We start from the raw sequence: 54,679 nt of genomic DNA, 5'->3' as shown, positions 1-54,679 counted from the left end.
TTCCACACCTACGTCGTCACCCAGATCCTGGAGACCGACAGGACCGGCGGGGCACCCGCCAAGCAGACCGACTACACGTACCTGGACGGCATGGGCTGGACCAAGTCGAAGGACGACGAGTTCACCGACGCCAAGCACCTCACGTACGGCGACCGCAGGGGATACGGCCGCGTCCAGGTGCGCAGCGGTGTCGCCCCCGACAAGCGGACCCTCAAGGAGTACCGCTACTTCCGGGGCATCGACGGGGCCGCGGTCAAGGACCACGAAGGCATCGCCGTCACCGACAGGGAAGCCTTCGCCGGGATGGCCCGGGAAGAGGCGACGTACAACTGGGACGGCGGCAAGCTCGAAACCACCACCAGCCACGAGCCGTGGCGGTCGGCCGCGACGGCCACGGAGACCCGTGCCGAAGGACTGCCCACCCGCTACGCGTACGCCACGGCCGGCAAGAGCGAGCAGACCCGTACCGCCGTCGGCACGGGCTGGCGCGGTACCCGCACAGAGCGCACCTTCGACGCGCTGGGCCAGACCCTGACCGAGGCCTCGCTCGGGGACACGGCGAAGACGGGCGACGAGCGGTGCACCACCACCACGTACGCCCGTAACCCCTCGCTCAACATCCTCACCACGGTCTCCGAGACGAAGACGGTGGCCGGGCCTGCGGCACCACACCGTCCCTCCCCGGGGACCTGATCTCGTCCGCGCGGCACTTCTACGACGGTGCGACGAGCCTGTCCACCCCGCCGGTCAGGGGTGACGTGACCCGGCTGGACGAGCAGGACGCCAAGGGCACGGGGCGCCTCACGACCGCCACCCACACCTACGACCGGCACGGCCGCGAGAAGACCTCGACGGACGCGCTGCAGGCCACCACGCGGACCGACTACACCCCGGCCACCCTCAAGGCGCCGACGACGGTCGCCGTGACCAACGCCAAGGACCACGTGGCCACGACCACGCACGACCCGGTCCGGGGAGCGGTCACCGCGACGGTGGACGCGAACGGCAAGCGCACCGACACCGTCCACGACGGTCTCGGCCGTGTCCTGAAGGTGTGGGAGCCGGGCTGGCCCAAGGCCGCCCACGAGGACAAGCCCTCGGCGGAGTACGGCTACGTCGTCTCCAGGACCGATGCGAACACCGTCGCCACCAGGACGCTGAAGCAGAACGGCGCCTACACCACCACCTACGCGCTCTACGACGGTCTGCTGCGCGAGCGGCAGACGCAGGCCCCGGCCACCGGCACCCAGAACCGGATCATGACCGAGACCCACTACGACACCCGTGGCTGGGCCTGGCAGACGTACGCCCCCTACTACGCCGAGGGCGCGCCGTCGGCGAAGCTGTCCTCCGCCGCGGTGAACACCGTGCCGGCGGCGGTGCAGAACCACTTCGACGGGCTGGGCCGGGTCACGGACGCGCTGTCGGTGAAGTTCGGCGACGAGCAGTGGCGCAGCAAGACGGTGTACGAGGGCGACCGCACGACCGTCATCCCCCCGAAGGGCGGAACGGCCACCACCACGGTGACCGACGCGCGTGGCCGCACGACCGACCTTCCGCAGTACACGAACGCCCAACGCACGGCGTCCCAGAAGACGACCTACACCTACGGCAAGTACGATTACTGCCCGCACGGAGAGTGGGCGGGGCGACGTCGCTCCGCAGGCTTGATGTGGATGGCCTTCAGCGGCAGTTGACGTCACTCTCAGCACAGTTCGTGCTCGACCACGTCGGCCGCCGGTTCCTTGAGGAGCCGACGACCGGAGTCGTTCATCAGCCCTTTCCCGCGAACCCGTCCAGCGCCCCCAGCACCGCCCGTCGGGTCTCCGCACCGCCCGTGTGCCCCGCGTTCTCGATGATCGTCAGCTCGGCGTCGGGCCAGGCGCGGGCCAGTTCCCAGGCGGTGGTCAGGGGGCTCGCCAGGTCGAAGCGGCCGTGGATCAGGGCGGCCGGGATGCCGGTCAGGCGGTGGGCGCGGGCGAGGAGGCGGCCTTCCTCCAGCCAGGCTCCGTGGGCGAAGTAGTGGGCGCAGATCCGGACGAACGCCTGCTGGGCGCGGTCCGGGCGGCTGCTGTACGGGGGCGGGCCCTGGGCCGCCTCCATCGAGACGACCGCGTCCTCCCAGGCGCACCAGTCGGCCGTGGCCCTCTCCCGTACGGCGGCGTCCCCGCTCTCCATGCGGCGGGCGTACGCCGCGACCAGGCCGGCCGGGTCGGTTGTCTCGGGGACGCCCCTGCGGAAGGCGTCCCAGGCCTCGGGGAAGAGTTGGCCCACGCCCCGGTAGAGCCAGTCGATCTCGCTGCGGCGGGTCGTCGTCACCGCGGGGATCACCGCCTCCGTGACCCGCTCCGGGTGCTCCTCGGCGTACGCCAGGATCAGGGTCGAGCCCCAGGAGCCGCCGTACAGCAGCCACTTGGCGATGTTCAGGTGTTCCCGCAGGCGTTCCATGTCGGCGATCAGGTGTGCCGTCGTGTTGTGCGACATGTCCGTCGCCGGGTCGCTCGCGTGCGGTGTGGAGCGGCCGCAGCCCCGCTGGTCGAAGAGGACCACCCGGTAGCGGTCCGGGTCGAAGTACCGGCGGGCGCGGGGTGTGCAGCCGGAGCCGGGGCCGCCGTGCACCACGAGGGCCGGCTTGCCGTCCGGGTTGCCGCACGCCTCCCAGTACACGTGGTTGCCGTCGCCGACGTCCAGCATGCCACTTTCGTACGGTTCGATCGGGGGGTAGGCGTCGTCCGGTTCGCGGTGCACGGCGTTGTTCCCCTCGGTGCGGCGGGTGGCGGGCGGTGGGCCACGTTACGCGGATGCGACTGTCGGTGGCGTCCCGTACGGTCCTGCCCATGACGACAGCACGTATCGATCTGACCCTTGACGCCGGCGACGCCCAACTCCTGTCCGCCTTCTGGAAGTCGGCACTGGGTTATGTGGACCTGCCCCCGCCGCCGCCGTTCGCGACCCGGGAGGAGTGGCTCGCCCAGTTCGAGCTGCCGGAGGGCGAGACGGTGGACGCCGGGGCGTGGCTCTGCGACCCGGACGACGTCGGCCCCCGGCTCTCCATCCTCAAGGTCCCCGAGCCGAAGACCGCCAAGAACCGGCTGCACATCGACGTCCGGATCGCCGGCCACGGAACCGTCGCCGAACGGTGGGACCGCATCCGGGCGGAGGCCGCGCGGCTGGTGGCGGCCGGCGGGTCCGTGCTGGCGGAGGTCGACGAACACCATGTGGTGATGGCCGACCCGGAGGGCAACGAGTTCTGCGTCGCGGCGGCCAGCGCGCCCACCCAGGCCGCCGCGTAGCCTGGACGCCGTGAACGCCGCGCCCCGCATTCTCGCCGTCCTCGACGAACTGCTCGCCTCCGCCGCACCCGACGACCGCGGTGCGCTCTGGCACCTGGCCGAGCCCGGGCGGGAGCTGGACGCCAATCTGGTGCGCCTGCCGCCGGGCGCCGAGGTCGGTGAGCATCAGGAGGACGTGCTCGACGTGCTCCTCGTCGTGCTGGAGGGCCAGGGGAGCGCCAGGACGGCGGAGGGCGGGCCGGTCCTGGAGCTGGGGCCCGGCGCCGTCCTCTGGCTGCCCCGCACGTCACGGCGGGCGCTGGTCGCCGGGCCCGACGGGCTGGTGTACCTCACCGTCCACCGCCGCCGCCCCGGCCTCGCGATCAAGCCGCCGGCCGGGGCGTACGAGGGGGGCGAGGGGCCCTGCATGCTGGACCGGGTCTGCCCGGGGTGCGGGCGGCTGTCCCAGGACCCCGCACCGGTCTTCTGCAGTCGGTGCGGGGAGCGGTTCCCCGAGCGCTGAGCCCATGAGCCCGTCGTTGTGTCGCGCGCTCCGCGGGCGCCGCGGCCTCAGGACTGCTTGCACTCCGTCAGGTCCGGGCGGCCCGGCGGGTTCTTGTTGCCCACCAGCCCGGACAGGTTCTCCTTGTACATGTCCTCCCAGATCTTGCCGCCCAGGATCGTGCGGAGCGCCGAGCACACCTCGTCCTTCAGGATCGGGGTCTTCGGCCGCATCGCCACGCCGTAGCCCTCGGCGCCCTGGATGTTCTCCAGCCGCCGTACCTTGCCCTGGTTCGCCTCGACGTACCCCGCGAGAATGATGTCGTCGGAGGCCACCGCGTACACGTCGGACTTGGGGTCCAGCAGCTTGTCCAGGCAGTCCTGATAGGTGTTGGGCTGCGACTTCGCCATGGTGAAGCCCTGCTTCGGCAGCGCCTTCTCGTACGTCGACTCCCGTGCCGTGCAGACCTCGACGCCGAGGTCCCGCAGGTCGCTGGAGTCGTTGATCGTGTACTTGCTCGACTTCTCACGGACCAGGAAGCCCCGGCTCGCCTCGTAGTACGGGCCCGCGAAGTCCACGCTGTAGCCGCCGGGCGAGGCGGTCTTGCGGTCGTCGGTGATGCTGTACGACGCGATGACCAGGTCCACCTGCTTGGTCTTCAGCGCGGTGCTCCGGTAGTCGGTGGCGACCGTGGTGAAGGCCACCTCGCCCTTGCCGTAGCCCATGCTCTCGGCGATCGCGTACGCCAGGTCGATGTCGTAACCCTGGTACGTACGCGACTTCTTGTCGAAGATGCTCAGCCCGGGCTGGTCGTCCTTGACGCCGATCTTCAGGGTCGGGTGCGTGTCCTTCCACCGCTCCTGGGAGCCGCTGCCCGCCGCGCCCTCGCCCTGGCCCCGCACCGAGCCGGTCCGGTCGCCGCCCCCGCTCTTCTCGCCGTCGCCCCGGGAGACCATCCAGCCCGCGCCGGCCAGCAGGGCCACGCACACCACCGCCGCGACCGGCTTCCAGCCCCGGTACCGGCCGGTCGCCGCGGGAGCGGGCGGGGGTGTGGGCAGCACCGATGCCGGTGCGGGCGGAGGGGCGGCGGGACCGGGCGCGGGGGCGGGCGTCGAAGGGTTCGGTGTGGAGACGGCCGTCGGCGGGTGCGTCGCCGACGCGGCCACCGCCGCGTTCGGCGCGGAGGGGTCCGTGAGCACCTCGCGGAGCATCGCCTCGGCCGTGGCCGCGTCCAGGCGCTCCCGCGGATCCGTGATCAACAGCCCCTGGATGACCGGCGCGAGGGGACCGGCGTAGCGGAGGGCCGGGTCGGGGGAGTGCCGGATGTTCTCCTGGACCTCCCAGACCTCGTGCCCGGCGAAGGGCACCCGGCCCTCGACCATCTCGTACAGGGTGATCCCGAGCGCCCACAGGTCGGAGGCGGGGGCGGGGCCCGGGGAGGCGGGGGCGAAGAGCTCGGGCGCCAGGTAGGAGGGGGTGCCGATGACGCTTCCGGACCGGGTCACACGGTCCGCGCCCTCGAAGGTGGCGATGCCGAAGTCCACCAGGATCGCGAGACCGTCGTCGCGGACGAGGACGTTGCCCGGCTTGACGTCGCGGTGCACGACCGATGCCGCGTGGACCGCCCGCAGGCCCTGGAGGACCTGGAGGCCGATGTTCGCGGCCCTCGGCACGGCGAGGACGCCGTCGCCGCTCAACAGGTCCCCCAGGGACCTCGCTTCGAGCAGCTTCATCACGATCCAGACCTGGTTGTCGGTCTCGACCTGGTCGTGGACCGTCACCACGTTCTGGTGCTCGATCTTGGCGATGGCCTCCGCCTCGCGCCGCGCCCGCTGCAGCGCCGCCGTCTGCGTGGCCGCGGTCATGGCGTTCCGGTCGAGCAGGCCCTTCACGGCGACGAGCCGGCGCAGTCGCCGGTCGTGAGCCTTCCAGACCTCGCCCATTCCGCCGCTGCCGATCGGCTCCAGCAGCTCGTAGCGGCCGTCGATCACGGTCCGGGGGGAGGGCTGCGCGCCGTGCGGCGGTGGCGTGCTCGGCCACTCCTGCGGCGCCACGGCGTCCGGCCGCCGGGGGGCGTCGCCCGACCGGCGGTCCTCGGGACCCCAGGCCCCGTCGTCCGCTCCGCCGGCCCTGTCTTCGTTGTGCATACGACCCCCTGTGCACTACATGGACCACGCCAGATTAGACGCTCCGTCCTGCTCGGACGCACTGACGTGACGTGCCGGTTCGCGCCCCGGCGAGCGGCGGTGCGGAACGGGGGCTAGGAAGCCGCGCCGCCGTTGCTCCTCAACAACTGGCCGTTGACCCACTGGCCTTCGGGGGAGCACAGGAATCCCACCAGGTGGGCGGTGTCCTGCGGGGTGCCGAGACGGCCGAGCGGGGTGTCCCGCACCAGGGCCTCGCGCAGCTCGTCGGTCATCCAGCCGGTGTCCACCGGGCCGGGGTTGACGACGTTCGCCGTCACCCCGAGGTGGGCCAGCTCGTGCGCGGCGGCCAGCGTGATGCGGTCCAGGGCCCCCTTGCTCGCCCCGTAGGGAAGGTTGCCCACGGTGTGGTCGCTGGTGAGCGCGACGATCCGGCCCGTCGCGGTGCCGGGCGCGCTGCGGAAGCGCAGCCCGTACTCGCGGATCAGCAGCCAGCTGGCCCGGGCGTTCACCGCGAAGTGCCGGTCGAACGCCTCCACGGTGGTGTCGAGCAGCCCCGAGTCCACGGACTCCGCGTGCGAGAGGACGAGTGCGCTCACGGGCCCGCCGAGGCGCTGTTCCGCCTCGTCGAAGATGCGCGTCGGCGCGTCGGGGTCGGACAGGTCCGCCTCGATCGCCGTCGTACGGGCCCCTGCCTCCGCCAGCTCCTTCGCGATGGACGCGGCGGCCCCGGGCTCGGCGCCCCAGTCCATCCGGCGGTCGTACGGCGTCCAGTAGGTGAAGGCGACGTCCCAGCCGGAGGCCGCCAGCCGGCGCGCGATGCCCGCGCCGATGCCGATGCTGCGGCCGACGCCCGTGATCAGGGCGATGGGGCGGACCGGTCCGGGGGCGGGCGAAGGCTGTTCGGAGGTCGTCACGCGGTGATCCTTCGTGACCCGTACGCGTACGTCAATGGCCTTTCCGGACACGCGGACGACGCCCTTGCGCCTGCGCTGACCTGCGGTGACCCATCTTCCTGGTGGGCCGACCCGATCTTTGTGTTTCCCCGGGCCGGGGGCGCGCTCCTAACGTGGTCAGCGGAAACTACGACGAACGCCGCATATCGGAATGCGGCCGGGAGAGAGGGATCCGTCATGAGTGAGCAGCAGCAGCAGCAGGAGCAGCCGCAGTCGCTGGCCGGCAGGACCGCGGTGGTCGCCGGCGGTGCGAAGAACCTCGGTGGCCTGATCAGCCGCACGCTCGGCGAGGCCGGCGCGAACGTCGTCGTCCACTACCACGGCGAGAACACCGCCGCCGATGCCGAGAAGACGGCGGAGGCCGTACGGGGCACGGGCGCGCAGGCCGTTGTCGTACGCGAGGACCTGACCCGTGTCGAGGGCGTGCGGAGCCTCTTCGACCAGGCGCTGGACGCCTTCGGCGGGGTGGACGTCGCCGTGAACACCACCGGCATGGTGCTGCGGAAGCCGATCGGCGAGACGACCGAGGAGGAGTACGACCGCATGTTCGCGATCAACTCCAAGGCGGCGTTCTTCTTCCTCCAGGAGGCTGGTGCGCGCCTCAACGACGGCGGCCGCATCGTCAGCCTGGTCACCTCGCTGCTCGCCGCCTTCACCGACGGGTACGCCACCTATGCGGGCGCGAAGGCCCCGCTGGAGCACTTCACCCGGGCGGCGGCCAAGGAGTTCGCCCCGCGCGGCATCGCCGTGAACAATGTGGCCCCGGGGCCGATGGACACGCCGTTCTTCTACCCGCAGGAGACGCCGGAGCGGGTGGAGTTCCACAAGTCCCAGGCCATGGGCGGCCGGCTGACGGAGATCGAGGACATCGCGCCGCTGGTGAAGTTCCTCGTCACCGAGGGCGGCTGGATCACCGGCCAGACGATCTTCGCCAACGGCGGCTACACCGTCCGCTGACCCGTCCGTCGTCGGCCGAGGTGTCCGGGAGGACCGCGTGAGTCTGGACCTGCGCAAGCTGGAGCATCTCGTCGCCGTCGCGGAGGAGGGCGGGTTCACCCGGGCGGCCGAACGGCTGCACCTGAGCCAGCAGGCGCTGAGCACCTCCATCCGCACCCTGGAGAGGCACGTCGGCGTCCAGCTCCTGGACCGGGGGCACCAGCACGTCACCCCGACCCCCGCCGGGCAGGCCCTCATCGACGACGCCCGCGCCCTCGGCGCCCAGGCGCTCGCCGCCCTGGACCGGGCCCGTCGCATCGGGCGCGGCGTGGCGGGCCACCTGCGCATCGGCCACACCCCGGCCGTCACCGCCGAGGAGGTCGTGGAACTGCTCACCCGCGCCCGTACGGAGGACCAGGGCATCCAGGCGCACGTCCGCCAGCTCTTCCCCGACGAACTGCGCGAGCAACTCCCCACCGGGGCCTGCGACCTGGGCCTGAGCCGCGCCATGCCCGCCGGTGCGGGCCTGACCCGGGCCCGGATCGCGGAACACCGCCTGCGGGTCGCCGTCCCCGCCGGACACCCGCTCGCCACCCGGTCCTCGGTGGCGCTGGACGACCTGCGCGGCCAGCCGCTCACGGTGTGGGGCGAGCCGGGCTCGTCCGCGTACACGGATCTCCTGATCGGCCTGTGCCGCCAGGCGGGCGTCGAACCGGACACCCGGCGCAACCCGGTCCAGGGCACCCCGCCCATCACGGCCGTCACCGCGACCGGTCGCATCGCCTTCGTCACGACGCCCCCGGGCCCGGCGGCGGGCGGCGCGGCCCACGTCGTCGACCTGGACCCGCCCGTCCAGGCCCCGGTCCACGCGCTGTGGCCCGCGCACACGACGTGTCCGGGGCGGGACCTCTTCCTCAGCCGGACCGGGGGGCTGCCCGAGGACCGGGCCGGTCACGAGACGGAGTGACGACGTGGGCGGTCTTCCCGAGGGCCCTCGGTGGAGACCGCCACCGCGAGGAGTGCGCCGCGTCGGCGCGCAACGGCTGACCGGTCTCACCCTCTCGGGGCCGCCCGCCTGATCCGCCGCCACGGGCGGGGGCACCACGGGGTTACGCGGACCGGCACGCCCGACATGCGGTGGCGGGCGTGCCGACAGAGACTCGGTGAGGATCTCCGGGACGCCCGTTCCCGGACGCGCCGAGGAGGAACACGATGACCTCATCGATCAGTGACCCGGTGGTGGAGAAGTTCGTCACCACGGTGAACGCGGGCGACAGGGAGGCCTTCTTCGCCGACGTCCTCACCGAGGACGCCACCATGTCCGACGACGGCAGCGAACGGGACCCCGCGGCCTGGACGGAGAAGGAGATCTTCTCCCCGAAGGCCAACGGCCGCATGAAGGTCGTGGACGCCTCCGACGACGGCCGCACCCTTGTCGTCGACTACACCAACGACACCTGGGGCACGATGCGGACACGCTGGGTCTTCACGGTCGCCGGCGACCGGGTCAGCCGCTTCGAGACGGGCCAGGCATCGTCCTGAGACCGGCCGCGCCCGACTCCGGTCACAGCCGGCGATAGGTGCGGCCGCCGCGCCGGGGAAGGGCCGCCGGGTCGTCGGGGCCGGTCCGGGTGGCCGACAGCGCGAGGTGGATCTCGGCGCGCACGGTGGCGTCGGCGAGGTTTCGCGCGAGGTGTTCGGCGCACTGGGAGAGCCAGTCGGTGAGGGTGGTGCGGTGGACGTGCAGTTCGGCCGCGGCGGGGGCGGTCCGGGCGTGGTGGCGCAGCCAGCAGGCCAGGGCGATCCGCAGATGTGGCTCCAGACCGCCGACCAGGCCGACGGCCCAGGTCCGGGCCGCCTCGGTGTCCAGGAGACCGTCCGGCAGCGTCTCCAGCCGGGCAGGACCGCTGCCGCTGCCGCTGTCGGGGTCGGGGGCCGGGGCGCGGAGGGCGAGCAGCAGATGCGCCCGCACGGTGGCGTCCTCCAGGTCCGCGCCGAGCAGCCGGGACAGGTCGCGTATCCGGGCCCGGACCGTGCCGGCCGACAGGCCGAGCGCGGCGGCGGCGCGGGGCTTGCTGCCGGTGCGGAGCCACACCAGGAGGAGGTGCCGGTGGGCCGGGGCCAGCGGACGCAGCACGGATCCTGCCCACCGGGCGTACGGGGAGGTGGGCAGGAGAGAGGTGAGCCGGGAGGCGCCCACGGCGTCGGCGGGGGCGATGCGGCGGTCGGGAGTGGCGCTGTGCCGGGCGGCGGCGGCGTCGCTGTGGGCGGTGGGCATCTCGGCCAGGGGCAGTGGTCCGGCCATGCCCGCGAGCAGGTGGTGCCGCTCGCTCAGTCGGGAGACCAGGCGCAGGATCCGCCCGTCGTCGCCGCCGTGGTGGAGCTCGGCGACGACCAGCTCGCCGTCCGGCCGGCCCAACAGGGTGCAGGCGTCGGCGTGCGGGGCGAGTGAGGGGCGTACGGCCCGCCAGAGAACCTCGTGGGCGGCGGGGACGTCGGCGCCGGAGAGCCGGTAGACCGTGACATGCGTGAGCCGGTCGCTGCCGAGGGTCTCGGTGACGGCCGCGGTGTGGCCGGCCAGCAGCAGCCGGATCAGGGTGGTGTGCAGCCGCATCTGTTCGCCCCGCAGCTCCGCCGCGCGTTGCCCGCGCACCTCCAGGAGGGCCGCGGTGGTCGTGGCGACGTGGCAGGTGTGTGCCGGGGGCACGGTGGGCGCCGGGGTCAGGACGAGGACGGCTCCGGCCGCCGGGACCTGCGTGCAGCGCGGGTGTTCCCGAGGGGCGGCCGCCGCGTGTACCCCGCTGGCGGCCGCGGCGGTGGGGGCGCTGTAGACGGCCCCGGCGATGGGATCGGCCAGCACCGCCCACCCCTGGACCAGGGACGCGGCCTCGGCGATCAGGTGCGCGCCGGAGCGCGTCGCCGCCCGCAGCAGCCGGTCCGCCGTCTCCCGCTCGTGCCGGGCACCCCGCGGGCCGTTGGCCTCGTGGTCGGTCGTGCCTGTGCTGCTCATGTGCGAGCCTCCGCGGACCGTGCGCGCCGCGCGCGGGGGAAGTTCCGTGCGCGGCGCGGTCGTTACGGGCGTGGGTCAGGGGATGCGGGCGACCGCACCCCACCCGGCCCGGGCCGTGGTGGTGCCGGTGTTCGCGTCGGGCCGCCAGTTCGGCCAGGACACCATGCCCGGCTCCACCATCTCCAGCCCCTCGAAGAACGCGATCGTGGTCTCCGGCTCCCGGAAGATGTACGGGATCGCGCCGCTCGCGTTGTACTCGTCCTGGACGGCGCGGTGGGCGTCGTCGGAGGCGGTGGAGTGGCTGAGCGAGAGGTAGCTGCCGGAGGGCAGGCGGTCCACCAGCCGCCGTACCAGGGACAGAGCGTCGTCCCAGTCCACGATGTGCCCGAGGACGTCACTGATCACGAGGGCGACGGGCCGGGTCAGGTCCAGGGTCTCGGCCGCCCCGGCGAGCACGGCCTCCGTGTCGCGCATGTCCGCCTCGACGTAGGCGGTCGCACCCTCGGGGGTGCTGGTCAGCAGCGCGTGGACGTGCAGGAGCACCAGGGGGTCGTGGTCGACGTAGACGATCCGGGAGTCCGGGGCTATCCGCTGGGCGACCTCGTGCGTGTTGTTCGCCGTCGGCAACCCCGCGCCCACATCGAGGAACTGGCGGATTCCGGCGTCCCGGGCGAGATGGGTGACCGTACGCCGCAGGAAGTCCCGCGACTCCTTCGCGAACGTCTCGATCAGCGGGTACTTCCCCCGGTAGGCGTCGCCCGCCGCCCGGTCCGCCGGGAAGTTGTCCTTGCCGCCGAGCCAGTAGTTCCAGACACGTGCGGAGTGCGCGACGCTCGTATCGATCTGCGCGGGCAGTTCAGGCCCATTTCCGGTCGTACTCATCCTGTAACACCTCTCCTGTTCGGGCCGGCCGCATCGCCATCACGCACGACACGTCCAGCATTCCCTGATACGTCTGCACGGGGTGGGGGCTGTCCCACACCTCCGCCGTGCCGGGGAGTCCGCCCTCCCGCACCACATGGTCGGCGATCTCCCGGATCTCCACCCGGTAGAGCGTCAGCGCCGGGACGCCGGTCAGCGGGTGCGGCGGCGCGTACTCGGGGTGCAGCTGCACCGTCACATCACCCCGCTCCGCGATCTGCTGGATCGATCGGACCTGCTCACGCATCACGTCGTCGCCGCCCACCCGGACGCGCAGCGCGGTGACGGGAAGCAGGGCCCAGAGCCGGGTCTGCTGCTCCTGGAGCCGTTTCTGACGCTCGACCAGGAAGTCCGCCCGGCGCTGCCGCCCGGCGGCGTCCCGGTCGGGGCACCGGAGCTCGTCCACGGCCATCGCGTAGGCCGGGGTCCGCAGGAGCAGCGGCACCAGCGCCGGGTCCCAGGTGCGTACGACGCCGGCGGCGGACTCGACGCTCATCAGGTCCATCAGCCAGGGAGCCATCGCATCGCGCCATGGATGCCACCAGCCGGGCATGTTGGCCGCGTTGAGCCGCCCCATGATGTCGTCGGCCTCCGCCGCACCCGCCCCGTAGGCGGCGAGCAGGGCGGACACCTGCCCCACGTCGAGGGAGGTCTGCGCCTGCTCCAGCCGCCGCAGCGTCGAGGGATGCCAACCCAGCTGCGTGGCGGCCTGGGGGACGGACAGACCGGCGCCCTCCCGCAGCCGTCGCAGGCGGGCCACCAGGACCAGATGGCGCGCCGTCCGGCCCGACCTCTCGCGCGCCACGGCTTCCCCTCCCCGCTCCGGTCCCGCTCCGGCTCGATCCATCCGACATTCCGCGCAGTCTGCGCACAGTGCACACAGCGCACCTTGCGACGGTCGCACGGCGCTCTCAAGGTAAGCATGTCCGACTCCACCACACGCCAACTCGGCGAGACCGGGCCGATCTTGTTCGCTCTGCTTCAGCTCCGCCCCCGCTGTCCCAGCTCGCCCCCCGACTGTTCCCGTCCTCCCTCCTCCCTCCTCCCTTCCTCCCTTCCTCCCTGTGTTCCCGCCCTCCCTGTTCCCTGTTCCCGCCCCAGCCCCCCGGCCGCCCCAGCCGTTCCGTGCACTGCCGTTCCGGCGGCCCGTTCTCTGGAGCCCACCGCATGAACCACCTGACCGACGTGACCGACCTGACCTGTCCGGCCCGTCCGAAGCTCCGGTCCGTCGTCGGGGCCCCGCGGTCCGTCCCGGCCCGCCCCCTCGACCTGCGCGTCCGCGCCCAGCGGATCCAGATCGACGAGCTCATCGTCGACGACCCCCGTCAGGTACTCGCCCACGCCGGGCAGGCCGCCCTCAACGACCCCGAAACGGCCGCCCTGCTGGGGCACGATCCGGCCACTCCGCTGTCGCTCCCGGCCGCGGCGGCGCTCCTGTGCGCGCTCTACGACACCGACGCCCTCACGGCCATGGGGCTGCGCCTCGCCCGCCACACCACCCGCGTCTCCGCCTCCAACCAGCAGACGGAGCCCGTCTCGCTGGTGCTGTCCACCACCCCGGGCCAGGAGGACTGAGCTTGCCGGCCGTGCTCAGGACCACATTCTGCGTAAAATTGCTACAACCTTTGCGAGGGTGACACAACTCACGTCCGCGAAGCGGTTTTTGGCATGCTTTACTCGTTGGTTATCACTTGGTCCGATCTTCCTGCGGCTGCTTTCATTCGGTGATCGGCAATGCTGGGCCAGTGGGTGGATTTCCTTCGGCGGGCTCACGCCGACGCGTCGATCCGCGTGACGGCGGGAGGGGCGTCGGGCGGGTCGGGCTCCGAGCGGCTCATCGCACCAGCCGTAGCGGACGACGCCCCTTTCCCGTCGTCCTTCGAACTACAGCAAGGATGATCCGACCCGTGCCCCGCAGACGTACACGCACCAGCACACGCCTCGTCATACTCGGAGTGGTCCTGGCAGCCACCGCAGGCTCTGCCACCTTCACCGGCACGCAGGCCGTGGCCGTTGCCGGTTCCGCGGCCCCCGCCGCTCTTCAGGCATCCACCGCACGCCTCCACATCGGTGAAGGCGACACCGCCCGCTCCTGTTCCGGCGCGCTGGTCGACCGCCAGTGGGTGCTGACCGCGGCGAGCTGCTTCTCCGCCAACCCTGGCGGATCGGTGGAGATCCCCGCGGGCAAGCCCGCCCTGAAGACCATGGCGACCATCGGCCGCAGCTCGCTGTCGGGCACCGTCGGACACGTCTCCGAAGTCGTCGAGCTGATCCCCTCCGCCGGCCGCGACCTGGTCATGGCTCGTATCGCCGCGCCCGCCGCCGGCATCACGCCCTTCGTGGTGAGCGCCTCTCCCGCGGCCCAGGCCGACACCCTGCGGGCGGTCGGCTTCGGCCGCACCAAGACGGAGTGGGTGCCGGACACGGCCCACGCGGCATCGATGACGGTGGGTTCGGTCTCCGCCACCGAGCTGTCCTTGACCGGCGCCACGGTGAACGACGCGCTGTGCAAAGGCGACACCGGGGCTCCGCTGCTGAGGGACACCGCCGGCGGCGTCGAACTCCAGGGCATCGCCACCCGCTCCTTCCAGGGCGGCTGCCTGGGTGTGACCGAGACCCGCACCGATGCCCTCGCCACGCGCACCGACGACGTGACCGACTGGATCGCTACGACCGTGAAGCGGTCGTGGGCGCTGCTGATGACGTCCACCGACTTCAACGGCGACGGCAAGGGCGACCTGCTCGCCGTCGACGCGGACGACGAGCTCCTCTACCTCCACCCCAGTGACGGCCAGGGCGGATTCGGCGCGCCCGCCAAGGTCAGCCCGGGCCGGTGGAGCGGGATGCGCATGCTGAGCACCGCCGACTTCACCGGAGACGGCAAGCCGGACATCCTCGGCACCCACACCGGCGGCAGCCTCTACCTCTACCCCGGCAACGGGACGGGCGGGGTCACCGGGTCCTCGGTCGTCGGCACTGGATGGAACAACTTCCGCCTGCTCGGCGCCGGTGACTTCAATGGTGACAAGAAGGCCGACCTGATGGCCCTCCACACCAACGGCACCCTCTACTTCTACGCGGGCAAGGGCAACGGCTTCGCCGCCGGTGTCCAGGCCGGTACCGGATGGGACGGCATGCGTATGATCGCCGGCGGTGAGTTCACCGGCGACGGCCGGATCGACATCTACGCCGTGCACGACAATGGCAGCCTGAACCTCTACGAGGGCAAGGGCAACGGCACCTTCAGCGCCGGCGTCAAGACCGGTGACGGCTGGCAGAACATCCGTCTGCTCGACTCCTCGGACTTCAACGCCGACAAGAAGCACGACCTCGTCGCCCTGCACGCCAACGGCAACATTCTCGCCTACCCGGGCAAGGGCAACGGCAGCTTCGGCACCCCCGTCATCACCCCGCCGCCGGCCAACTAGTCCCACCAGCACCGCATGTCGTACCCCGTAACCGCCTCCGCCGCCAGCCTCGAAGGGCTGGTGGCGGAGGCGTTGCGGTAGTCGTCCCACGGGTGTCCCGGGGCGCCGGCGCGAGCGAGCAGCGTCCACGGCGATCGGGCATTCCCACGGATCGCTCACCGTGGGTACGGCAGCCAAGGAGTCCGGCGGGATCCCGTGCGTCGATGACCGGCAGCTGCGACGTGACGCGCTACCGGACTGTGATGACGGTCGTCTCCGAACAGCGTCGAGGCAACTTCCTCGGCGTGGTCGAGCGTTTCTGGAGAGCGAGCGACAACCGGATCAAGATGGTGAATCCGAGCAAGGACCTGCCCACGATCATCGCCTCGTCCCCGGACGGCTTCGGCATCGAAGTCAAGTCCGGCTACAAGGGGCAGGCGTTCTTCGAGGTCACCAGCCCTGCGTTGACGAGTCGAAGGTGGCCGCGCCCATGAAGGTGGCCAACGGCCGCGCGTACGAGGGAGAGCTCCCCACCCCCAATGCCTATCCGACTTCTGGGCCGCCGAGACCCCGGTACCGGTGGGGCCTGCCCCCTCGTCCTGACCGCTGACCTGCCGCGGCCGCATTCCCCGGAGAGCCGGACGTGCCCCTGGTGCTCAAGGGCGGCATGTACGGGGCGTCCCGAGGCGCGCTGGGAGGTTCCCGGGCACCTGATCGCACGGTTCCGAGCGGCGGCGGCAGTACCCTCAAGCCCCCCTCAACCAGGAGCCGTACGCCGCCGACGCGACGAGTTCGCCCAGACCGTAGGCGAACGGAACAGGGACCAGCAGGAAGGTGCCGGCGCGGACCAGGGACGGTCCGACGACGGAGACCACTTCATGGGGGCCGGTCGTCGTGAAGAAGTCCCGCCAGCGCAGGATGTCACCGAGGCTGCACGCCCAGAAGAACAGCCCGATCACCAAGAAGACCGCGCCCGTCACCAGTCCCAGATAGGTGGTCGCTTCCAGCAGGTCGAGGCGGGTGTCGTGCTCCCGCACGGTGAATACGGCGACGGCCACGCAGACCGCGGCCCCCACGCCGTACGCCGCGCCGCGCGCCATGACGCCGCTCAGGCGCAGACGCGGTTCGAGTGCCCCGTTCGCGTCTCTGCTCATGCGGATCATGTGCTGCTCCCTGTCGTCACCGCCGCCGCCGTGCCGGGTGATTCTCCATGTCCACCGGCATCAGCTGCCTCTGCACGGTGTCGTAACCGGGCCGCACCCGCAAGGTGGGCCCGGTCGGCCTTCGAGGGCTCAGCGGCACCGCCCCGGGCGTCGGCGGAGGTAGTAGGCCGCCGTGACCACCGCGAGCAGCGGGCCCCAGGCCAGCAGAGGGAGATAGCAGGCGGTCATCAGCCAGTAGTGGAATCCGTCGGGGGACCCGGCGGCCCCCATGTTGTCCGCGTCGTTCCAGTTGAACGCGCCGCTCACCGTGATGAGAGTGACGAGCGCCGCGCCGAGCGACGCGGGGATCACCGCCGCCGGTACGGGGATTCTCCGGCCGCCCAGGGCAGGCACCCAGTGCGGGAACTCCTCACCCCATCGGTGGACCAGGCCCAGGGTGAGCAGTCCGAGTGCCTCGGCCAGCAGGCTGAGGCCGATGAGGTAGAAGGACTCGGTGCTGGGGAAGTTGTCCGGGCTGAGGTTCTCCTCGGTGAAGCCGGAGTCCCAGCCGAAGGCGATGGCGACGCGCCACAGCCCGGTAGGCACCAGGGTCAGCGCGGCGGCGTGCGCCGCACAGCGGATGGAACGGGGGACGCGGGGCACGGCGGTGACGGCCGTTCCGGCGACCAGGGTGTCAGCCACGGCGGGCCGTCGCCCCTGGCTGCGTGGGAGACTTGGTGATCTCGGCGTGGACGACCTCGTAGCCGCCCTTGATCACGGTCGTGAACGGTGCGGGCGCCATGCACGTACCTGCCCGCGGACTTACGGGCAGGCCGTTCTCGTCCACGTTCTCCGGGTCGACGTTCACCACCCCCCAGGAGAAGCCGAGCCGGTCCGGCTCGCCCCTGCCGCCCTGCTGCACGCTGATGCCCAGCCGGGCGCCGATCTCCTCGACGTTCGACTTCGTCACGACTGCGGTCAGGGTCGCCGTCCGGCCGCTGGTGACCAGGCAGTCCACCCGGGCCTCCGCCCACCCCGCGGCTCCGCTCCGGGAGGTGTGGGAGAGCTTCAGGGTGCCTCGGGCGTCCGTGGACAGGCCCTGGGGGGCCTTGGGGGGCATCGGCCGGGTGAATGGCGTCTGTTCGGCGTGGATGGTGAAGCGGATGTCGTCGTCGACCGACTCGATGTAGGAGATGCGCGCTTCCCCGTGGACGCTCGCGTTCTTCACCGGCTTCTTCCCGGCGGACGCAGACGCGGACGCGGACGTGGACGTGGACGTGGCAGGGGCTGCGGGAGCGGGCCCGGCCGCGACCAGCCCGGTGACGACGGCGACGATCGCCGTAGTGCCGATTGCGGTGTTGCGCATGATGAACTCCCAAGAGATGAAGGGTGTTTGTGGTGCCGTGGTCGGTCGGACGGCTCAAGCCTCACCGTCGGCGCTCCGCGATTCCATCGGCCGATCGGCACGGAGATCACGCCGCCGGCCGCCTCATCTATGCCGTTCGGCAGAGAGCCCCGCCAGCGCGCCCGCTCGTACGCTGATCACATGTGGGAATCAACCGGCCCGGCCGGCCAGGCGTTCGGTGCTCTGCCGTCGCTCGCGGCAGCGGGCGCGCTGGTGTGGGCCGTCGCCCGCCCCCGTGCCGCGCTCCGTCAGCGGCTCGGCCGCCTCGCCCACCCGACCACGGTCTGCGCGGCCCTCTCCCTGATCACCACCTCCGCCTTGCCGACGGCTGGTTTCGCCTCCGTCTGGAAGCTGGTGGAGGTCGCCTTCCTGCTGATCCTCCTGACCCTGATCACCCGCTGGTCACCCCCGCGCGAGCTCCGGCAGGCCCTCCCGGCGGCCGCCCTCGCGGTGACCGTCTGGCCGCTGGTGCTGGTCCCCGACGAGTCCTTCCTGGAGTCCATCGGCATCGCCACCTTCTGGCTTCTTCCCGCAGCGGCCGCCGTGGCGGCCGGCGCCCACCTCCGCCGCCAGGAAGCGCGTCGTCGGCGAGCGGTGGCCGAGGCCCGCAGCGCCCAGCGACTACAGCTCTCCCGCGACCTGCACGACTTCGTCGCCCATGACATCAGCGGGATCGTCGTCCAGGCCCAGGCGGCGCGTTTCGTCGCCGCCACCGACCTCTCCCAGGCGATGCTCGCCCTGGAAAGCATCGAGAAGGCGGGCCTGAGCGCCCTGGCCGCGATGGACCGGACGGTGGAGATGCTGCACGGTCCGGATGCTCCCACCACCGAACCGCTCCCCGACATCTCCCAACTAGGTGCTCTGATCGCGAACTTCACCTCGGCGGGAGCCACCGAGGCGCATCTGGATCTGCCTCCGGCGGTCACGGAAGTGCTCTCCCGCGAGGCGGGCACCGCCGCCTACCGCATCGTCGTCGAGGCGCTGACCAACATCCGCCGGCACGCCCCTGACGCCTCCCGCGCCACCGTCGCGTTCGTGCCGACGGCCACCACGGTGGAGATCCGGGTCACCAACGACCGCAGTGCCCGCGCCCCGGCCCGCCGCCGCGCCTCCCGGGGCGGCCTGGGCCTCCCCGCTCTCACCGAGCACGCACAGGCCCTCGGCGGGACCCTCTCGGCGGGGCCGTACGGTGACGACGGCTGGCGTCTCACCGCCGTCCTGCCCGCCACGCCGCGCGGGTGAGCGACTTCCGGTGCCAACTGCCCCGGCGTTGCTCAGGGTGCGGCGAAATCCTGCAGTTCACCGGCCCCCACGCCCGGCCCGGCGTCCGCTCCGGTCTCGGTGAGCGCAGCATGTACTTCCTGCTCGCACCCGGCACCCGGCACCCCGCACCCGGCACGTGGCGCTGGACTGGCGGTCGCTGCCCACGGTCCAGGACCCCTCCATGGACAGCGGGTTGCTGCACGAGATGGCCTGGCTGGGGGGCGGGGTGTGCCGTGAGGAAGTGATGGTGCCGGCGGCGCGTGGCCCGCTCGTGCCTCAGCCGGCGCTGCCCGATCGGAAGCCGCGATCCTGAATCACCGGGAACGTTGCCTCGGCAGTGGCAAGCCACGCATCGATCGCGTCGTGCGAGGACCGGATGGCGCTGATCAGTTCACTGAGGGCGTCCAGCTTCTGCTTGCCGACGTTCAGGTGCAGCTCCTCAAGCGAGACTTCCTGGTACGGCATGATCAGCTGCCACCAGAAGCGCATCAGGTGGCGACATTCCTGCGGCTCCCGGTCGTCCGCGAGGCGACTGTGAACCACTGCTTGGACGCACTGCCGCTGGTCGTCATCGCGAAAGCCGTCCTTCAAGTCGGTCAAGGTCACGGCCGAACGGTACCCATCCCGCCCGGCGGCACGCTATGAGGTCGCTCCGCAAGGAGGTCTCAGACCGGTTCACCGGCTGGTGTGTAGCGGACGACGGTGTCCTCGCACGGCCCCTCGGCGTACACCTTCAGCGCTTCCAGCTCGCGGTCGTCCGCGGTGAGCTGCCAGCGGAGCTTGGTCGACACCCATTCCCCCGTATACCGGCACTGGACTTCCGGGGACGGCGGCATCCAGTCCGCCGGGTCCTTGTCCGCCTTCTGCCGGTTGGTGCGCGCTGTCACCACGACCAGGGAGACTTCCGCCCCCTGGTCGTTCGCGTAGGCCTCCCGCCGCGTCGCAGTCCACGCGGAGGCGCCCGAATCCCAGGCCTCGGCGGGCGCGACCATGTGGGCGACCTCCAGGGACCCGGTGCCGGTGACCTCCTGGCCGTCGAAGTAGGACGTCCACCCGCCGCCGGTCAGCACGCAGTTGGCCTCCACGGCCGGTGCGACGACGGCTTCGGCGAGGAGGACTTCGGCTCGGGTGTCGCAGCCGTCCGTCGTGTCCTCGCCCGCGTTCCAGTGCCGGAACGACGAAGGGGTGTAGCCGGCGCGGTTCTCCTCGGTCACCTTCAGCAGGCCGACCGCGTCGGCCAGGGGCATCACCTCCGCGGCCGGAGCGGCCTGGGCGGCCTGCGCTGCGGGTGGCGGGAGAAGGGGTACGAGGGCGAGGGAGAGCGCGCTGATACCGCGCACGAGGTTCCTGATCACCACCGCGTTCTACCGGTCGCCCTCCGCCCCGGCCCAGCCCGGACGACCGCAATCACCTGCCCGGGTCAGCGAGTTCACCGGAGGAACGCTTCCCCAACCCGTCTTCTCCCTTTCCCCTTCCCTCTCCCCCAATGCCTCCACCGACTACACCTTCCGGGTGGCGACCCGGTCTCCGGTCGACCAAACTGAAGATCAGCGCATCGCCGAAGGGCTCGGTCCGCTGGTGCCGCTTCGACCACCGCCAGGACGGATCAGGCGTCGCGGCGCTGGAGCACCAGACATCCACCCGGCAGAGCCGCGTCCTCCGCGGCACCGTCACAGTCGCCGCAATCCGACTCCGGCTTCAGACCTCACCTGTTCTCCGTGCGTCATAGTGAAGACGACGACGCCCCGGCCGCAGGACGCCATGCGGCCGGCCAAGCCACTTCTCGTGCAACAGCCCCTGAAACACCGAGGTTTGCCCGAGCGTGTTCAACATAGCGACTCCGAGCATCCCGGAACTCCAGATACGCCTGATCCCAGTTCTGTTCGACTTCTGTGGCAACGCCCCGAGCCAGGCACTCCAACCGCCACAAGCAGTGGTCCAGGGTCTTGGACGCGGTGTTCGTCTCTGTGTCACCAAGCAGCCCGAGCGTTTCCGACAGCGCAGAACGGCGAGACTCCAACTGGCTCAGATCCGAAAGAACTTCGGGTGTCGGATCCAATGGCACGGGCCCTGACACCAACCCGCGGGCGGCTGCGATCATCTGGCAGCGAGCCGCTACCTCTTTGACGGCGTGAGCGTAATCGGCATAGGCAGTCAAGCGGTGCTCGTCCCATCGTACGGCTTGCTGTCTGCGCCACCTCGTACGCTCGTTCACGCTGCTCACCAGGAACGACGTGACAGCCCCCAGGGCGACACCCACGAGCGGAAGTATCTGGCCGGTCAGACTCACAATGGACTCCCGATCAAGTAGTACAGCAACTACCCAATCCTTTCCGCGGCAGCCGTGCAGCACAACACCCGTCAGAGCAGCCGACGGTGGTCCGCGGGGCGGGGCCTAGGCAGTATCGCGACGCCGATGGCGAACGAGCAGATCAGCGTACGCTTCCTCGGGGGGCGCGCTGTTCGTCTGCGCGACGTGGCTGAGCATGGCCCTCACCGGCCTTGACGACCCGGCACAGCGAGCCATCGTCGTGGTGAGCGTCGGCCGGTCCCTCATGGTGCTGATCGGATCGATCGGAACCGTACTGATCAGTTGCCTCCTGCTGATGGTCGTCGGCCTGTTCTTCCCGCTCTGGGTCGGGTCGTACGACGTCCGCGTCGTCGATCTGCTGCTCGGCGTCGGCGGCTTCGCGGCAGGCGGTTTCCGTGAGCCTGGTGCGAATGGCTGCGTCCTGATCCCGGGGAACGCAAGGAGAAACGGCGTCGTCGGGGCGTGATCGGTGAGTGCCCGCCGCGAGCGCATCCCAGCCGCCGGCCAGCGGCCACCGGAGAGGATCCTGCAGAGACGCGGGGACACGTTTGCCCGCAGTGGTGAAGGTGATGGTCCCGGCAATGACCACGTTCTCCTGCCGGCCGCCGGAGATCCCGCAACTCGTCTCCGGCACTTCCCCGCGGATGCCCGCTCCACACCCTCCCCGGCTCCGCCCGCTCCTTCCGGGCCCGGCCTCGTACTCCACGATCCGGGCCACAGCCGCGGGCGAGACGGACGTCCAGCAGCCCGTCCGCCACCTTGCCGCCGGCCACGCCTACCGGATGGCGACCCGGTCCCCGGTCGACGAGCTGCCGCCGGCCGTGGAGTTGCCGTAGTACGTCCAGCGCCACGTGCCTGCCCCGGTGGCCTTCACCGTGGTCTTGAGCACTCCCGTCCTGCTCGACTTCGCCTTCTTGACCGTCTTGTACGACGAGGAGCCCGCCGCCTTGAACTGCAGGCTCACCGAGCGGCCCCCGTACCCCTGGTACGTGTGGGTGTCCCAGTTCGCCCGGGTGACCTTTCCGGTGACGGTGAGCGTCTTGCCCTTCACGACCGGCTCCGGCGAGGCGTTGACCGTGACACGCGTGGCCCGCTTCAGCTGCACGGCGTGGTCCTCGTCGTCAACGTCCTGGGAGTCCTTGGGGAGGAAGAGCCGCGCGGCGGTCCGCCAGGTGCCGGCGTCCTCGTTCCCGAAGTCGGTGTGCCGCGGGTCGATGTACAGCCATTCCTCGAAGTCGCAGGTTCCCTGAGCCTTGTTCACGACCTTGCAGTCACTACCGATGATGGCCGTGTGCATCGTGTCCATGTTGCTCAGCTTTCCCCGGTAGGGGAACACCGACGGCGAGGACGTGTGCTTGAGCTTGGTCGTCATCCGGAAGGTCGCGTACACCTCGACCTCCTTCTTGACCCCGATCACGATCGGCTTCCCGCCGTTCACCGTGACCCTGGAGAAGGCGACCCCGCCCTCCGCCGCTCCGGCCGGTGCGGCCGCCGCCACTCCGGTGAGCACGGCGGCGGCCGCACCGGCCACCACCGCTCTCCGCGTCGTTCTCTTCACTTCGAACCTGTCCTCTCCCCTGCCGCCCGGGGCCGCGCGCGCAGGCGCGCGCCTGCCCGAGGGTTTCCTCGCGGCTGACTGTGGGACCGGGGAGGGGGGTGCGCGGTTGTGCGCGGCGCGGCAACGATTTGATCACCGCGGCGCGGTCTCGCTCCGTCCCGGCGCCGGGCCAGGTGCCGTGTGGTTCAGCGCCTTCCCGAGGGGCAGGGTCCTCCCGGTTACGGGAGCCGGGCCACCGCCACGTAGATACCGCTGTGCTCCTGGGCGGGGGCGGGGGTGCCGTTGAACCACTCCGGGGCCTTCACCAGGCCGGGTGCGACGATCTCCAGGCCCTCGAAGAACCGCGAGAACTCCTCACGGGTCCGCAGGGACAGTTGGATGCCGCCCTTCTTGTACTCGTCCTCGCTCTGCCGTCCGAGCTGCTGGTTCACGTCGGACGCGCCGTGGGACAGCACGACGTAACTCCCGGGCGCCATGGCGCTCGTGAACGTACGGACGATGCCGATCGGGTCCTCGGCGTCCGGCAGGAAGTGGAGGAGGCCGAGGAGCGACAGGGCGATCGGGCGGTCGAAGTCCAGGGTCTCGCGGGCTGCGTCGAGGATGATCGCGGGCTCGCGGACGTCGGCGTGGACGTAGTTGGTGACGCCCTCGGGCCGGCTGATCAGCAGGGCTTCCGCGTGGCGCAGGACGATGGGGTCGTTGTCGCAGTAGACGACCCGGGCGGACGGGCGGATCTCCTGGGCCGTCTGGTGCAGGTTCGGCGCGGTGGGGATGCCCGTCCCGATGTCGAGGAACTGCGTCACGCCCTCGCCCGCCAGCCAGGCCGTCGAGCGGTTCATGAACGCGCGCTGCTGGTGGGCGCCGATCTTCGCCTCGACGGGCAGGAGCTCGGCCATCGCCTGATCCACCAGGTAGTTGTCCTTGCCCCCGAGGAGCGCGTCGTAGACCCGGGCCGAGTGGGGTTTGCTGGTGTCGATCGGAGGGTGGGGCGTCGCTGCCGTCATGCCGGACTCCTGATACACGTGGTGTGGACCATTCGGTCGACGCAGTCTGCCACAGCAACCCCGGTGGGCGTTCGGGCTTCGTCGCCCGCACTGCACCCGCGCCGCGCCCCCACCGCGCCCGCGTCGCGTGTTCCGGCTCGCCGCGCCGCGTGTTCGCCCTGCCGGACCCCTGCGTTGACCCGTACGGCGTGCGCGCCGAAGATCGCTGGTGTGAACCCCCCTTCTGACATGCCGCCGCCCCCGCCCTCGTCACCCCCGCCCTCGTCGCCCTGGTCGCCGCCGTCCTCGGCGGCCGAGCCGCCCCGTCCGCCCGACCCCGCCCGGCAGGGCTGGGACCGGCCCCCGGAGTGGAGCCGCCCGGCATCCGGGCCGGTGCGTGCACCCTCGGGCTCCCGCTACGACGAGCAGGGGCGCAACGGTCAGGGCGGACGGTTCGGCTGGCTGGGCGAACTGCTGCTCGCCCTCGTGCTGGTCGTGCTGGGCGTGCTGGCCGTCAGTGCGGTCGGCGCGGTCATCGCCCACGTGCTGGACGCGGGGCCCGCCTCGCCGGACAGCGAGGTCTTCTTCGAGGACCCGGTCGCGGATCTGGCCGTACAGCTTTTCGGCATCGCGATCGGCATACCCATCGTCCTGTGGGTCGCCCGCGGCCTCGGCCGGCGACCGGCCGGGACCGTGTCCTCCGTCCTCGGGCGGCTGCGCTGGGGCTGGGTGGGCCGCTGCGCCGCCGTGGGCTTCCCGTTGATGGCCGTGCAGATGGGCCTGCTGATCGCCTGGACCTGGGACGCGGAACCGCTCACGGAGGCCGGTACCGGCTTCCCGGGCTGGCCGTACTTTCTGCTGAGCCTGGCCGTGGTGCTGGCGCTCGTCCCGTTCCAGGCCGCCGCAGAGGAGTACATCTTCCGGGGCTGGCTGGTCCAGGTCATCGGCCGGGTCGTGCGTTCGCCCTGGCCCGCGATCGTCCTCGCGTCCCTTCTGTTCGCCCTGGCCCACGGGTTCGGCGAACTCTCCGGCTTCCTCCTGCTGCTCTACTCGGCACTGTGGTGGGGCTGGCTGGTGATCCGTACCGGCGGTCTCGAAGCGGTGATCGTCCTGCACGTCGCCAACAACGTGCTGGCGTTCGGCCTGGCGGCGGGCTTCGGGGTACTCGACGACAGCGGCACCGCGGCCGACGCCCCGTGGCAGGCCCTCGTCCTCGAACTGGTCTTCGCCCCGCTGTACTGCCTGACCATGGCGAAGATCGCCGAGCGCCGCGGCATCGAGCGGGTCAGCCCCTGACCCGGGTGGGCTCCTGACCCGCTGCGGTCCTCCTGACCCGGGTGGGCTCCTGACCTCGGACGTCCTCACGTCGCGTTCAGCGCCACCGTCGGGTGCAGGCGGGAGGCACGGATCGCCGGGTAGAGGCCCGCGACCACGCCGATCAGCAGGGTCGCGGTCAGGCCGCCCGCCAGGGACCAGGGCGGGACCACCGTCGTCCACCCCTGCGCCCGCGCGAACCCGTACGTGGCCACCGAGCCCAGCAACGCGCCCGCGACGCCGCCCAGCGCGGACAGGAGCAGCGACTCGGTCAGGAACTGGAGCCGGATCGCGTTGCGCGTCGCCCCCAGCGAGCGGCGCAGGCCGATCTCCTGCCGGCGCTCCAGCACGGAGATCACCATCGTGTTGGCGACGCCCACCCCGCCGACCAGGAGGGCCACCGCGCCGAGCCCGAGCATCAGGGCCGTCAGCCCCTTGTCGGCGGCGGCGCGGGCTGCCAGCGCGTCCGAGGGGCGCGAGACCCGGACGTCGGCCTCGTTGCCGGGGCTGACCGTGCGGGCCAGCACCGCCCGTACGTCCTCGACGGAGGCGTCCGTGGAGCGCTCGAAGATCGTGGTGGGGCGGCCGTCGAAGCCGAAGTGGCGTGCCGCGGCGGGGAACCCGATCAGGGCCACCCGGTCCAGGGTCGGGACCAGCTCGACGGGTTCGAGGATCCCGACGACGACGAACCGGGTGTCGTTCAGCATGATCGTCTCGCCGGGGCGGGTGATGCCGAGGCGGTCCGCCGCCACCGCGCCCAGGACGGTGGTGGGCAGGCGCTCGCCTGCCGGGGTCAGCCAGGTGCCCCGCGCCACCTCGCCACCGAGCGTGGAGAGCAGATCGGTCCGGGCCGCCTGGGTGGTGACCCCGGCGGTGCGCTCCTCGGGGACGACGTCGCTGCGGCGGATGCGGGCGTCGACCTCGGCGGTGGCCGTGGCGTGCCGCACCGGGCCGATCCGCTCGACCATCGCCACCGCGTTCCTGGGCAGTTGGACCGTGCCCTTGAGCGGGTCCTCGCCCGCCTCGGCGGTGAGGAGGTTGGTGCCGAGACGGTCGAGCCGGGACATCAGGTCCGCGCGGCTCGACTCGGACAGGCCGACGACCGCGACCATCGTCGCGATGCCGATGGCGATCCCGAGCGCCGAGAGCACCACCCGGGCCCGGCGCGCCCGCAGGCCGACCGCACCGACGCGCAGGACGTCCCGGGGGGAGAGACGGGCGGGCTTGAGGTCGTGGGTACGGGTCACGCGTCGGCCTCCTTACGCGGAGTGGAGCGGCGGTCGTCCGGTGTACGTGCGCAGGAGCGTTCGTCCGCCACGATCTCGCCGTCCCTGAAGCGGACCCGGCGCGGCAGCGAGGCCGCGATCCCGTGATCGTGGGTGATCACGCACACCGTGGTGCCGGACGCGTTCAGCTCGTGCAGCAGCTCCATGACGATCTCGCCCGATGCGGTGTCCAGCGCCCCGGTCGGCTCGTCCGCCAGCAGCAGCCGGACCTCTCCCACCAGGGCGCGGGCGATGGCCACGCGCTGCTTCTCGCCGCCGGACAGCTCGTTCGGGGTGTGCGAGGCCCGGTGGTCCAGCCGTACGCGGGCCAGCGCCTCGCGCGCCCGGTTGCGCCGCTCCCGGGAGGAGACGCCCGTGTACAGCAGCCCGTCGGCGACGTTGTCCAGCGCGTCGCGGCCCGCCGCCAGGTGGAAGTGCTGGAACACGAAGCCGATGTGGCGGGCGCGCAGGGCGGAGAGACGGGCGTCGGAGAGCGCGGACACGTCGTATCCGGCGACCCGGACCGTACCCGTGGTGGGCCGGTCCAGGGTGCCCATGATGTTGAGCATCGTGGACTTCCCGGAGCCGGACGGGCCGACCACCGCGAGGAGTTCGCCCTCGTGGACCGTGAGGTTCACGGCGCGCAGGGCGTGGACGCCGCCGGGGTAGGACTTCGTGGCGTTCCGGAGTTCGACGACGGGAGCGGCGGTGGGGGCGGCGCCAAAGGCGGCGGGGGCGCCAAGGGCGGCGGGGGCGCCGAAGGCAGCGGCAGCGGCGGGGGCCGGGGCCGGGGCAGGCGAGAGCGGGGAGGGCCGTGGGTCCGGGGGCGGCTGTGTCATGGCTTCGCCACCCCCACCTTCATGCCCTCGCGCAGTTCCGCGCCGCTGACCTCGATCTGCCCGTCGGCCGTCATGCCCGTCTCCACCCGGACCATCGTGGAGGTCGCACCCCGGACGATCTGGAGCCCGTACCCCCCGTTCTCGCCGCGCAGCGCCACCACCGCCTCGACCGGCACCGCGAGGACCCCCTCGCGGGCCTCGCTGACGAACGTCACGCTCGCCGCCGCCTCGGCGTCCTCTCCGGAGGCCGCGCCGGGGCCTCCGTCGAGGACGACCTCGACGGTGATGCCCTCCTGGGCCTCGGCCTCGGCGCCGCCCTCCTCGGGGCGTACCGTCCCGGCGACCTTCCCGCCCACGGTCTTCCCGCTGGGCAGGGCCACCTCCACCTTCGTGCCGCGCGCGGTGAGCGCGCCGTCGGCCTGGTCCAGGAGGGCCCGGACGACCGGCTTGGTGGAGGCGATCGTCAGGACGGGCCCGTCCGGCCCGACCTGGTCGGCGAGGGCCGCGTCGGCGGAGACCACCTTGACCTCGCCGGGCTGGAAGACGACGTCGCCCCGGCCGACCCTGCCGGTGGTCTCCCGGTTGAGGTGCTTCTGCCACCGCTTGACGGCGGCCTCGGTGTCCTTGCCGTACTCCGTGTCGACGTACAACCCGTCCCCGTAACCCAAGTCCCGCAGGTTGCGCTCCAGTTGGAGGACGTCGCTGCCCCGGTCGCCCGTCTTCATCCCGCGGAACGCCGGGACCGGCCCGTAGAGGAGCGTGACCGGCTTGTCGTTCAGCTCGTACAGCGCCTGCCCTCGCGTCACGGTCTTCCCCTCGGAGGCCGCCACCGTGACCGTGCCCTCCACGGCGGCCTTGACGGCGCGGCGCTGGGCGAAGTCGATCCTGCCGTCGACGGTCTTGGAGAGGACGAGGTCGGTGCGGACGACGGCGGCCGTGGCGGGCGGCAGGCCGTCGCCCCTGCCGGAGGCGTTCGCGTCGTCGCCCTTCCCGAGGAACGGAACGCCTCCGGAGAGACCGACGGCGACCACGACGGCGGCGGTCACCGCGCCGAGCGCGACATAGGGGGTACGGCGCTTCACTGCATGCCGTCCAGGCCGTCGAGGAGCTTCGACGCGCACGCCTCCCGGGCCTCCTTGTACGCCGGTGACTCGGGGTCGTAGACCGGGGAGGCCGGGTTCGGGTCGCCGCCGGGTACCGCGTTGCCGCCGGACATCACCGGGTTGGTGAACCGGCTGATGCCGTTGTCCCGCATGCATTGGGCGTGCGCGAGCATCGACTCGTAGGACTTCTGCTGGTCGCGCTTGGGCTCGACCGCCATGGACGCCTGGAGCTCGTCCACGCAGACGTTGTTCTTTCCGGCCTTGATGCCCTCGTTGCGGCCGGGCTGGGAGCCGATCCGGTTGATCTCGTCCCAGTCGAGGTGGCCGCTGAGCTTGGGGTCGGGGTAGTCCTTGTAGCCGCCCTTGGCGCGCATGCACTGGACGAACGCGACCTGGGCGTCGTAGTAGGCGCTCTTGCCGGCGGGCTTCGTGCTCGGGGTGCTCGGGGTGCTCGCGGCCTCGGAGGACCCGCTCTTCGGGGACGGTACGTCGGCGACGGCGTCGTGGCCCCTGGTCCCGGTGGCGTCGTCGCTGCCGCCGCAGGCGACGGTGAGGGCGAGTACGGGCACGGCCACGAAGGCGGCCAGGCGGAGCCCGGCGGTGGTGGTGGAGAAGCTCATGGGCCTCACGCTGGCCGCCGAGGATGACGGCCCGTCCATGGCCACGTGATGGGAAGGTAACAATGCCTCCGACCTGCGCGTCCGCCCTCGGGGGAGGAGGCGGGGACGGACCCGGCGCGCGCATAATCGGCCTCATGCCGCATGTGCTGCTCATCGAGGACGACGCGTCCGTACGGGACGGAATGGAGCTCGTGCTGCGCCGGCACGGGTACGGCGTGGAGACGGCCGCCACCGGTGAGCAGGCCCTCGCGCTGCTGGCCGGGGAGCGGGGCGCGCGGGTCGAACTGGCCGTGCTGGACCTGATGCTGCCCGGCATGGACGGCTTCGAGGTGTGCCGCCGCATCCGGGCCCGTACGGCGACGCTCCCGGTCATCATGCTGACCGCGCGCGGCGACGACCGGGACATCGTGACCGGGCTGGAGGCGGGGGCCGACGACTACGTGGTCAAGCCGGTCACCGCGCCCGTCCTGGAGGCCCGCATCCGGGCCGCCCTGCGCCGCGCGGAACCGTATCCCCGTCAGGGGCCCGACGCGCAGGCCCTCGACGCCGACCGCACCGATCACGCCGGTCTGGTGATCGACCGGGCCGGGCTGACCGTGACCAAGCACGGGGCGGCCGTCCCCCTTCCGCCCACCGAACTGCGGGTTCTGCTGGAGCTGTCGGCCTCGCCCGGCCGGGTCCTCACCCGGGAGCAGCTCCTGGCCTCGGTGTGGGACCACACCTTCCTGGGCGACTCCCGGCTGGTGGACGCGGCGGTGGGCCGGCTGCGGGCCAAGATCGAGGACGTGCCGGCCAGGCCCCGGTACGTACAGACCGTGCGGGGCTTCGGCTACCGCTTCGGGCCGCTGTGAGCCGGCCCGCGCTCCGGTCCGAACCTCGATCCGCCTCCCGATCCGCCTCCCGGTCCGCCTCCCGGGCCACCCCGCGGCCCGTCCTCCGGCGGCAGACCGGGCGCTCCTTCCGGCAGCTGCTCGGGCGCGGCTCGCGGCGGCTCGTCGGCGGGCTGCGGGTCAGGCTCGTGGTCACCTTCGTCCTCGTCGCCCTCGTCAGCGCGGTGACCGCGACCGCCCTCGCCTACCGGGACGCCCGCACCGCCGTCCTCCAGCGCACCCAGAACACCGCCGTGAACGACCTCCGGGAGCGGGTCGCCGCCGTCGCCGCCGGGCTCGATCTGCCGCCGGACCAGCAGTCGTTGTCCCGGTTCGCGGCGAAGGTCTCCGAGGGCCTGGGCGCGCGCATCGTGGTCGTCCGCCACCAGGACCTGTCGGCGGTCTCGGACGCGTACGCCGACACGGAGGGCCGGATCACCGCCGAGTTGCGGGCCGCCGTCCGGTCCGGGGAGGGGGCCCGGTTCCAGCGGGTCCAGTGGCGGGGCGATCCGTACCTGGTCGTCGGCACACCCGTGACGTACGCCGACGGGGACCGGCGCACCTCGGGCCTGGAGGTCTTCGTGATCACCGACCTGCGGGCCGAGCGCGACGACACGGCCGCCCTGCTGGACTCCGTACGGACGGGAACCGTGCCCGTGGTGGTGCTGGCAGCGCTGCTGGCGCTGCTGGCCGCCGGGACGGTCCTGCGGCCGGTACGGAAGCTGGGGCGGGCCACCCGTGAACTCGCCGCCGGGGACCTCGGAAGCCGGGTCGCGGTGCGCGGTCACGACGAACTGGCCGAACTGGCGCGGACGTTCAACGAGACCGCCGACGCGCTCCAGGCGTCCGACGCGGAGTTGCGGGCGCAGGAGGCGAAGGCGCGACGGTTCGTGGCGGACGTGTCGCACGAACTGCGCACGCCTCTCGCGGCGATGACGATGGTGGCGACGGTCCTGGAGGAGGACGCCGACCAGCTGCCGCCGGACGCCGCCCACGCGGCCCGTACGGTCGGCGCGGAGACGGCCCGGCTGTCCCGGCTGGTCGAGGACCTGATGGAGATCTCCCGCTTCGACGCCGGGGCGGCCCGGCTCAACGCGTCCGTGACGGACCTCGCCGACACCGTACGGGCGTCGCTGGCGCTGCGCGGGTGGACGGACCGGGTGACCCTCGAACTCCGCGAGGACGTACGGGCCGTGGTCGACCGGCGGCGCGTCGACGTCATCGTGGCGAACCTGGTGGGCAACGCGCTGCGGCACGGGGCGCCGCCGGTCACGGTCACCCTGGCCGCGTCCGGCGGTGACCGGGTGACGCTGGAGGTCGCCGACCACGGCCCCGGGCTGCCGCCGGAGGCCCGGGAGCGGGTCTTCGACCGGTTCTACAAGGCGGACGCGGCGCGCACGCGGAGCACGGCCGGGGACGGCGGCCGGGGCCGCGGCCTCACGGAGGGCGGCGGCCTCACGGAGGGCGAAGGCTTCGGGCAGGGCGAAGGCTTGGGGCAGGGCGGCTTCGGGCAGGGCAGCGGCCTCGGTATGGCCATCGCGCTGGAGAACGCCCGGCTGCACGGCGGCACCATCGAGGTGGCCCAACGCCCGGAGGGCGGCGCGGTGTTCACGCTGCGACTGCCCCTGCGGCACCTGGAGGAGGAGGGGGACGGGTGAGGCGCTGGCGGGGAGGGGGACGGAGGGGGCACTGGCGGGGGGTCGTCCTCACGGTGCTGGGGGTCGCGCTCGTCGGGTGCGGGGTCCAGCCGACCGGGGTGATAGAGGCGGGCGAGCCCGCGTCCGGGCTGACGCGCGGGATGCGGCTGTACTTCGCGTCCGACGCCGGGCTGCGGGCCGTGCCCCTGCTCGACCGGGAGGTCGGCAGCCTCGACGCGGTGATGAAGCTGCTCGCCGAGGGGCCGACGGCCGCCGAGCGGCGCGAGGGGCTGACCACGCTGCTCCACGCCCCCGGCGGCTACACCGTGACCGGGGACGGAACCCGCGTCACGGTGGAGCTGGAGGACCCGTACTGGGCGGAGGCGCGGGACCAGGTGACGGGACAACTGGTCTGCACGCTCGCCAGCTTCCAGTCCGTGCGTGAGGCGGAGGCCCGGGCGGACGACGTGGAGGTGACGATCCGCCCGGGGGAGGGGCCGGTGCTGGGGCCGTTGCGGTGCGCGGAGTTCCTCGACGGCTGAGGGGTGTGCCGGGAACCGTACGGGCACCTGCGCCAGGCCGCGGGCGCGGCGGGCCGCATCGGCAGCGGGCGTGCCGCGACCGTCAGAACCGCACGGTCACCTGCGCCTGGACGTGGGCCCGCAGTACCTCCGCCATGTCCGTCGCGCAGTCGCTGATCAGCCACTGGATCTGCAGGCCGTCCATCAGTGCGATGAGCTGCTGCGCCGCGGCCGACGGATCGACGTCGTCCCGGAGTTCGCCCGCCTCCCGGGTCTGGCGGTAGGCCAGTTCGGTGTTGGCGACCGAGGTGCGGTAGCGGGCCTCGAAGTACGCGTGCGCCGGATGGTCGGGGGACGTGGCCTCCGCCGCGACCACCGAGAACAGCTCGACGATCCCGCGCCGCTTCGCGTTCAGCTCGGCGAGGTCGATCAGCCGGCGCAGATGGTCGACGCCCCGGGTCAGGCCCAGGGCCAGCCACGCGTCGTCCACGTCGTCCCGATGCTGGAGCACGGCGAGGAGCAGGGCCTCCTTCGTCGGGAAGTGGTGGAGAAGGCCCGGGTGGGAGATGCCGCAGCGGGTGGCGATCACCCGGAGCGACGCGCCCCGGTAGCCGGCCTCGCCGAACAGGGCCATCGCCTGGTCGAGGATCTCGGTCCGCTTGGCCCGGCCCTTGGCGTAGCCGCGCCGCGCCCCGGAAGTCACGCGCCATCACCCGCTGTCATCGGAATCGGACACCTCTCTCGCACCGCCGCTCCGGCCCAGATTCTCACAGGACCGGATCCCGGAGCCGCCAATACTTACCAAGCGGTCGGGATTGAGCGTACGGTACTGCGGAGTGCCGTACGCGAAAGGAACTCCTGTGGGCCTCAAGCCGCCGTACCTCGACCCCGCGCTGCCCGTCGCGGAGCGGGTCACCGATCTCCTGGGGCGCATGACGCTGCCCGAGAAGGTCGGCCAGATGCTCCAGCTCAACGCCAAGGAGGGGGTGCGGCACCTCGTCGAGGACCTGCACGCGGGCTCGATCCTGCACGCCTCGCCGGAGCGGGTGCGCGAGGCCGCCGCGCTCACCGCGAGGACCCGGCTGCGCATCCCGCTGCTCGTCGCGGAGGACTGCATCCACGGGCACTCCTTCTGGGAGGGGGCCACGATCTACCCGACGCAGCTGGGGATGGCCGCCACCTGGGACCCGGAGCTGGTGGAGCGGATCGCGCGGGCGACGGCGGTCGAGGTCGCGGCGACCGGGGTGCACTGGACGTTCTCGCCGGTGCTCTGCATCACCCGGGACCTGCGGTGGGGCCGGGTGAGCGAGACCTTCGGCGAGGACCCGTTCCTGATCGGCGAGCTGGCCTCCGCGATGGTGCGCGGCTACCAGGGCGACGGCCTCGACGACCCGACCGCGATCCTGGCCTGCGCCAAGCACTTCGCCGGGTACTCCGAGACCCAGGGCGGCCGGGACGCCAGCGAGGCGGACATCTCGCGGCGCAAGCTGCGCTCCTGGTTCCTGCCGCCGTTCGAGCGGGTCGCCAAGGAGGGCTGCCGCACGTTCATGCTCGGCTACCAGTCGATGGACGGCGTGCCGATCACCGTGAACGACTGGCTGCTCAACGAGGTGCTGCGCGGCGAGTGGGGATACACCGGGACCCTGGTCACCGACTGGGACAACGTCGGCCGCATGGTGTGGGAGCAGAAGGTCTACGCCGACTACGCGCAGGCGTCGGCGGCGGCGGTCCGCGCGGGCAACGACATGGTGATGACCACGGCGAACTTCTTCGCGGGAGCCCAGGAGGCCGTGGCGCAGGGCGCGTTGACGGAGTCCGAGATCGACGCCGCCGTACGCCGCGTCCTGACGCTCAAGTTCGAGCTGGGCCTCTTCGAGAACCCGCGCCACCCCGACGCGGCCCGGCAGGCCGAGGTCATCGGCAGCGGGGCGCACGCCGTGCTGAACCTGGAGGCGGCCCGCCGCTCACTCGTGCTGCTGACCAACGACGGCACGCTGCCGTTCGCGGGGGGACTGGAGGCGGACGAGGAGGGCCGAGGCAGGCCCCTCGCCTCCGGCATCCCCCGTGCGGTGGCGGTCATCGGCCCCAACGCGGACGACGCGCAGACCCAGTTGGGCGACTGGGCGGGCTCCTCGGGCCAGGCCGACTGGCTGCCGGAGGGCCAGCCGCGCGCCATGATCCGTACCGTCCTCGACGGCTTCCGCGACCACGTGCCCGCCGGCTGGACGGTCACGTACGCGCCCGGAGCCCGGATCCTCGACGTGGGCCCCGACCCGGAGGGCGCCTTCTTCCCGGACGGGCAGCCCCGCCCGGAGGTCGTCGTCCCGGCGGCCCCCGACGCCTCGCTGATCGCGGACGCCGTCGCCGCCGCCGAGGCCGCCGACCATGTGGTCGCCGTCGTCGGCGACCGGATCGAGCTGATCGGCGAGGGCAAGTCCACCGCCACGCTCGAACTCGTCGGCGACCAGGTGGCGTTGCTGGACGCTCTGGCGGCGACGGGCAAGCCGCTGGTCGTCGTGGTCGTCAGCTCGAAGCCGTTGGTGCTGCCGCCGTCCGCGCTCGGCGCGGCGGCGATCGTGTACGCGGCCAACCCGGGGATGCTCGGCGGCCGGGCGGTCGCGGAGCTGCTGCTCGGCCTGATCGAGCCGACCGGCCGGCTGCCGCTGTCCTTCGCCCGGCACGCGGGCCAGCAGCCGACGTACTACAACCAGGTGCGCGGCCAGCACGGTTCGCGCTACGCGGACCTCACCCAGCGCCCGGCGTTCGCGTTCGGCGAGGGGCTGAGCTACACGACGGTCGACTACACGGACCTGGAGGTGCTGACGTCGGTGGTCGACGCGTCGGAGACCGTACGGGCCCGGGTCACGGTGACCAACACGGGGACGCGGCCCGCGCTGGAGACGGCGCAGGTGTACGTGAGCGACACGGTGACCTCGGTGACCTGGGCGGAGAAGGAGCTGAAGGCCTACCGCCAGGTGGCGCTGGCCCCCGGGGAGTCGCACGAGATCCTCTTCGAACTCCCGGCGGCCGACTGCACCCTCGTGGACGCGGAGGGCCGCCGCGTCGTGGAGCCGGGCCGCTTCGAGCTGCTGGTGGGCCCGTCGTCCCGCGACGAGGCGCTGCTGCGGGGGGAGTTCACGGTCAAGGGGTGAGCCCGGGACCGTGTCCGGCCGCGCGCCGAGGGGGTCGGCCGGGGGGCTTCGGGCTCCCCGTCGGCCCCTGGCCCGCCCGTCACGAACCGCCGGGGGCCCTCGTCAGCTCGTACAGGTCCCCGGAGTCCGGGTCGCCGATGTACTGGTAGAGGACGGGTCTGCTCTCCGTGCCGCCGACGTTCCAGTAGTCGAACGTGCACGAGTCGACGCTCACGTCCACCTCCTGCGACCACGTGCTCCCGCCGGGTTCGTACGTCCAGGTGCCCTGCCCCGTACACACGTCGCGTTCTCCGTCGCCGTCATGGTCGACGTCGATCTCTGCTGCGGTGACCCGCCCGTCCGCCGTGAAGGTGAGCGTTCCGTCGCGCCCGTCGGACCAGCGTCCGACGATGTCCGCCGGGGCGATCGCGGGAGGGCGGTACTCCGGAATCAGCCCCGTCGCCAGACCGACGCCGCCGAGGACGGCCGTGAGGACCACGGCGACCAGGCCCCACAGCGTCACCGGCCCGAAGATCCGCTCCCGGCGCGACCGCCAGAGCAGGGCCGGGACGGTGAGCCCGGCCGTCGTCAGCAGCCAGGCCACCGCGATGCCGACGGGCCCCGCACCGCCGGACAGGGCGACGACGAGCACGAGGGAGACGGCCGCCGCCACCGCCGGAACCCACCACCACGCCTCGCGCCCGCCGAACCGGCGTCCCAGCACGCCGCCCAGCCAGGCTGTCGGGGAGACGAGGACCACGGACAGCGCGCCCGCGACCGCGAGCCCGAACACGGCGAGCACGGGCAGGAGCAGGACGAACAACGCCGAACCGCCGCCGCCGGCGTTCGGCGACTCCTGCGTGAAGCCGTACACGACGGCCACGATGAGGGCGATGACCGCTTCGATGTGCAGGGTCAGGATCGAGAGGAGCAGTGACAGCCCGTAGAGCCGCTTCTTCTTCACCGTTCAGTCCCCCCTCGCGCACGGTGATGTACGCGGCACGCCCTCAGCGGGGCGGCAGCTACGGCCATCGTGTCAGAGCCGTTTGAACGCGTTCAAGGCAGGGTTCGCGGTGCTTGCGGTGGTGCCTGGGGTGGCGCCTCGAGCGGTGCTCCGGCGCCGTACGGGCGACATACGGGCGATGCGCGGGCGATGCACCGGCGTGCTCTCGTGGGCGAGTCCGGTGAGTCCGGGTGAGTCCCGGCGAGTGCGGGGTGAAGTTTGGGGCGCACCCGGGGCGCGTAAAGAAGAAGCGTTTCCGCGTGCGGGTATTCCCCCGTATGGGTGTGGCGAGGCCGTCCGGACGGTGGTCGGGCGAGCACAATGGGGCGGCGGTTCGTGCAGAGGCGCGCAGGCCCCTCTCCCGCACCTTGCGCTCAAGGAGGACCGGTGGCGGAGAGCTGGACGGTTCAGCGGACCGGGCCCGGGGATGCCGCGCGCACGCAGGCGCGGGAACAACTTCTCGAAGCGGCCCGAGAGTTGTACGGCATCAACGGGTACCGGGCCACCGCCGAGCACGATGTGTGCGCGGCGGCAGGCGTGCCGGTGGAGGTGCTGCGTCAGGAGTACGGCTCCCGGGAGGGACTGCTCATCGCCCTCCACAACCGGGTCACGACGACCGGACTGCGGGCGGCGGAGAGCGCCCTGCAGGCCGACGGCATCGAGAAGCGCTCGATCGCGGAGCGGGTCAGGCTGCTCTTCGACGCGTACGTGGAGGCCGTCACCAGCGACCCGCGCGAGGCCAGGGTGACGTTCGTCGAGGTGCTGGGTGTGAGCGCCGTGGTGGACGAGCACTGCAAGCTCTGGCGGGCCCTCTGGACGGAGTTCCTGACGGGGGAGGCCGAACGGGCGGTGGAGCGCGGCGAGGCGGAGGACCGGGACCACCGGGTCGACGTGATGGTGATGGTCGGCACGGTCCACGAGCTGATGGCCCACCACACCCGCCGCAGCCGCCGGGCCCGCCCGGAGGAGGTCTCGGGAGAACTGACGGAGCTGGCGCTGTCGATGCTGGGGTCGCGGCGCAGCGGGTGAAGGGGCTGCGGGGCGAGGGGGCTGTGGGGTGAGGAGCCTGCCCTGCCCGGGTGTCAGGCCGCCTGCGCCGGCGCGTGGCGCACGGCGTACGGTCCGCCCAGCTCCCACGCCTGGTGCATCGCGTCGGCGAAGGCGGCGGCGAGTTTGTGCTCGCCCGTCGGGCCGGGGTGGGTGCCGTCGTAGGTGTCCGTGCGGATGTCGTACGCCGTGGGGTGCGAGGCCAGCAGGAGTGGTGATGACGGTTCGTCGAGGTCGGCCACGGCCTTGGCGAGGAGTTCGTTGAAGCGGGCGCAGGAGGCGGCGAAGGGGGCGTCCGTCAAGGCCCGGACGTTCGGTATCACCGGGAGCAGCACCATGCGCAGACGCGGGTTGGCCGTGCGGGCCGCCGTGACGAACGCGCGGGCGTTGGCCGCCGTCTGCTCGGCGTCCGTGTAGAACCCGAGGTCTATCAGGCCGAGCGAGACCAGCAGGACGTCCGCCTCCGTCTCGCGCACCGCGTCCGCGATCACCGGGGCCATGTGCAGCCAGCCCTCGCCCCAGCCGGACAGGTGCCGGCGGGCGGCGGGCGGGAAGGACGGATCGGCGTACGCGTGGGAGACCGGGGCGTCCGCCTCGATGTCGTACAGCGTCGTGCGCGGGCCGACGATCTCGTACGGGAGGCCGGGGCACGCCTCCAGGTGCTGCCACATCCGGTAGCGCCAGGTGAAGTCGCCGGTGGCGCCGATGGTCATGGAATCGCCGACCGGGAGAAAACGCATGGCGTCATCATGGCCGATCACGGCTCCGGCCTGCGACGTGACGATGGACACTTGGGCCATGCGCTCGTATCCGACCGGCCCGGCGGGCCGCGCCGCCGCCACCCTCGCCGCCGCTCTCGCCGTCACCGTTCCGCTGCTCGCCGGGGCCGGTCCGGCCGTGGCCGACGACGGACGGCCCGACCGTGACTTCACGATCGAGGACCCCCGTATCACCGAGTCCAGCGGCCTCGCCGCCAGCCGCGCGCACCCCGGCGTCTACTGGACGCACAACGACAGCGACGACGGCCCCTACGTCTACGCCGTCGACTCCCGCACCGGGAAGACCCTCGCGACCATCACGATGCGGGGCGTCGGGGCGCCGAGGGACGTCGAGGGCATCTCGATCGGGCCGGACGGCGACCTCTACGTCGGTGACATCGGCGACAACCTCGACGGCACCTGGGACCACGTCTGGATCTACCGCTTCCCCGAGCCGAAGACCCTGCGCGACGCCACCGTCACGGCCGTCCAGTACGACGTGACGTACGCCGACGGGGCCCGCAACGCCGAGGCGCTGATGGTCCACCCGAAGACCGGCCGCGTCTACATCGCCTCCAAGAACGAGGACGGCGGCGGCCTCTACGAAGGCCCCGCGAAGCTGACCGCCGGCTCCACGAACGTGTTCCGGCGGGTGGACGAGGTGCCGTGGGTCACCGACGGGGCCTTCTCGCCCGACGGGACCCGGCTGGTGCTGCGCTCGTACTTCAGCGCCCGCGAGTACGCCTTCGAGAAGGGCCGCCTCGGGGAGGACCGGTCGGTCGGGGCCCCGTTCCAGCGGCAGGCGGAGTCGGTGACGTACACGGCGGACGGCTCGGCCCTGATGTTCGGCTCGGAAGGGGCGAGCAGCGGGGTCGTCCGGGTGGAGGTGAAGGGCGGGCAGGGAAGCGGTTCCGGTTCCGGTTCCGATTCCGGCGAGGGGTCCGGGGCCCCGTCGAAGGGCGGTGGCCAGGGGAGCGCCGGCGACGCGGGTGAGGGCGGCAGCGGCAACGCGGCCCTCGGGGTCGCCGTCCTCGCCGGGGCCGTGGTCCTCTGGTTCGCGCTGAAGCGGCGGCGCGGATAGCGAGCAGGCGGGCACGCGGACAGGCGAGCAGGCGGATAGGCGGGCGGCGGTCCCGGGCGGGCGGCGCGCTCGCGCTCAGGTGTCGTCGTCCGTCACCGGCCACACCTCGTAGTGCAGCGTCCGGTCCCGCTTCAGCCGGTGGGCCAGCGGGACGAGCACGCCCTGCACGACCGGGTACTTCCGCGACAGCATCCGCGCCGCGTGCGTGTTCTCCTTCGTACCCGCCCGCAGCAGCCGCGCGTGCGCCTTGATCTGCGGTCCCGTCGGCCTGCCCCGGACCGTGCAGGGGGCGAGTTCCACCTGCGGGTGGTTGCGCATCCGCTCGACCTTCCAGGCGGAGGAGAACGTGCGGATGAACGCGTGATCGCCCTCGACGACGATGTTGACCGGGGTGCCGACGGAGGTTCCGTTCTGGCGGCGGGTGCTCAGCAGGACGGCGTACTGCTTGACGAAAGGAGCGAGTTCCGGGCTGGCGTCCATATATCCATTGGGGCACGGGCCGGGGACGCTGTCATGTCCGGGACGCTGTCCGGCCCGTCGGTCAGCCCGCCGTCCGGTCTGCCGCCCGGTCCGCCGGCTACTCCGCAGCCCGCTCCGCCGTCCGCTCCGCGACCAGGGCCTCGAACCCGGCGACCAGCCGTCGCAGCCCGAACTCGAAGTGGTCGAAGTCGGCGCTGAAGGTGTCCTCCGACATGCCCGCCATCATCGGGTACGCGCCGCTGAGCATGGCCCGCTCCAGGTAGGGGCGCTGGCTGTCCCAGAACTCCTCGTCGCTCAGCCCGGTCTGCGCCACCGCCTCGGCCGCGTCCCCCTGGGTGCGGGCGAGGCCCTCCACGAAGCTGTTGACGGTGATGATCACGCCGATCAGTTCGGGGTCGCGCAGCCCCATGGACCGCAGGGCCGTGAGGGAGAGCTCCAGACCGCGCAGGGCGCTGGGGCCGAGCACCGTACGGGCCTGGTTGATCTTCAGCAGCCAGGGGTGGCGGCGCAGGTTGTCCCGGTAGGACCGGGCCATGGTGCCGACCGCCGCCCGCCAGTCGTCGGGTCCGTCGTGGGCGCCGGCGGGGCGGTCGGGTTCGGTGGACAACGGCTCGCCCAGCACCCGGTCGAGCATCAGGTCCAGGAGTTCGGCCTTGCCGGGGACGTACCGGTAGAGCGACATCGTGCCCGTGCCGAGCTCGGTGGAGAGGCGGCGCATGGAGACGGCGGCCAGCCCTTCCGCGTCCGCGACGGCGACCGCGGCGGTGACGATCCGGTCCAGGGTGAGGCCCGGTTTGGGGCCGCGGCTGGGGCGCTCCCCGGTGCCCCACAGGAGCTCCAGGCTGCGCGCGATGTCGCCGCTCCCGGTGGCCGTGCCGTCCGTCGCCGCTGTCGATCCGTCTTTCGCCATGGGGCCAGCGTAGTGCTCCGGAACAGGGCTGGGTACACCGTACCCGTTTAGGAGTACACCGTACCCAGTGTGGGGTACGGTGTACTCAGTCAGCGTCCGGTCAGTCGGAGAATCAGGGGGTTGTGCCATGGCCATGCTTAAAAGCGGGCCCGCGTCCGGGTACGCGGTGCTCGCCGAGGGGGTCGTGAAGCGCTACCGGGGGCGGGGGAAGGGAGCGACGGAGAAGCGGGCGCTCGACGGATTCGACCTCGCCGTCCGCCCCGGCACCGTCCACGGCCTGCTCGGCCCGAACGGGGCCGGCAAGACCACCGCCGTGCGGGTCCTCGCCACGCTCCTGCGGTACGACGCGGGCCGGGCGGAGGTCGCCGGGCTCGACGTGGCGCGCGCACCCCGCCGCGTACGGAGCCGGATCGGGCTCACCGGCCAGTACGCGGCCGTCGACGAAGGTCTCACCGGGCGGCAGAACCTGGAGATGTTCGGGCGGCTCTTCCACCTCGGCAACCGCCGGGCCCGGCAGCGCGCCGGGGAGCTGCTGGACCGGTTCGACCTGACCGAGGCCGCCGACAAGGGCGCCAAGGAGTACAGCGGCGGCATGCGACGACGTCTCGACCTGGCCTCCTCGATGATCCTCTCGCCCGACGTGCTCTTCCTGGACGAGCCGACGACCGGGCTCGACCCGCGTGGCCGGGGCGAGGTCTGGGGCGCGGTCCGGGCGCTGGTGGCGGGCGGTACGACGGTGCTGCTGACCACGCAGTATCTGGACGAGGCGGACAAGCTCGCCTCGCACATCACGGTCATCGACCGGGGGCGGGCCATCGCCGACGACACCCCGGACGCGCTGAAGAACCGGGTCGGCGGCGACCGGATCGAGGTGGTGGCCGCCGACGCCGGAGACCTCGCCGCGGTCGCGAGGGCCGTCGACCGGGTGGCCGGGGGCGGGCTCGTCGTCACCGACGCCCCCGCCCGCCGGGTACACGCCCAGGTCGCCGACCGGGTGGCCGCGCTGACCGAGGTGGCCCGGAGCCTCCAGGACGACGGGATCGCGGTGGAGGACATCGGGTTGCGCCGGCCGAGCCTGGACGACGTGTTCCTGCGCCTGACGGGACACAGCGCGGCTGGCGACGCCGCGAACGACGACACCACCACCGAGAGCCACGACGCACGAGAGGTGGCGGCGGCATGACCACACTCGAAAGGAACCCCGCAGCGGCTACGGGCCCGGACCGCGAACACGGTCTCGCCTACTGGGCGGTTTCCGACTGCTGGAACATCACCCGCCGCATCCTCACCCACTACCAGCGCCACCCCTCCGCCGTCGTCTGGCAGCTCGGCTTTCCGATCCTCTCCGTCCTGCTGTACGGATACGTCTTCGGCAGTGCGATGAAGGTGCCCGGGGGCGGGGACTACCGGGAGTTCCTGATGCCCGGCATGTTCGCGATGACCATGGCCATGGGTTTCATGAACACCGCCGTGGCCGTCGTCACCGATGCCGCCAAGGGGGTCGTCGACCGCTTCCGGTCCATGCCGATGGCTCCCTCCGCCTTCGCCTCCGGACGCGGGGCGGCCGACCTGGTGGTGGCCGCCGCCGAACTGACGATCCTGGCCGCCACCGCGCTGCTGATCGGCTGGCGCGCGGACGGCGGGGCTCCGGCCGCCCTCGGCGCCTTCGGACTGCTCCTGCTGCTGCGGTTCAGTCTGATCTGGGTGGGCGTCTGGCTCGGCATGCTGGTGCCCACCCCGGAGGCGGCGGGCGGTCTGTACGCGGTCGCCTTCCCCATCACGATGATCTCCAGCACGTTCGTGGCCCCGTCCCTGATGCCGGGCTGGCTGGGCACGATCGCGGCCTGGAACCCGATCTCCTCGACCGCGACGGCCACCCGCGAACTGTTCGGCAATCCGGTGGCGGGCGGCGGCACGTGGGTGGAGGAGCACGCCCTGCTGATGGCCGTGGTGTGGCCGCTCGCGATCACGCTGGTGTTCCTGCCGCTGGCGGTGCGCCGCTTCCAGCGCCTGAGCCGGTGAGCGTCCGCACGCGTTGACCGTGAGCTGCGGAAATCAAGGTGCCGGGGGTGGTGGCCCGGCATAGGGTCGGGCACCGTGCCGACGACCATCACGCCCCCGCCGTTCACCACCGCCCGCCTCGACGCGCTCTCCCTCGATCCGGCGTACGCGGAGGAGATGGCGGCCGTCCTCGCGGACCCGGCGCTGTACGTGTTCACCGGCGGCGGCCCGCCGGACCCGGCCGCGCTGCGGTCCCGGTACGAGCGGCAGTGCGCCGGTTCGCCGGATCCCGGGGAGCTGTGGTGGAACTGGGCGCTCAGGGTCCGGGAGGAAGGAAGCCTCGCCGGGTACGTTCAGGCGACGGTGCGGGGGCCCCGGGCGGAGATCGCCTGGGCCCTCGGGACGCCGTGGCAGGGCCGGGGGTACGCGAGCGAGGCCGCGATGGGCCTCGCGGCCCACCTGGCCCAGGCCGCGGACGTCCGTACGCTCGTCGCGCACATCCACCCCGACCACGCCGCGTCCGAGGCGGTGGCCGCGGCGGCGGGGCTCCGGCCGACGGGGGAGTGGGAGGACGGCGAGAGGCGGTGGGCAGGCACCCGGCCCTGACGCGGGTCACGCCCTGGCCGGCCGGACGACCTGGTCCGGGTCGCGGAGCCATACCTGCTGGCCCCGGCCGGTCACGGTGAGCCCGAATCGCTCGGCGTGACCGGGTCTCCCTTCCGACTCGTACTCCCACCAGGCCTGCTCGATCTCCTCCCACAGGAACCCGGGCCCGTACTGCCACACTTCCTCGCCCGTGGCGGCCGTCGCAGCGCCTCCGTCCTCGCGGGTCACCCACACCTGGACTTCGGTGGCGGTGTTCTTGTGGATGAGCCGCACACCGGGCAACCGCGCCCCGGCATACAAGGCGAACCCGAGATCGAGGAGCCGGGCGGGATCGAGACCTGCGGCACGGGCCCGCCCTTCCCCCGTACTTCGTGGAGGTCGGGCACGCGGTGGGCTCGCATCGGCATGTACGTGGCCCCGCCGCAGAACGGTCCCACCGCCGTGCCGTCATCCTGGACACGGAGCTGGACCAGAGCACCGGTCCAGAACTCCCGGGCCAGCGGAGCCACGACGACACCACCGGGCCGAACCTGCCGGAGCAGCCCGTACGGGACGTACCGCAACGCACACGTGGCGATCAGCCGGTCCACCAGCCCCAGGCCGGGCCACGGCTGCTCACCGTCCCCGACCCGCAGGTGCGGCCGGTAAGACGAGGTCGCGCTTCGGTCCGGCACCAGGCCGCTGCCTGCGGTTGCCGCCGCGCCGCTCGTGCAGTGCGGACTCACAGCGCGCGGTCCATGGCCCGGCCAGCTCCTCGATCAAACCGCCGAGATGTGCACGGGAGATGCCGGTGAGGGCAGGCTGGGACAAGGCCGCACGGGCCCATTCCTTCGTCATCACACATGAGGAACCCGTGCGGCTCTCTCCACGTTAGGGGCCGCCTGGGCGCTGTACTGCTGGTCGCGGTCCGCGAGCGCTGCCGCGGTGGCGCGGGCGAAGCCTTCCGGGTTGTCCAGCATGATGTTGTGCCCGCAGTCCGGGACCGAGACCACGGCCACCCCCGCTTCGATGAGCGCACCGGTGCCCGGGAGCGGGCCGTCGGCCTCGGGCAGCAGGTAGGTACGGGGGATCTGCAGGTCCAGCAGATGCTCGCGCATGGTGGGAGCGGTGCCGCGGGTGAGGTGGACCGCGCTGCGATGCAGGGCTTCCCGGCCTGCCAGGCGCATCGTGGACCACCAGTGGGAACCAGCCCGGTCTCGGATCGTTTCCCAGCCGCTCGCCAGGAACTCCTCCTCGGAGTACGCGGCGATGCCGCTGCTGCCCGCGGAGCCGGGTGCGGGCGGGATCGGGTCAAGGTTGGCGTCGATCAGGACCAGGCGGGATACCAGCTGGGGGTGCCGGGCGGCCAGGACGATGGCCACCGAGCCGCCCATGCTGTGCGCGATCAACTCGGCGCCCGTGACACCCGCACTGGTCAGAGCTGCAGCGAGGGCATCGGCGTGGGATTCCAGGGTGTAGTCGAAGTCCGCCGGCCGGTCGCTGATGCCGTGTCCGAGCAAGTCGATCAGCAGCGAACGACGTCCGGCGAGCAGAGGATGAACCGCAACCTCCGCAAAGTAGGCCGGCGACGTGGCGCCCAGACCATGGACGTAGACGCGGGACGGCTCCTGTCCCGGCAGCTCAACCCAGCGGATCTGGCCGCCCTCGGGCGTCACGGCGGCGTTGCGCACAGCCTGCTTCCCTTCTCTCCAGATCGACGGAGAGACGAGAGTAGCCACCGGGCCTCGGTGCACCACCACCGCCCCCAGCATGGACGTTGGGCGGGCACCAGAAGCCTCGGGCCTCGATCAAGGCCCCCCAGCGTATTTTGTTCACAACGTCGTAAGTGGGAATCCAGGATGCGTCGGATGGCATGCGACCGAGGGCAGACTGCGCGGAATTGCCGTTTCTGATCGAGGCAGAGCAGTTGCGCGCAACGGGCGGTAGGTGAGCACTCGATGAGCGTCCAGAGGGGCTCGCGTACGTCGCGGTCCAGGTCGCTCGCCCCACCCTGCCGAGATCGCCGACGTCAAGGCCCACATGGCCAACCTCCGCGACCTGCTCAAACCCGTCTGACCTCGCCTCGACACGTCAGTCGGGCTGCTTCTCCATGTGCGCGACGACACGGTTCGCGATGCGGGAGAGGGCTTCCAGCTCCTCCTGGGTGAGGGCGTCGATGAACAGTCGGCGGACGTGCTCGACGTGCAGGGGCGCGGCGTCCTCGATCGCCTTCCGGCCGGCCGGGGTGGCGACGATGAACGCTCCGCGCCCGTCGTCGGGGCAGTCTTCCTTGGCCACCAGTCCGCGCTTCGCCATCCGTCCCACCTGATGGGACATGCGGCTCTTCTCCCACTCCACCAGTTTGGTGAGGTCCATGAAGCGCATCCGTCCGCCGGCCTCGGTGAGTTTGGCCAGCACGATGTAGTCGGAGGCGGACATGCGGGAGTCGGCCTGTACCTGGCGTGTGAGCCGTCCGATGAGCTTCTCCTGCATGCGGATGAAGCTGTCCCAGGCGGCCTGCTGCTGCGGGTCCAGCCAGTGTGGCGGTGCGTCCATGGGAGGAGCGTAGCGAGGGCGTCGGCGGCTCATCCATCTCCCGGACGGAGCCACTTCCCGCAGCGGGCGAGCGGGACCCCGCGCGAGGCGGCAAACCGGCCCCCACGGCAACTAGTTGACGCGTCAAGCACTGGTGTCTAGTGTGGATGACACGTCAACTAAATGACGTCGGGGCGCCACTCATCGACCCGTCAGCAGCACGCACACGTGAAGCTTCAGAAGGGGAATCCCATGAGCACGCAGAACAAGGCCGGACTCGACGCGCTGCTGACGCCGGAGGAGAGCGTCCTCGTACTGATCGACCACCAGCCGTTCCAGTTCGCCAATCTGAACAGCCATGAGCCGACGATGATCGTCAACAACGTCGTCGGGCTCGCCAAGGCCGCCAAGGTCTACGACGTGCCGACCATCCTGACGACCGTTCTGGAGGAGCGCGGCGGCCTGCTCATCCAGGGCATCCAGGACGTGTTCCCGGAGCAGAAGCCGATCGACCGGACCTACATCAACACCTGGCAGGACGAGCGCGTCGTCGACGCCGTCAAGGCGACCGGGCGCAAGAAGCTGATCCTGGCCGGGCTCTGGACGGAGATCTGCCTGGCGATGCCGGCCATCCAGGCGGCGGGTGAGGGGTTCGAGGTCTACGCCGTCACCGACGCGTCGGGCGGCGTGTCGGCGGAGGCCCACGACATGGCCGTGCGGCGCGTGGTCCAGGCGGGCGTCGTGCCGATCACGTGGCTGGCGGTGATGGGCGAGTGGCAGCGCGACTGGGCCCGCGAGGAGACCATCCCGGGGGCCGCCGAGGTCCAGGCCCAGCACGGGGGCGCCACGGGGGTGGCCTTCGCCTGGGAGACGCAGCTCCTCGCCGGGCGCGCCCGGAGCGATGTCTGACACCGGGGCGGGTCTGAGGACGCGTACCGTCCTGACCGGGACGGTACGGACGAAAGAGCGGACAGAGGACACATGACAGTCGAAGTGAAGGACGTTCCCGAAGCCAAGCGGTACGAGGCCCGGGTCGATGGAGAGGCCGAGATCGCGGGCGTCGCGGACTACCTCCGTACGGAGGAACTCATCGCGTTCCTCCACACCGAGGTCCCGCCCGCGTACGAGGGCAGGGGGGTCGGGTCGGCACTCGCCCGCACCGCCCTGGACGAGGCGCGTGCCGCCAAGCTGCGTGTGCTGCCCACGTGCCCGTTCTTCGCGGGATGGATCGCCCGGCATCCCGAGTACCAGGACCTGCTGTACCAGTCGCGCAGCAAGGTCAACGACTGAACCGGCCGGGCAGGGCCGCGAGGGAGGGGATATGAGCGACGGAACGGAGAAGAGGTCCTACGAGGGACGGTCGATCACCGTGACCTTCGAGGCCGGGCGCTGCCTGCACGCAGCCGTGTGCGTCCGTGGTCTGCCGGAGGTCTTCGACACCGGCCGGCGCCCGTGGATCCGGCCCGACGGCGCCGATGCCGAGCGCCTGGCCGAAGTGGTGGAGCGCTGCCCCTCGGGCGCGCTGCAGTACGAACGGGTGGACGGCGGGGATAGGTCCCAGGCCTCTCCCGCGTAGCGGACTGCGGGGTGGGGGAGAGGCCCCGGGTTTCTCCCCCACCCCCCCCGCCGCGGTGCTCAATCCGGTCCGGTCCGGCCCCGGTCTGGGCGGGGCGCCGCCTAGGGTGGTGGCCATGACCGCTCCTGACCCGTCGCCCGACTTCCTGCACACCACCCGGACCTCGTACGACACCATGGCCCCCGCCTACGTCGAGTTCGCCCGCGGCGAGTTGGCCGCCAAGCCCCTGGAACGTGCGCTGTTGAGCACGTTCGCGGAACTCGCGGCGGCGGGCGGCGGCGGCCTCCCGGTGGCGGATGTCGGCTGTGGCACCGGCCGGGTGACCGAGTATCTGCATGGACTCGGCCTGGGACTCGATGTCTTCGGGATCGACCTCGCCCCGCGGATGATCGCCGTGGCGCGCAAGGAGCACCCGGACCTGCGCTTCGAGGAGGGGTCCATGCTCGGCCTCGGGCTGCCGGACGCCTCGCTGGGCGGCCTCCTCGCCTGGTACTCCACCATCCACGTCCCGGACGAGGAACTGCCGTGCGCCTTCGCGGAGTTCCACCGCGTACTGGCCCCGGGGGCCCACGTGCAGCTGGGCTTCCAGGTCGGGGACGAGTCGCAGCGGTACACGGAGGCGTGGGGCATGGACATCTCGCTCGACTTCCACCGGCGGCAGCCGGAGAGGATCGCCGCGCTGCTGCGGGAGGCGGGCCTGGAGGTCCGGTCCGTGGTGTGGCGGGAGCGGGAGGAGGACGGGCCGTTCCCGGAGCGGACGCCGCAGGGGTTCGTGCTGGCGCGCAGGCCGCTTGTCAGTGGCGGCTGTGAGGATGCGGACACCGGCACAACGGGCTGACCGGCACAACGGGGAGCGCCGCACAACGGGGAGCCCCGCACAGCGGATTGAGGGGGACGCCATGGGCGCCTGGGACATCGGCCACTTCGACAACGACACCGCCGCCGACTTCGGCGGCCGGGTCGACGACGCGGAGCCGGGGAAGAAGGCGGACGTGCTCCGTGATGTCCTGGCCGCCGTGGCGGACACCGGGCCGGCGGACTATGCGGACGGCGGGGAGGAGGCGGTGGCAGCCGCCGCGCTGATCGCCGCGCAGTGCCCCGGGGGTGAGCCCGTCGCCACCGTGTACGGCCCGAAGGAGTCTCTGCCGCCACTCCCCGCCGACCTGCGCCCGCTGGCCGTCCGCGCCCTGGACCGTCTCACCGCGAAGGACGCCGGGCCGCTGGACCTGTGGGCGGACGCCGGCGCGGAGCAGGAGTGGCTCGCGGGGATAGCAGCGCTGCGGGCGGTGCTGGCGGGGGAGTAGGACCCGCGTAGTCAGCGTTTCGGGCGGCCCGCCCGCACCAGCTCGTCGACGTTCAGGGAGACCTCGGCGCCGATCGAGGCCGGGAGCGGGGCCTGCTGGCCGGGGGCGTAGACCTCGTGGCGGTCGTAGCCGCCGGGGAGGGGTTCGGTCAGGACGTGGACCCGGCCGTGCTTGCGGTCGACGATCACGTACACCGGGATCTTGGCCTGGGCGTAGGCGATGACCTTGTTGCGGAGGTCGTTCTGGTAGTTCCCGGAGGTGACCTCCAGGACCAGGCGGAAGCAGGCGGGGTCGTAGCTGTTGTTCTCGCGCGGGTGCTCGTCGAAGTCGGCGTCGACGATCGCCAGATCGGGGATCGCGAAGTCCTGGGGACCGCCGGGCAGCCAGAGGCCGATGCCTTGGAGGACTTCGCTCTCGCCGTCGTCGAGACCTGCGGAGATGAAGGGGCGCATGAGCTTGGTGAGCGCACGTGCGTGCGGGCCGTCCGCAGGAGCGGCCACGGTGATGACGCCTCCGATGATCTCGACGCGATGCCCCGGAAGCTGCTCGGCGAGACGGTTGGCCGTTTCCAGCAGCGTTTCCGGCTCATCGTCACAGGGGTGCTCGACTGCTGCTGCAGACATTGCGGGCCTCCTGGAATGGGCTGGTGTCGAGAGCATCATCGTAGGACGGGACAGCCGAAGATCGCGTTTCTGGCATATGCCACCCGGCCGAGTGAAGCAGAAACGGCCCGGCACACCACGCGGGTGCCGGGCCGTCTCCGTACGGTCGAGAACCGGGGAGTTACAGCTTCTCGATCACATGGTCGACGCACGCCGTCAGCGCCTGCACGTCCGCCGGGTCGATCGCCGGGAACATCGCCACGCGCAGCTGGTTGCGGCCCAGCTTGCGGTACGGCTCGGTGTCCACGATGCCGTTGGCGCGCAGCACCTTGGCGACCGCCGCCGCGTCGATCTCGTCCGCGAAGTCGATCGTGCCGATGACCTGCGAGCGCTTCGCCGGGTCCGTGACGAACGGGGTGGCGTACTTGGACGCGTCGGCCCAGCTGTAGAGGTGGCCCGACGAAGCCGCCGTGCGGCCCGTCGTGAAGTCCAGGCCGCCCTGGGTGTTCATCCACTTCAGCTGCTCGTTCAGCAGGAAGAGCGTGGAGAGCGCCGGGGTGTTGTACGTCTGGTTCTTGAGGGAGTTGTCGATCGCCGTCGGCAGCGAGAAGAACTCCGGGATGTGCCGGCCCGAGGCGTGGATCCGGGCGGCGCGCTCCAGGGCGGCCGGGGAGAACACGGCGATCCACAGGCCGCCGTCGGAGGCGAAGGACTTCTGCGGGGCGAAGTAGTAGACGTCGGACTCGGTGATGTCGACCGGCAGGCCGCCCGCACCGGAGGTGGCGTCCACCAGGACGAGGGCGCCCTCGTCGGCGCCCGCGACGCGCTGGACCGGGGCCGCGACACCCGTGGAGGTCTCGTTGTGGGTGAAGGCGTAGACGTCGACGCCCGCCTCGGCCTTCGGGTCCGGGTGGGTGCCCGGGTCGGAGGCGATGACGGTGGGGTCGGACAGCCAGGGCGCGAGCTTCGCGGCCTTGGCGAACTTGGACGAGAACTCGCCGAAGCTCAGGTGCTGGGACTTCGACTCGATCAGACCGTGCGTCGCGACGTCCCAGAAGGCGGTGGAGCCGCCGTTGCCGAGGACGACCTCGTACCCCTCGGGGAGGGAGAAGAGGCTGCGCACGCCGTCCCGTACCTCGCCGACCAGGTTCTTGACCGGGGCCTGGCGGTGGGACGTGCCGAGGAGAGAGGTGCCGGTGGCGGCCAGCGCGTCGAGCGCCTCCGTCCGCACCTTGGAAGGACCGGCGCCGAAGCGTCCGTCGGCGGGCTTGATGTCAGCGGGAATCTGGATGTCGGCCACGGGACGGAGCGTAGTCCCTCGGTGGCACGGCTCAGCAACCGTGTCCGTCGGATGAGACGCGCGCTCCGGCCCGTGGACGTCACCCACGACGGGCGATCAGGACGTGTGGCCGAACGGGCAGCCCAGTTCCACCGGCAGCTCGTGCAGGTCGTTCTGCGTCACGATCGGCTTGTTGCGCAGCTCGGTGGCCGGGACCGCCAGCTCCAGCTCCGGGAACCGCTCGTAGAGGGCGGGGAGCGCGATGCCCGCCTCCAGGCGGGAGAGTGCCGCACCCGGGCAGACGTGCGGGCCGTGGCCGAAGGCGATGTGGCGGTTCGGGGTGCGGGTGGCGTCGAACTCGCCGGCCGTCGGGCCGTACTGCTCCTCGTCCCGGCCCAGCGCGCCGAACGAGACGATCAGGCCCTCGCCCTTCGGGAGGATCCTGTCGCCGACCTCGATGTCCTCCGTCGCGAAGCGGATCAGGACGTGCGAGGTCGGGGTGTTCCAGCGCAGCGTCTCCTCGATCACGCCGTCCCACCCGATCTCCCCGTTCAGCACCTTCTCGCGCTGCTCGGGGTGGGTCTGGAGCGCCTCGACGGCGTTGACGATCAGGCTGATCGTGGTCTCGTGTCCGGCGGCGATGATCAGCTGCAGCGTGTTGACGATCTCCTCGTCGGTGAGGTGGTCACCGTTCTCGGAGGCCGCGATCAGGGCGCTGGTCAGGTCGTCGCCCGGGTTCGCCCGCTTGGAGTCGACGATCTTCGTGAAGAGGGCCCCGAGGTCCGCCATCATCTGCGGGACCTCCTCCGGCGGCGTCTGCGTCGAGAAGAACTTCTCGAACAGCTCCTTCAGCCGGGGGTGGTCCGCCGCGTCCACGCCCATCAGCTCGCTGATCACGTTCATGGGGAGCGGGTAGGCGAACTCGGCCTTCAGGTCGACCGGCTGTCCGGCCGGGAGGGCCGCCAGCTTCTCCAGGCTCGCGTTCGTCAGCGCCTCGATCCCGGCGCGCAGCCGCTCCACCCTCTTGACCGTGAGCGCCTGCGCCACCAGCGTACGGAGACGGCGGTGGTCCGCCCCGTCGACCGTCAGCATCGAGCGGCCCGGGTTGGCCAGGCCGATCAGCGGCCAGTCCATCGGTATCTCGCCGCGCTGCCAGGCGTTCCAGACGTTGATGTCCTTGACCACGCGGCTGTCGGTGAGCAGCGCGCGGGCCTCCGCGTGGCGGGTGACCGCGTACACGTGTACACCGCCGGGCAGCTCCACCTCGGCCAGCGGGCCGGCGGCCCGCAGCGCGGCGCTCTCGCCGTCGAGGTCGGTGACGAACGGGTCGAGCGCGATGCGGGTCATGCGGGGCCTCCGAAGCTTCCGGGTCTGCCGAGGGCGGGCGTGGGTGTGAAGAGCACCGGCAGGTCCGTCAGTCCGCGCAGCCACGGCGACGGGCGGCGGCTGAGCTGCTCGGCGGGGACGGCGAGGTCCACGTCAGGCAGCCGGTCGAGCAGGACCTCGATGCCGGTACGGGCGATGACCTCGGCGGTCTCCTGGGCAGGGAACGGGCAGCGGTGCTCGCCGTGGCCGAAGGAGAGGAAGGCGTTGTTGCCGCCGGTCAGCGTCGAGCCGTCGGTGCGCACCTGCGGGTCGCCGTTGGCGGCGGCGAGGCCGAGGAGCAGCAGGTCGCCGGCGCGGATGTGGCGGCCGCCGAGGTGGGTGTCGCGGGCGGCCCAGCGGCCGGCCACGTTCTGGGTGGGGGTGTCCTCCCAGAGGACCTCGTTCATGGCCTCGGCGACGCTGTGCCGGCCGCCCGAGAGCGAGGCGGCGAACCGGTCGTCGGTGAGCATCAGGCGCAGCGAGTTGCCCATCCAGTCGGCGGTCGGCTGGTGACCGGCCGCCATCATCACCATGAGGTCCTGGGCGACCTCCTCGTCGGTGAAGCCGCCGGGGTCGGCGAGCATCCGGCTGGCGACGTCGTCGCCGGGCCCGGCGTGCTTGTCGGCCAGCAGCTGGAACATCGCGGTGCCCAGGTGCTGCTGTCCGGCGAGCGCCCGCTCACGGCCGTCGATCATGTCGTTGATCGAGTCGGCCAGCGGGTGGGCGATCTCGTCGGAGAAGCCGTAGATCCTGGCCAGCACGAGAGCGGGCAGGAGCTTGGCGTACTCCGCGATGATGTCGACCGAGCCCTTGGTGCAGAACCGGTCGATCAGCTCGTCGGCGAACTCCTCCGCGTACCGCTTCAGGGAGAACGGGTCGACGCCCTCCAGCGCGTTGCTGATCATCATGGCGCGGACGCTGTGGCGCTCGCCGACCGTGTAGAGGATCGAGGGCTGCTTGCGCCCGATCATCGGCAGCAGCGGCCAGTCGTCGGGGATGCGGTCCCACTGGTTCCACAGGTCGGAGTCCCGGCTGAAGAGGGCCGGGTCGCCGGTGACCTGGTGCAGTTCGCGGTAGCCGAGGACGAGCCAGGCCGGCACGTCGCCGTCGAGGACGACCGGGGCGATCGCCCCGTGGTCGCGCCGCATGTCCCGGTAGAGCTGCACGGGGTCGCTCTGGAAGCGGGGCCCGGACAGGGGGACGGACCCGTGGGTGACGGGGCAGCCGGAGACAGAGGTCACGGGGCGGGCTCCGGGGTCGGGCCGGCCGCCGCCAGGGCCGCCTCGGGGGCGCGGAGGCGGGCGGCGGAGAGCGCGGCGAGGTGTTCGACGAGCGTGATGAGCACGTACTTGCTGGACGAGCGGTCGCGGGCGTCGCACTCCACCAGCGGCACGTCCTCCGAGAGGTCCAGGGCCTCGCGGATCTGCTGCTCGCTGTGGAGCGGGCCGCCGAAGTCGTTGCACGCCACGATGAACGGTGTGCCGTGGTGCTCCAGGCGGTCGATGGCGTACCAGGAGTCGGCGAGCCGCCGCGTGTCGACGAGGACGACCGCGCCGAGCGTGCCGGAGAACAGCCGGTCCCACAGGAACCAGAACCGCTCCTGGCCGGGCGCGCCGAAGAGGTACAGCACGGAGCGTTCGTCGAGCGTGATGCGGCCGAAGTCGAACGCCACGGTGGTGGACGTCTTGGCGTGGATGCCGTCGAGGTGGTCGACGGCCTCGCCCGCGCGGGTCATGGTCTCCTCCGTGTTGAGCGGACGGATCTCGCTCACGGATCGGACCATGGTGGTCTTGCCGACCCCGAAGCCGCCGACGACAACGATCTTGAGTCCGTTGTCGGCCGTCGCGCTCAGGGCGGCGCGGTCAGAGGTTGCGGAGTCCAACGAGCACCTGTTCCAGGATGTCGGGGTCGGGGAGCCGGTCCGCGACACGGGCTGTACGGGGATGGCGGGCGCTGATCCGGCCGGTGTCGAGCAGGTCGCACAGCATGATGCGGACGATGCTGACGGGCAGGTTCAGGGTCGCGGCGATCTCGACGACGGCGGTGGGGCCCTGGCACATCCGCAGGATCGCGACGTGCTCGGACTGCATCCCGGGGGCCGGGTCGCACTCGGCGACGACGAGCGTCACCAGGTCGAAAGCGGCGGAGTCGGAACGGCTGCGGCCCCCGGTGAGGGTGTACAGCCGGTCCGGATCGTCGTCGCGGCCCGGTCGGGGGCGGGGTGCCGTCGTCATACGGCCGGGACCTCGGCGGGTTCGCGCGGCGGCGCGACGAGGTGTTCGCCGAGCTGTTCGACGAGCTCGCTCATGTTGTGGCCGACGAGACCCACGTCGGAGTCCTCGTCGGCGACGACGGCCAGGTGGGCCCCGGCCCCCGCCTCGACGATGAACAGCACGCCGCCGTAGAACTCGGCCATCGCGGACCGGACGCCGCCGGTGCCGTCGCCGAACTCGATGGACGCGCCGTGCGAGAGGCTCTGGATCCCGGCGGAGATCGCGGCCAGCTGGTCGGCCTGGTCGACGGAGAGCTCGGGGGTGCGGCACAGCTTGAGGCCGTCGCGGGAGAGGACGAGGGCGTGGCGGGTACCGGGGGTGCGGTCGAGCAGCCCCTCCAGCAGCCAGTTGAGCTTCTCGTCGGTGGTCGCGGTCATCGGGTGTTGCCTTCCGGGTGCGTGGAGTTGGCCCGTACCGCCTTGCTGAAGGTACTGAAGCGCGCTGCCTGGACCTTCGGGTCGGTGGTGCGGGCCCGGGGGGTGTCGGCTCCGCCGGGGGTGGCGTTGCCGGTACGGGCTTCGGCGGCGGCCAGTGTGCGGCCGCGGCGGCGCTTGGGCAGGCCGCTCTCGCCGAACGCGGGCACGGCGCCGGTGGACTCGGACTCCGAATCCACCGAAGAGCCCGAGGACGCCGAGGACTCCGTCTCCACCGCCGGGGTCCCGGGCGTGGAGGCGTCGTCGGGGAGGGACCGGGCCGCGGGGGCGGCGCCGGCGGGGTCCGTTCCGGCGGCCGAGGCGTGCGAGGGCTCCGGCTCGGCGGGGGCGGTGAGGG

General features: G+C 72.0%; 59 protein-coding genes and 2 pseudogenes (1 of these 61 cut by a window edge). 28 read left to right on the top strand and 33 right to left on the bottom strand.

The window, feature by feature from the left end:
- Together CR470_RS39395 and CR470_RS39390 are read left to right on the top strand one after the other, a co-directional pair.
- Positions 1-693: the 3' portion of a hypothetical protein gene (locus CR470_RS39395; protein WP_179892142.1), read on the top strand. Its footprint begins 93 nt before the window's first position; the window shows 693 of its 786 coding nt (coding positions 94-786); its start codon lies off the left edge, out of view; its stop codon occupies positions 691-693.
- A gap of 65 nt (positions 694-758) precedes the next feature.
- Positions 759-1,697, top strand: a complete 939-nt coding sequence (locus tag CR470_RS39390; RefSeq protein ID WP_179892141.1) for a hypothetical protein — start codon at positions 759-761, stop codon at positions 1,695-1,697.
- Positions 1,698-1,773: 76 nt separating this feature from the next.
- Here the strand turns inward: CR470_RS39390 and pip are convergent, their stop codons facing one another.
- The gene (pip, locus tag CR470_RS05230; RefSeq protein WP_097866403.1) at positions 1,774-2,748 is read right to left on the bottom strand and encodes a prolyl aminopeptidase; all 975 of its coding nucleotides are present in this window, start codon (positions 2,746-2,748) and stop codon (positions 1,774-1,776) included.
- 89 nt (positions 2,749-2,837) lie between these two features.
- Here pip and CR470_RS05225 point away from each other — a divergent pair, with 89 nt between their 5' ends.
- Both CR470_RS05225 and CR470_RS05220 read left to right on the top strand, forming a co-directional pair.
- Entirely contained in the window at positions 2,838-3,293 is a 456-nt protein-coding gene (locus tag CR470_RS05225; protein WP_097866409.1) for a VOC family protein, read from the top strand.
- A 10-nt stretch (positions 3,294-3,303) separates the two neighbouring features.
- Entirely contained in the window at positions 3,304-3,795 is a 492-nt protein-coding gene (locus tag CR470_RS05220) for a hypothetical protein (protein ID WP_097866402.1), read from the top strand.
- Between the two features lie 47 nt (positions 3,796-3,842).
- On the opposite strand, the gene CR470_RS05215 is transcribed toward CR470_RS05220, so the two are convergent.
- Together CR470_RS05215 and CR470_RS05210 are read right to left on the bottom strand one after the other, a co-directional pair.
- Complete coding sequence (locus CR470_RS05215; protein ID WP_097866401.1) at positions 3,843-5,921, bottom strand: serine/threonine-protein kinase; 2,079 nt, start codon at positions 5,919-5,921, stop codon at positions 3,843-3,845.
- Positions 5,922-6,034: 113 nt separating this feature from the next.
- Positions 6,035-6,835: an SDR family oxidoreductase gene (locus CR470_RS05210; protein WP_097866400.1), complete on the bottom strand. Its 801-nt coding sequence runs from the start codon at positions 6,833-6,835 to the stop codon at positions 6,035-6,037.
- 216 nt (positions 6,836-7,051) lie between these two features.
- Here CR470_RS05210 and CR470_RS05205 point away from each other — a divergent pair, with 216 nt between their 5' ends.
- The 3 genes from CR470_RS05205 (at position 7,052) to CR470_RS05195 (ending at position 9,352) form a co-directional block, all read left to right on the top strand.
- Positions 7,052-7,831 carry an SDR family oxidoreductase gene (locus CR470_RS05205; protein WP_097866399.1) on the top strand — a complete coding sequence of 260 codons (780 nt, stop codon included), beginning with the start codon at positions 7,052-7,054 and terminating at the stop codon, positions 7,829-7,831.
- A 37-nt stretch (positions 7,832-7,868) separates the two neighbouring features.
- A complete protein-coding gene (locus tag CR470_RS05200; RefSeq protein ID WP_097866398.1) occupies positions 7,869-8,777 on the top strand; it encodes a LysR substrate-binding domain-containing protein in 909 nt (302 codons plus the stop codon).
- 245 nt (positions 8,778-9,022) lie between these two features.
- A complete protein-coding gene (locus CR470_RS05195) occupies positions 9,023-9,352 on the top strand; it encodes a hypothetical protein (RefSeq protein WP_097866397.1) in 330 nt (109 codons plus the stop codon).
- A gap of 22 nt (positions 9,353-9,374) precedes the next feature.
- Here CR470_RS05195 and CR470_RS05190 read toward each other — a convergent pair whose 3' ends face one another.
- The 3 genes from CR470_RS05190 to CR470_RS05180 all read right to left on the bottom strand — a co-directional run bounded on the left by CR470_RS05190 (position 9,375) and on the right by CR470_RS05180 (position 12,546).
- On the bottom strand, positions 9,375-10,820 hold the full coding sequence (locus CR470_RS05190; protein WP_097866396.1) for a helix-turn-helix domain-containing protein: 1,446 nt from the start codon (positions 10,818-10,820) through the stop codon (positions 9,375-9,377).
- A gap of 75 nt (positions 10,821-10,895) precedes the next feature.
- Entirely contained in the window at positions 10,896-11,702 is an 807-nt protein-coding gene (locus CR470_RS05185; RefSeq protein ID WP_097866395.1) for an SAM-dependent methyltransferase, read from the bottom strand.
- A complete protein-coding gene (locus CR470_RS05180; protein ID WP_097866394.1) occupies positions 11,677-12,546 on the bottom strand; it encodes a helix-turn-helix domain-containing protein in 870 nt (289 codons plus the stop codon). The genes CR470_RS05185 and CR470_RS05180 overlap by 26 nt, the downstream gene beginning before the upstream one ends.
- 362 nt (positions 12,547-12,908) lie before the next feature.
- Here CR470_RS05180 and CR470_RS05175 point away from each other — a divergent pair, with 362 nt between their 5' ends.
- From CR470_RS05175 to CR470_RS05165, 3 genes are all read left to right on the top strand, one after another.
- The gene (locus CR470_RS05175; protein ID WP_097866393.1) at positions 12,909-13,316 is read left to right on the top strand and encodes a hypothetical protein; all 408 of its coding nucleotides are present in this window, start codon (positions 12,909-12,911) and stop codon (positions 13,314-13,316) included.
- Positions 13,317-13,648: 332 nt separating this feature from the next.
- Complete coding sequence (locus CR470_RS05170) at positions 13,649-15,169, top strand: FG-GAP-like repeat-containing protein (RefSeq protein WP_257138429.1); 1,521 nt, start codon at positions 13,649-13,651, stop codon at positions 15,167-15,169.
- Positions 15,170-15,372: 203 nt separating this feature from the next.
- Complete coding sequence (locus CR470_RS05165; RefSeq protein ID WP_306667786.1) at positions 15,373-15,642, top strand: hypothetical protein; 270 nt, start codon at positions 15,373-15,375, stop codon at positions 15,640-15,642.
- A gap of 252 nt (positions 15,643-15,894) precedes the next feature.
- Here CR470_RS05165 and CR470_RS05160 read toward each other — a convergent pair whose 3' ends face one another.
- From CR470_RS05160 to CR470_RS05150, 3 genes are all read right to left on the bottom strand, one after another.
- The gene (locus CR470_RS05160) at positions 15,895-16,311 is read right to left on the bottom strand and encodes a DUF6336 family protein (protein WP_097866392.1); all 417 of its coding nucleotides are present in this window, start codon (positions 16,309-16,311) and stop codon (positions 15,895-15,897) included.
- Between the two features lie 129 nt (positions 16,312-16,440).
- Positions 16,441-16,992 (bottom strand): hypothetical protein, encoded by a 552-nt coding sequence (locus CR470_RS05155; RefSeq protein ID WP_097866391.1) that lies wholly within the window; start codon positions 16,990-16,992, stop codon positions 16,441-16,443.
- Positions 16,985-17,656: a hypothetical protein gene (locus tag CR470_RS05150; RefSeq protein WP_097866390.1), complete on the bottom strand. Its 672-nt coding sequence runs from the start codon at positions 17,654-17,656 to the stop codon at positions 16,985-16,987. Before CR470_RS05150 ends, CR470_RS05155 begins: the two co-directional genes overlap by 8 nt.
- Positions 17,657-17,836: 180 nt before the next feature.
- Here CR470_RS05150 and CR470_RS05145 point away from each other — a divergent pair, with 180 nt between their 5' ends.
- Positions 17,837-18,937 carry a sensor histidine kinase gene (locus CR470_RS05145; protein WP_097866407.1) on the top strand — a complete coding sequence of 367 codons (1,101 nt, stop codon included), beginning with the start codon at positions 17,837-17,839 and terminating at the stop codon, positions 18,935-18,937.
- 297 nt (positions 18,938-19,234) lie between these two features.
- Here the strand turns inward: CR470_RS05145 and CR470_RS05135 are convergent, their stop codons facing one another.
- Positions 19,235-19,564 carry a hypothetical protein gene (locus CR470_RS05135; RefSeq protein ID WP_097866389.1) on the bottom strand — a complete coding sequence of 110 codons (330 nt, stop codon included), beginning with the start codon at positions 19,562-19,564 and terminating at the stop codon, positions 19,235-19,237.
- A gap of 59 nt (positions 19,565-19,623) precedes the next feature.
- Positions 19,624-20,313 (bottom strand): GmrSD restriction endonuclease domain-containing protein, encoded by a 690-nt coding sequence (locus CR470_RS05130; RefSeq protein WP_373561389.1) that lies wholly within the window; start codon positions 20,311-20,313, stop codon positions 19,624-19,626.
- 1,131 nt (positions 20,314-21,444) lie between these two features.
- Here CR470_RS05130 and CR470_RS05120 point away from each other — a divergent pair.
- Together CR470_RS05120 and CR470_RS05115 are read left to right on the top strand one after the other, a co-directional pair.
- Entirely contained in the window at positions 21,445-21,735 is a 291-nt protein-coding gene (locus CR470_RS05120) for a hypothetical protein (protein WP_097866386.1), read from the top strand.
- Positions 21,736-21,850: 115 nt separating this feature from the next.
- Positions 21,851-22,105 carry a hypothetical protein gene (locus CR470_RS05115; RefSeq protein ID WP_143663769.1) on the top strand — a complete coding sequence of 85 codons (255 nt, stop codon included), beginning with the start codon at positions 21,851-21,853 and terminating at the stop codon, positions 22,103-22,105.
- Here the strand turns inward: CR470_RS05115 and CR470_RS05110 are convergent.
- Both CR470_RS05110 and CR470_RS05105 read right to left on the bottom strand, forming a co-directional pair.
- Positions 22,045-22,827: a hypothetical protein gene (locus CR470_RS05110; RefSeq protein ID WP_257138426.1), complete on the bottom strand. Its 783-nt coding sequence runs from the start codon at positions 22,825-22,827 to the stop codon at positions 22,045-22,047. The genes CR470_RS05115 and CR470_RS05110 overlap by 61 nt on opposite strands.
- A 218-nt stretch (positions 22,828-23,045) precedes the next feature.
- Positions 23,046-23,831 (bottom strand): SAM-dependent methyltransferase, encoded by a 786-nt coding sequence (locus CR470_RS05105; protein WP_097866383.1) that lies wholly within the window; start codon positions 23,829-23,831, stop codon positions 23,046-23,048.
- Positions 23,832-24,203: 372 nt separating this feature from the next.
- On the opposite strand from CR470_RS05105, the gene CR470_RS05100 reads away from it, so the two are divergent.
- Positions 24,204-25,106 carry a CPBP family intramembrane glutamic endopeptidase gene (locus tag CR470_RS05100; protein WP_097866382.1) on the top strand — a complete coding sequence of 301 codons (903 nt, stop codon included), beginning with the start codon at positions 24,204-24,206 and terminating at the stop codon, positions 25,104-25,106.
- Between the two features lie 65 nt (positions 25,107-25,171).
- On the opposite strand, the gene CR470_RS05095 is transcribed toward CR470_RS05100, so the two are convergent.
- The 4 genes from CR470_RS05095 to CR470_RS05080 are packed head-to-tail and all read right to left on the bottom strand — an operon-like array spanning position 25,172 to position 28,951.
- Positions 25,172-26,371 carry an ABC transporter permease gene (locus CR470_RS05095; protein ID WP_097866381.1) on the bottom strand — a complete coding sequence of 400 codons (1,200 nt, stop codon included), beginning with the start codon at positions 26,369-26,371 and terminating at the stop codon, positions 25,172-25,174.
- Positions 26,368-27,228, bottom strand: coding sequence for an ABC transporter ATP-binding protein (locus tag CR470_RS05090; RefSeq protein WP_097866380.1), 861 nt, complete (start codon positions 27,226-27,228; stop codon positions 26,368-26,370). The genes CR470_RS05095 and CR470_RS05090 overlap by 4 nt, the downstream gene beginning before the upstream one ends.
- Positions 27,225-28,310 (bottom strand): peptidoglycan-binding protein, encoded by a 1,086-nt coding sequence (locus tag CR470_RS05085; protein WP_097866379.1) that lies wholly within the window; start codon positions 28,308-28,310, stop codon positions 27,225-27,227. The genes CR470_RS05090 and CR470_RS05085 overlap by 4 nt, the downstream gene beginning before the upstream one ends.
- Entirely contained in the window at positions 28,307-28,951 is a 645-nt protein-coding gene (locus CR470_RS05080; RefSeq protein ID WP_097866378.1) for a hypothetical protein, read from the bottom strand. The genes CR470_RS05085 and CR470_RS05080 overlap by 4 nt, the downstream gene beginning before the upstream one ends.
- A gap of 134 nt (positions 28,952-29,085) precedes the next feature.
- Here CR470_RS05080 and CR470_RS05075 point away from each other — a divergent pair, with 134 nt between their 5' ends.
- The 3 genes from CR470_RS05075 to CR470_RS05065 all read left to right on the top strand — a co-directional run bounded on the left by CR470_RS05075 (position 29,086) and on the right by CR470_RS05065 (position 31,999).
- Complete coding sequence (locus CR470_RS05075) at positions 29,086-29,802, top strand: response regulator transcription factor (RefSeq protein ID WP_097866377.1); 717 nt, start codon at positions 29,086-29,088, stop codon at positions 29,800-29,802.
- A 167-nt stretch (positions 29,803-29,969) separates the two neighbouring features.
- Complete coding sequence (locus tag CR470_RS05070) at positions 29,970-31,478, top strand: sensor histidine kinase (protein ID WP_257138424.1); 1,509 nt, start codon at positions 29,970-29,972, stop codon at positions 31,476-31,478.
- Complete coding sequence (locus tag CR470_RS05065; RefSeq protein WP_097866376.1) at positions 31,475-31,999, top strand: GerMN domain-containing protein; 525 nt, start codon at positions 31,475-31,477, stop codon at positions 31,997-31,999. Before CR470_RS05070 ends, CR470_RS05065 begins: the two co-directional genes overlap by 4 nt.
- A gap of 82 nt (positions 32,000-32,081) precedes the next feature.
- Here the strand turns inward: CR470_RS05065 and CR470_RS05060 are convergent, their stop codons facing one another.
- Entirely contained in the window at positions 32,082-32,681 is a 600-nt protein-coding gene (locus tag CR470_RS05060) for a TetR/AcrR family transcriptional regulator (RefSeq protein WP_097866375.1), read from the bottom strand.
- A 157-nt stretch (positions 32,682-32,838) separates the two neighbouring features.
- On the opposite strand from CR470_RS05060, the gene CR470_RS05055 reads away from it, so the two are divergent.
- Positions 32,839-35,130 (top strand): glycoside hydrolase family 3 N-terminal domain-containing protein, encoded by a 2,292-nt coding sequence (locus tag CR470_RS05055; protein ID WP_097866374.1) that lies wholly within the window; start codon positions 32,839-32,841, stop codon positions 35,128-35,130.
- A 79-nt stretch (positions 35,131-35,209) separates the two neighbouring features.
- Here the strand turns inward: CR470_RS05055 and CR470_RS05050 are convergent, their stop codons facing one another.
- Positions 35,210-36,073: a hypothetical protein gene (locus tag CR470_RS05050; protein WP_097866373.1), complete on the bottom strand. Its 864-nt coding sequence runs from the start codon at positions 36,071-36,073 to the stop codon at positions 35,210-35,212.
- A 426-nt stretch (positions 36,074-36,499) separates the two neighbouring features.
- Between CR470_RS05050 and CR470_RS05045 the strand changes: the two genes are divergently transcribed.
- Positions 36,500-37,141 (top strand): TetR/AcrR family transcriptional regulator, encoded by a 642-nt coding sequence (locus CR470_RS05045; RefSeq protein WP_097866372.1) that lies wholly within the window; start codon positions 36,500-36,502, stop codon positions 37,139-37,141.
- Positions 37,142-37,194: 53 nt separating this feature from the next.
- Here the strand turns inward: CR470_RS05045 and CR470_RS05040 are convergent, their stop codons facing one another.
- Positions 37,195-37,959, bottom strand: coding sequence for a GDSL-type esterase/lipase family protein (locus CR470_RS05040; RefSeq protein WP_097866371.1), 765 nt, complete (start codon positions 37,957-37,959; stop codon positions 37,195-37,197).
- Here CR470_RS05040 and CR470_RS05035 point away from each other — a divergent pair.
- Positions 37,958-38,998 carry a hypothetical protein gene (locus CR470_RS05035; RefSeq protein ID WP_097866370.1) on the top strand — a complete coding sequence of 347 codons (1,041 nt, stop codon included), beginning with the start codon at positions 37,958-37,960 and terminating at the stop codon, positions 38,996-38,998. The genes CR470_RS05040 and CR470_RS05035 overlap by 2 nt on opposite strands.
- Positions 38,999-39,073: 75 nt before the next feature.
- On the opposite strand, the gene CR470_RS05030 is transcribed toward CR470_RS05035, so the two are convergent.
- Both CR470_RS05030 and CR470_RS05025 read right to left on the bottom strand, forming a co-directional pair.
- Positions 39,074-39,478: a PPOX class F420-dependent oxidoreductase gene (locus tag CR470_RS05030; RefSeq protein WP_097866369.1), complete on the bottom strand. Its 405-nt coding sequence runs from the start codon at positions 39,476-39,478 to the stop codon at positions 39,074-39,076.
- Positions 39,479-39,575: 97 nt separating this feature from the next.
- Positions 39,576-40,388: a TetR/AcrR family transcriptional regulator gene (locus tag CR470_RS05025; RefSeq protein ID WP_097866368.1), complete on the bottom strand. Its 813-nt coding sequence runs from the start codon at positions 40,386-40,388 to the stop codon at positions 39,576-39,578.
- Positions 40,389-40,515: 127 nt separating this feature from the next.
- Between CR470_RS05025 and CR470_RS05020 the strand changes: the two genes are divergently transcribed.
- From CR470_RS05020 to CR470_RS05010, 3 genes are all read left to right on the top strand, one after another.
- Positions 40,516-41,571 carry an ATP-binding cassette domain-containing protein gene (locus CR470_RS05020; protein ID WP_097866367.1) on the top strand — a complete coding sequence of 352 codons (1,056 nt, stop codon included), beginning with the start codon at positions 40,516-40,518 and terminating at the stop codon, positions 41,569-41,571.
- A complete protein-coding gene (locus CR470_RS05015; protein ID WP_097866366.1) occupies positions 41,568-42,410 on the top strand; it encodes an ABC transporter permease in 843 nt (280 codons plus the stop codon). Before CR470_RS05020 ends, CR470_RS05015 begins: the two co-directional genes overlap by 4 nt.
- Positions 42,411-42,485: 75 nt before the next feature.
- Positions 42,486-42,995, top strand: a complete 510-nt coding sequence (locus tag CR470_RS05010; protein WP_097866365.1) for a GNAT family N-acetyltransferase — start codon at positions 42,486-42,488, stop codon at positions 42,993-42,995.
- A 6-nt stretch (positions 42,996-43,001) separates the two neighbouring features.
- Here the strand turns inward: CR470_RS05010 and CR470_RS05005 are convergent.
- The 3 genes and pseudogenes from CR470_RS05005 to CR470_RS04995 all read right to left on the bottom strand — a co-directional run.
- A pseudogene (locus CR470_RS05005) lies at positions 43,002-43,654 on the bottom strand (methyltransferase domain-containing protein); the annotation flags it as partial.
- A gap of 177 nt (positions 43,655-43,831) precedes the next feature.
- Positions 43,832-44,665 (bottom strand): alpha/beta fold hydrolase, encoded by an 834-nt coding sequence (locus CR470_RS05000; protein WP_097866364.1) that lies wholly within the window; start codon positions 44,663-44,665, stop codon positions 43,832-43,834.
- A 400-nt stretch (positions 44,666-45,065) separates the two neighbouring features.
- Positions 45,066-45,530 (bottom strand): MarR family winged helix-turn-helix transcriptional regulator, encoded by a 465-nt coding sequence (locus tag CR470_RS04995; RefSeq protein WP_097866363.1) that lies wholly within the window; start codon positions 45,528-45,530, stop codon positions 45,066-45,068.
- Between the two features lie 231 nt (positions 45,531-45,761).
- On the opposite strand from CR470_RS04995, the gene CR470_RS04990 reads away from it, so the two are divergent.
- From CR470_RS04990 to CR470_RS04970, 5 genes are all read left to right on the top strand, one after another.
- Positions 45,762-46,418 carry a hydrolase gene (locus CR470_RS04990; RefSeq protein WP_097866362.1) on the top strand — a complete coding sequence of 219 codons (657 nt, stop codon included), beginning with the start codon at positions 45,762-45,764 and terminating at the stop codon, positions 46,416-46,418.
- 72 nt (positions 46,419-46,490) lie between these two features.
- Complete coding sequence (locus CR470_RS04985; protein WP_097866361.1) at positions 46,491-46,799, top strand: GNAT family N-acetyltransferase; 309 nt, start codon at positions 46,491-46,493, stop codon at positions 46,797-46,799.
- A 31-nt stretch (positions 46,800-46,830) separates the two neighbouring features.
- Positions 46,831-47,085: a (4Fe-4S)-binding protein gene (locus tag CR470_RS04980; protein ID WP_097866360.1), complete on the top strand. Its 255-nt coding sequence runs from the start codon at positions 46,831-46,833 to the stop codon at positions 47,083-47,085.
- Positions 47,086-47,200: 115 nt separating this feature from the next.
- A complete protein-coding gene (locus CR470_RS04975) occupies positions 47,201-47,923 on the top strand; it encodes a class I SAM-dependent methyltransferase (protein WP_097866359.1) in 723 nt (240 codons plus the stop codon).
- A 61-nt stretch (positions 47,924-47,984) separates the two neighbouring features.
- The gene (locus CR470_RS04970) at positions 47,985-48,389 is read left to right on the top strand and encodes a DUF4259 domain-containing protein (RefSeq protein ID WP_097866358.1); all 405 of its coding nucleotides are present in this window, start codon (positions 47,985-47,987) and stop codon (positions 48,387-48,389) included.
- Positions 48,390-48,400: 11 nt separating this feature from the next.
- Here the strand turns inward: CR470_RS04970 and CR470_RS04965 are convergent, their stop codons facing one another.
- The 8 genes and pseudogenes from CR470_RS04965 to CR470_RS04930 all read right to left on the bottom strand — a co-directional run.
- A complete protein-coding gene (locus tag CR470_RS04965) occupies positions 48,401-49,012 on the bottom strand; it encodes a Uma2 family endonuclease (protein WP_097866357.1) in 612 nt (203 codons plus the stop codon).
- A gap of 160 nt (positions 49,013-49,172) precedes the next feature.
- Positions 49,173-50,291, bottom strand: coding sequence for a phosphoserine transaminase (gene serC, locus CR470_RS04960; protein WP_097866356.1), 1,119 nt, complete (start codon positions 50,289-50,291; stop codon positions 49,173-49,175).
- A gap of 96 nt (positions 50,292-50,387) precedes the next feature.
- Positions 50,388-51,617 (bottom strand): cytochrome P450 family protein, encoded by a 1,230-nt coding sequence (locus tag CR470_RS04955; RefSeq protein ID WP_097866355.1) that lies wholly within the window; start codon positions 51,615-51,617, stop codon positions 50,388-50,390.
- Positions 51,614-52,876, bottom strand: a complete 1,263-nt coding sequence (locus CR470_RS04950; RefSeq protein WP_097866354.1) for a cytochrome P450 — start codon at positions 52,874-52,876, stop codon at positions 51,614-51,616. Before CR470_RS04950 ends, CR470_RS04955 begins: the two co-directional genes overlap by 4 nt.
- Positions 52,873-53,517 carry a GTP-binding protein gene (locus tag CR470_RS04945; RefSeq protein WP_097866353.1) on the bottom strand — a complete coding sequence of 215 codons (645 nt, stop codon included), beginning with the start codon at positions 53,515-53,517 and terminating at the stop codon, positions 52,873-52,875. Before CR470_RS04945 ends, CR470_RS04950 begins: the two co-directional genes overlap by 4 nt.
- On the bottom strand, positions 53,498-53,869 hold the full coding sequence (locus CR470_RS04940; RefSeq protein WP_073740608.1) for a DUF742 domain-containing protein: 372 nt from the start codon (positions 53,867-53,869) through the stop codon (positions 53,498-53,500). The genes CR470_RS04945 and CR470_RS04940 overlap by 20 nt, the downstream gene beginning before the upstream one ends.
- Positions 53,866-54,285: a roadblock/LC7 domain-containing protein gene (locus tag CR470_RS04935; protein WP_006126641.1), complete on the bottom strand. Its 420-nt coding sequence runs from the start codon at positions 54,283-54,285 to the stop codon at positions 53,866-53,868. Before CR470_RS04935 ends, CR470_RS04940 begins: the two co-directional genes overlap by 4 nt.
- A pseudogene (locus tag CR470_RS04930) lies at positions 54,282-54,679 on the bottom strand (ATP-binding protein); the annotation flags it as partial. The gene CR470_RS04935 and the pseudogene CR470_RS04930, both read right to left, overlap by 4 nt.

The organism is Streptomyces sp. rh34 (assembly GCF_002551245.1).
Taxonomy (GTDB): Bacteria; Actinomycetota; Actinomycetes; order Streptomycetales; family Streptomycetaceae; genus Streptomyces.
Note: the sequence above shows the minus strand (reverse complement) of the source record. Positions and strands in the feature narration are given on the sequence as shown.

What these genes read in the sequence shown, in the direction of transcription:
- CR470_RS05150 (WP_097866390.1), bottom strand. Translation starts at nt 17,656, where the DNA reads ATGCGCAACACCGCAATCGGCACTACGGCGATCGTCGCCGTCGTCACC.
- CR470_RS05040 (WP_097866371.1), bottom strand. Translation starts at nt 37,959, where the DNA reads ATGGCCCAAGTGTCCATCGTCACGTCGCAGGCCGGAGCCGTGATCGGC.
- CR470_RS05195 (WP_097866397.1), top strand. Translation starts at nt 9,023, where the DNA reads ATGACCTCATCGATCAGTGACCCGGTGGTGGAGAAGTTCGTCACCACG.
- CR470_RS05145 (WP_097866407.1), top strand. Translation starts at nt 17,837, where the DNA reads ATGTGGGAATCAACCGGCCCGGCCGGCCAGGCGTTCGGTGCTCTGCCG.
- CR470_RS04970 (WP_097866358.1), top strand. Translation starts at nt 47,985, where the DNA reads ATGGGCGCCTGGGACATCGGCCACTTCGACAACGACACCGCCGCCGAC.
- CR470_RS04995 (WP_097866363.1), bottom strand. Translation starts at nt 45,530, where the DNA reads ATGGACGCACCGCCACACTGGCTGGACCCGCAGCAGCAGGCCGCCTGG.
- CR470_RS05205 (WP_097866399.1), top strand. Translation starts at nt 7,052, where the DNA reads ATGAGTGAGCAGCAGCAGCAGCAGGAGCAGCCGCAGTCGCTGGCCGGC.
- CR470_RS04940 (WP_073740608.1), bottom strand. Translation starts at nt 53,869, where the DNA reads ATGACGACGGCACCCCGCCCCCGACCGGGCCGCGACGACGATCCGGAC.
- CR470_RS04980 (WP_097866360.1), top strand. Translation starts at nt 46,831, where the DNA reads ATGAGCGACGGAACGGAGAAGAGGTCCTACGAGGGACGGTCGATCACC.
- CR470_RS04975 (WP_097866359.1), top strand. Translation starts at nt 47,201, where the DNA reads ATGACCGCTCCTGACCCGTCGCCCGACTTCCTGCACACCACCCGGACC.
- CR470_RS05075 (WP_097866377.1), top strand. Translation starts at nt 29,086, where the DNA reads ATGCCGCATGTGCTGCTCATCGAGGACGACGCGTCCGTACGGGACGGA.
- CR470_RS04965 (WP_097866357.1), bottom strand. Translation starts at nt 49,012, where the DNA reads ATGTCTGCAGCAGCAGTCGAGCACCCCTGTGACGATGAGCCGGAAACG.
- CR470_RS05090 (WP_097866380.1), bottom strand. Translation starts at nt 27,228, where the DNA reads ATGACACAGCCGCCCCCGGACCCACGGCCCTCCCCGCTCTCGCCTGCC.
- CR470_RS04955 (WP_097866355.1), bottom strand. Translation starts at nt 51,617, where the DNA reads ATGACCCGCATCGCGCTCGACCCGTTCGTCACCGACCTCGACGGCGAG.
- CR470_RS05160 (WP_097866392.1), bottom strand. Translation starts at nt 16,311, where the DNA reads ATGATCCGCATGAGCAGAGACGCGAACGGGGCACTCGAACCGCGTCTG.
- CR470_RS05015 (WP_097866366.1), top strand. Translation starts at nt 41,568, where the DNA reads ATGACCACACTCGAAAGGAACCCCGCAGCGGCTACGGGCCCGGACCGC.
- CR470_RS05225 (WP_097866409.1), top strand. Translation starts at nt 2,838, where the DNA reads ATGACGACAGCACGTATCGATCTGACCCTTGACGCCGGCGACGCCCAA.
- CR470_RS05035 (WP_097866370.1), top strand. Translation starts at nt 37,958, where the DNA reads ATGCGCTCGTATCCGACCGGCCCGGCGGGCCGCGCCGCCGCCACCCTC.
- CR470_RS05120 (WP_097866386.1), top strand. Translation starts at nt 21,445, where the DNA reads ATGGCCCTCACCGGCCTTGACGACCCGGCACAGCGAGCCATCGTCGTG.
- CR470_RS05020 (WP_097866367.1), top strand. Translation starts at nt 40,516, where the DNA reads ATGGCCATGCTTAAAAGCGGGCCCGCGTCCGGGTACGCGGTGCTCGCC.
- CR470_RS05105 (WP_097866383.1), bottom strand. Translation starts at nt 23,831, where the DNA reads ATGACGGCAGCGACGCCCCACCCTCCGATCGACACCAGCAAACCCCAC.
- CR470_RS04990 (WP_097866362.1), top strand. Translation starts at nt 45,762, where the DNA reads ATGAGCACGCAGAACAAGGCCGGACTCGACGCGCTGCTGACGCCGGAG.
- CR470_RS05185 (WP_097866395.1), bottom strand. Translation starts at nt 11,702, where the DNA reads ATGAGTACGACCGGAAATGGGCCTGAACTGCCCGCGCAGATCGATACG.
- CR470_RS05030 (WP_097866369.1), bottom strand. Translation starts at nt 39,478, where the DNA reads ATGGACGCCAGCCCGGAACTCGCTCCTTTCGTCAAGCAGTACGCCGTC.
- CR470_RS04935 (WP_006126641.1), bottom strand. Translation starts at nt 54,285, where the DNA reads ATGACCGCGACCACCGACGAGAAGCTCAACTGGCTGCTGGAGGGGCTG.
- CR470_RS05165 (WP_306667786.1), top strand. Translation starts at nt 15,373, where the DNA reads ATGACCGGCAGCTGCGACGTGACGCGCTACCGGACTGTGATGACGGTC.
- CR470_RS05115 (WP_143663769.1), top strand. Translation starts at nt 21,851, where the DNA reads ATGACCACGTTCTCCTGCCGGCCGCCGGAGATCCCGCAACTCGTCTCC.
- CR470_RS04985 (WP_097866361.1), top strand. Translation starts at nt 46,491, where the DNA reads ATGACAGTCGAAGTGAAGGACGTTCCCGAAGCCAAGCGGTACGAGGCC.
- CR470_RS05025 (WP_097866368.1), bottom strand. Translation starts at nt 40,388, where the DNA reads ATGGCGAAAGACGGATCGACAGCGGCGACGGACGGCACGGCCACCGGG.
- CR470_RS05190 (WP_097866396.1), bottom strand. Translation starts at nt 10,820, where the DNA reads ATGAGCAGCACAGGCACGACCGACCACGAGGCCAACGGCCCGCGGGGT.
- CR470_RS05080 (WP_097866378.1), bottom strand. Translation starts at nt 28,951, where the DNA reads ATGAGCTTCTCCACCACCACCGCCGGGCTCCGCCTGGCCGCCTTCGTG.
- CR470_RS05175 (WP_097866393.1), top strand. Translation starts at nt 12,909, where the DNA reads ATGAACCACCTGACCGACGTGACCGACCTGACCTGTCCGGCCCGTCCG.
- CR470_RS05215 (WP_097866401.1), bottom strand. Translation starts at nt 5,921, where the DNA reads ATGCACAACGAAGACAGGGCCGGCGGAGCGGACGACGGGGCCTGGGGT.